The organism is Streptomyces sp. NPDC048612, assembly GCF_043199295.1.
GTDB lineage: Bacteria > Actinomycetota > Actinomycetes > Streptomycetales > Streptomycetaceae > Streptomyces.
The window spans coordinates 726,758-780,944 of the sequence record NZ_JBICVV010000001.1; the positions used below are offsets into that span (position 1 = coordinate 726,758).

The 54,187-nt window shown below is 72.6% G+C and carries 56 protein-coding genes, 1 pseudogene and 1 riboswitch; of the genes and pseudogenes, 22 read left to right on the forward strand and 35 right to left on the reverse strand.

What is annotated here, in order from left to right; all coding sequences use genetic code 11:
* Positions 1-99 precede the first annotated feature (99 nt).
* From ACGFN2_RS03060 to ACGFN2_RS03070, 3 genes are all read right to left on the reverse strand, one after another.
* The gene (locus ACGFN2_RS03060) at positions 100-1,494 is read right to left on the reverse strand and encodes a GNAT family N-acetyltransferase (RefSeq protein WP_393357070.1); all 1,395 of its coding nucleotides are present in this window, start codon (positions 1,492-1,494) and stop codon (positions 100-102) included.
* Positions 1,495-1,578: 84 nt separating this feature from the next.
* Positions 1,579-3,156 carry an alkaline phosphatase D family protein gene (locus ACGFN2_RS03065; RefSeq protein ID WP_393357072.1) on the reverse strand — a complete coding sequence of 526 codons (1,578 nt, stop codon included), beginning with the start codon at positions 3,154-3,156 and terminating at the stop codon, positions 1,579-1,581.
* A 242-nt stretch (positions 3,157-3,398) separates the two neighbouring features.
* Positions 3,399-4,229 carry an alpha/beta fold hydrolase gene (locus ACGFN2_RS03070; RefSeq protein ID WP_362607818.1) on the reverse strand — a complete coding sequence of 277 codons (831 nt, stop codon included), beginning with the start codon at positions 4,227-4,229 and terminating at the stop codon, positions 3,399-3,401.
* A gap of 189 nt (positions 4,230-4,418) precedes the next feature.
* Here ACGFN2_RS03070 and ACGFN2_RS03075 point away from each other — a divergent pair, with 189 nt between their 5' ends.
* Both ACGFN2_RS03075 and ACGFN2_RS03080 read left to right on the forward strand, forming a co-directional pair.
* On the forward strand, positions 4,419-5,309 hold the full coding sequence (locus ACGFN2_RS03075) for an RNA polymerase sigma-70 factor (protein WP_393357074.1): 891 nt from the start codon (positions 4,419-4,421) through the stop codon (positions 5,307-5,309).
* Positions 5,310-5,629: 320 nt separating this feature from the next.
* Complete coding sequence (locus ACGFN2_RS03080) at positions 5,630-6,376, forward strand: GntR family transcriptional regulator (protein ID WP_393357076.1); 747 nt, start codon at positions 5,630-5,632, stop codon at positions 6,374-6,376.
* A 100-nt stretch (positions 6,377-6,476) separates the two neighbouring features.
* Here ACGFN2_RS03080 and ACGFN2_RS03085 read toward each other — a convergent pair whose 3' ends face one another.
* Positions 6,477-7,655 (reverse strand): ROK family protein, encoded by a 1,179-nt coding sequence (locus tag ACGFN2_RS03085; RefSeq protein ID WP_393357078.1) that lies wholly within the window; start codon positions 7,653-7,655, stop codon positions 6,477-6,479.
* Positions 7,656-7,819: 164 nt separating this feature from the next.
* On the opposite strand from ACGFN2_RS03085, the gene ACGFN2_RS03090 reads away from it, so the two are divergent.
* Positions 7,820-8,263 (forward strand): hypothetical protein, encoded by a 444-nt coding sequence (locus ACGFN2_RS03090; RefSeq protein ID WP_393357080.1) that lies wholly within the window; start codon positions 7,820-7,822, stop codon positions 8,261-8,263.
* On the opposite strand, the gene ACGFN2_RS03095 is transcribed toward ACGFN2_RS03090, so the two are convergent.
* The 6 genes from ACGFN2_RS03095 to ACGFN2_RS03120 all read right to left on the reverse strand — a co-directional run bounded on the left by ACGFN2_RS03095 (position 8,253) and on the right by ACGFN2_RS03120 (position 14,619).
* Positions 8,253-9,269 (reverse strand): TolB family protein, encoded by a 1,017-nt coding sequence (locus tag ACGFN2_RS03095; RefSeq protein ID WP_393357174.1) that lies wholly within the window; start codon positions 9,267-9,269, stop codon positions 8,253-8,255. The two genes, ACGFN2_RS03090 and ACGFN2_RS03095, sit on opposite strands and share 11 nt — an antisense overlap.
* An 11-nt stretch (positions 9,270-9,280) precedes the next feature.
* The gene (locus ACGFN2_RS03100; protein ID WP_393357082.1) at positions 9,281-10,657 is read right to left on the reverse strand and encodes an MFS transporter; all 1,377 of its coding nucleotides are present in this window, start codon (positions 10,655-10,657) and stop codon (positions 9,281-9,283) included.
* Between the two features lie 3 nt (positions 10,658-10,660).
* Positions 10,661-11,488 (reverse strand): alkaline phosphatase family protein, encoded by an 828-nt coding sequence (locus tag ACGFN2_RS03105; RefSeq protein WP_393357176.1) that lies wholly within the window; start codon positions 11,486-11,488, stop codon positions 10,661-10,663.
* Positions 11,489-11,702: 214 nt separating this feature from the next.
* On the reverse strand, positions 11,703-12,260 hold the full coding sequence (gene mug, locus ACGFN2_RS03110; RefSeq protein ID WP_393357084.1) for a G/U mismatch-specific DNA glycosylase: 558 nt from the start codon (positions 12,258-12,260) through the stop codon (positions 11,703-11,705).
* A gap of 11 nt (positions 12,261-12,271) precedes the next feature.
* On the reverse strand, positions 12,272-13,705 hold the full coding sequence (purB, locus tag ACGFN2_RS03115; protein ID WP_393357178.1) for an adenylosuccinate lyase: 1,434 nt from the start codon (positions 13,703-13,705) through the stop codon (positions 12,272-12,274).
* 113 nt (positions 13,706-13,818) lie between these two features.
* On the reverse strand, positions 13,819-14,619 hold the full coding sequence (locus tag ACGFN2_RS03120; protein WP_393357086.1) for an SGNH/GDSL hydrolase family protein: 801 nt from the start codon (positions 14,617-14,619) through the stop codon (positions 13,819-13,821).
* A 123-nt stretch (positions 14,620-14,742) separates the two neighbouring features.
* Here ACGFN2_RS03120 and ACGFN2_RS03125 point away from each other — a divergent pair, with 123 nt between their 5' ends.
* A complete protein-coding gene (locus tag ACGFN2_RS03125) occupies positions 14,743-15,366 on the forward strand; it encodes a TetR/AcrR family transcriptional regulator (RefSeq protein WP_362607830.1) in 624 nt (207 codons plus the stop codon).
* Here ACGFN2_RS03125 and ACGFN2_RS03130 read toward each other — a convergent pair.
* From ACGFN2_RS03130 to ACGFN2_RS03145, 4 genes are all read right to left on the reverse strand, one after another.
* On the reverse strand, positions 15,335-16,582 hold the full coding sequence (locus ACGFN2_RS03130; RefSeq protein ID WP_362607832.1) for an FAD-dependent oxidoreductase: 1,248 nt from the start codon (positions 16,580-16,582) through the stop codon (positions 15,335-15,337). The two genes, ACGFN2_RS03125 and ACGFN2_RS03130, sit on opposite strands and share 32 nt — an antisense overlap.
* 113 nt (positions 16,583-16,695) lie before the next feature.
* The gene (locus ACGFN2_RS03135; protein ID WP_393357089.1) at positions 16,696-17,715 is read right to left on the reverse strand and encodes a hemolysin family protein; all 1,020 of its coding nucleotides are present in this window, start codon (positions 17,713-17,715) and stop codon (positions 16,696-16,698) included.
* The gene (locus tag ACGFN2_RS03140) at positions 17,712-19,055 is read right to left on the reverse strand and encodes a hemolysin family protein (RefSeq protein ID WP_362607834.1); all 1,344 of its coding nucleotides are present in this window, start codon (positions 19,053-19,055) and stop codon (positions 17,712-17,714) included. Before ACGFN2_RS03140 ends, ACGFN2_RS03135 begins: the two co-directional genes overlap by 4 nt.
* Before the next feature lie 265 nt (positions 19,056-19,320).
* Positions 19,321-19,746, reverse strand: coding sequence for a GNAT family N-acetyltransferase (locus tag ACGFN2_RS03145; protein ID WP_362607836.1), 426 nt, complete (start codon positions 19,744-19,746; stop codon positions 19,321-19,323).
* Between the two features lie 291 nt (positions 19,747-20,037).
* Here ACGFN2_RS03145 and ACGFN2_RS03150 point away from each other — a divergent pair, with 291 nt between their 5' ends.
* The 4 genes from ACGFN2_RS03150 (at position 20,038) to ACGFN2_RS03165 (ending at position 23,493) form a co-directional block, all read left to right on the forward strand.
* Entirely contained in the window at positions 20,038-21,510 is a 1,473-nt protein-coding gene (locus ACGFN2_RS03150) for a cytosine permease (protein ID WP_362607837.1), read from the forward strand.
* Between the two features lie 549 nt (positions 21,511-22,059).
* On the forward strand, positions 22,060-22,689 hold the full coding sequence (locus ACGFN2_RS03155; protein ID WP_393357092.1) for a CAP domain-containing protein: 630 nt from the start codon (positions 22,060-22,062) through the stop codon (positions 22,687-22,689).
* Positions 22,690-22,852: 163 nt separating this feature from the next.
* Complete coding sequence (locus ACGFN2_RS03160) at positions 22,853-23,125, forward strand: toxin-antitoxin system HicB family antitoxin (RefSeq protein WP_362607841.1); 273 nt, start codon at positions 22,853-22,855, stop codon at positions 23,123-23,125.
* Positions 23,122-23,493 (forward strand): fic family toxin-antitoxin system, toxin component, encoded by a 372-nt coding sequence (locus ACGFN2_RS03165; protein WP_362607842.1) that lies wholly within the window; start codon positions 23,122-23,124, stop codon positions 23,491-23,493. Before ACGFN2_RS03160 ends, ACGFN2_RS03165 begins: the two co-directional genes overlap by 4 nt.
* A 22-nt stretch (positions 23,494-23,515) precedes the next feature.
* Here ACGFN2_RS03165 and ACGFN2_RS03170 read toward each other — a convergent pair whose 3' ends face one another.
* From ACGFN2_RS03170 to bioB, 4 genes are all read right to left on the reverse strand, one after another.
* A complete protein-coding gene (locus tag ACGFN2_RS03170) occupies positions 23,516-24,187 on the reverse strand; it encodes a class I SAM-dependent methyltransferase (protein WP_393357095.1) in 672 nt (223 codons plus the stop codon).
* A gap of 178 nt (positions 24,188-24,365) precedes the next feature.
* A complete protein-coding gene (gene bioD, locus ACGFN2_RS03175; protein WP_393357097.1) occupies positions 24,366-25,250 on the reverse strand; it encodes a dethiobiotin synthase in 885 nt (294 codons plus the stop codon).
* Positions 25,201-26,505: an adenosylmethionine--8-amino-7-oxononanoate transaminase gene (locus ACGFN2_RS03180; RefSeq protein WP_393357099.1), complete on the reverse strand. Its 1,305-nt coding sequence runs from the start codon at positions 26,503-26,505 to the stop codon at positions 25,201-25,203. Before ACGFN2_RS03180 ends, bioD begins: the two co-directional genes overlap by 50 nt.
* Positions 26,498-27,646 carry a biotin synthase BioB gene (gene bioB, locus ACGFN2_RS03185; RefSeq protein ID WP_393357101.1) on the reverse strand — a complete coding sequence of 383 codons (1,149 nt, stop codon included), beginning with the start codon at positions 27,644-27,646 and terminating at the stop codon, positions 26,498-26,500. Before bioB ends, ACGFN2_RS03180 begins: the two co-directional genes overlap by 8 nt.
* Positions 27,647-27,802: 156 nt before the next feature.
* Here bioB and ACGFN2_RS03190 point away from each other — a divergent pair, with 156 nt between their 5' ends.
* Both ACGFN2_RS03190 and ACGFN2_RS03195 read left to right on the forward strand, forming a co-directional pair.
* On the forward strand, positions 27,803-29,029 hold the full coding sequence (locus ACGFN2_RS03190) for an 8-amino-7-oxononanoate synthase (protein ID WP_393357103.1): 1,227 nt from the start codon (positions 27,803-27,805) through the stop codon (positions 29,027-29,029).
* Positions 29,030-29,334: 305 nt separating this feature from the next.
* Positions 29,335-29,763 carry an ATP-binding protein gene (locus ACGFN2_RS03195; protein WP_393357105.1) on the forward strand — a complete coding sequence of 143 codons (429 nt, stop codon included), beginning with the start codon at positions 29,335-29,337 and terminating at the stop codon, positions 29,761-29,763.
* Positions 29,764-29,811: 48 nt separating this feature from the next.
* Here ACGFN2_RS03195 and ACGFN2_RS03200 read toward each other — a convergent pair whose 3' ends face one another.
* Complete coding sequence (locus ACGFN2_RS03200) at positions 29,812-30,729, reverse strand: LysR family transcriptional regulator (protein ID WP_393357107.1); 918 nt, start codon at positions 30,727-30,729, stop codon at positions 29,812-29,814.
* Between the two features lie 71 nt (positions 30,730-30,800).
* Here ACGFN2_RS03200 and ACGFN2_RS03205 point away from each other — a divergent pair, with 71 nt between their 5' ends.
* Complete coding sequence (locus tag ACGFN2_RS03205) at positions 30,801-31,460, forward strand: LysE family translocator (RefSeq protein ID WP_393357109.1); 660 nt, start codon at positions 30,801-30,803, stop codon at positions 31,458-31,460.
* A 444-nt stretch (positions 31,461-31,904) separates the two neighbouring features.
* On the opposite strand, the gene ACGFN2_RS03210 is transcribed toward ACGFN2_RS03205, so the two are convergent.
* The 3 genes from ACGFN2_RS03210 to ACGFN2_RS03220 form a co-directional block, all read right to left on the reverse strand.
* The gene (locus tag ACGFN2_RS03210) at positions 31,905-32,378 is read right to left on the reverse strand and encodes a C40 family peptidase (protein WP_362607858.1); all 474 of its coding nucleotides are present in this window, start codon (positions 32,376-32,378) and stop codon (positions 31,905-31,907) included.
* A 4-nt stretch (positions 32,379-32,382) separates the two neighbouring features.
* A riboswitch (cyclic di-AMP (ydaO/yuaA leader) is annotated at positions 32,383-32,579 on the reverse strand.
* 277 nt (positions 32,580-32,856) lie between these two features.
* Complete coding sequence (locus ACGFN2_RS03215) at positions 32,857-33,165, reverse strand: hypothetical protein (RefSeq protein ID WP_362607859.1); 309 nt, start codon at positions 33,163-33,165, stop codon at positions 32,857-32,859.
* 6 nt (positions 33,166-33,171) lie between these two features.
* The gene (locus ACGFN2_RS03220) at positions 33,172-33,807 is read right to left on the reverse strand and encodes an ATP-dependent Clp protease proteolytic subunit (protein ID WP_362607860.1); all 636 of its coding nucleotides are present in this window, start codon (positions 33,805-33,807) and stop codon (positions 33,172-33,174) included.
* A 57-nt stretch (positions 33,808-33,864) separates the two neighbouring features.
* On the opposite strand from ACGFN2_RS03220, the gene ACGFN2_RS03225 reads away from it, so the two are divergent.
* Positions 33,865-34,179, forward strand: coding sequence for a type II toxin-antitoxin system Phd/YefM family antitoxin (locus tag ACGFN2_RS03225; protein WP_393357112.1), 315 nt, complete (start codon positions 33,865-33,867; stop codon positions 34,177-34,179).
* Between the two features lie 38 nt (positions 34,180-34,217).
* Here the strand turns inward: ACGFN2_RS03225 and ACGFN2_RS03230 are convergent, their stop codons facing one another.
* Positions 34,218-35,162 (reverse strand): M28 family metallopeptidase, encoded by a 945-nt coding sequence (locus ACGFN2_RS03230; RefSeq protein ID WP_362611180.1) that lies wholly within the window; start codon positions 35,160-35,162, stop codon positions 34,218-34,220.
* Positions 35,163-35,681: 519 nt separating this feature from the next.
* Between ACGFN2_RS03230 and ACGFN2_RS03235 the strand changes: the two genes are divergently transcribed.
* From ACGFN2_RS03235 to ACGFN2_RS03260, 6 genes are read left to right on the forward strand one after another with little or no spacing between them, the layout of a single operon-like run.
* Positions 35,682-35,984 (forward strand): urease subunit gamma, encoded by a 303-nt coding sequence (locus tag ACGFN2_RS03235; RefSeq protein ID WP_393357114.1) that lies wholly within the window; start codon positions 35,682-35,684, stop codon positions 35,982-35,984.
* Positions 35,985-36,000: 16 nt separating this feature from the next.
* Positions 36,001-36,312 (forward strand): urease subunit beta, encoded by a 312-nt coding sequence (locus ACGFN2_RS03240; protein WP_362611184.1) that lies wholly within the window; start codon positions 36,001-36,003, stop codon positions 36,310-36,312.
* The gene (locus ACGFN2_RS03245; protein WP_393357116.1) at positions 36,305-38,026 is read left to right on the forward strand and encodes an urease subunit alpha; all 1,722 of its coding nucleotides are present in this window, start codon (positions 36,305-36,307) and stop codon (positions 38,024-38,026) included. The genes ACGFN2_RS03240 and ACGFN2_RS03245 overlap by 8 nt, the downstream gene beginning before the upstream one ends.
* A gap of 40 nt (positions 38,027-38,066) precedes the next feature.
* A complete protein-coding gene (locus tag ACGFN2_RS03250) occupies positions 38,067-38,741 on the forward strand; it encodes an urease accessory UreF family protein (protein WP_362611189.1) in 675 nt (224 codons plus the stop codon).
* A gap of 34 nt (positions 38,742-38,775) precedes the next feature.
* Positions 38,776-39,471, forward strand: coding sequence for an urease accessory protein UreG (gene ureG, locus ACGFN2_RS03255; RefSeq protein ID WP_362611192.1), 696 nt, complete (start codon positions 38,776-38,778; stop codon positions 39,469-39,471).
* Complete coding sequence (locus tag ACGFN2_RS03260) at positions 39,468-40,346, forward strand: urease accessory protein UreD (protein ID WP_362611194.1); 879 nt, start codon at positions 39,468-39,470, stop codon at positions 40,344-40,346. Before ureG ends, ACGFN2_RS03260 begins: the two co-directional genes overlap by 4 nt.
* 15 nt (positions 40,347-40,361) lie before the next feature.
* Here the strand turns inward: ACGFN2_RS03260 and ACGFN2_RS03265 are convergent, their stop codons facing one another.
* The 4 genes from ACGFN2_RS03265 to ACGFN2_RS03280 form a co-directional block, all read right to left on the reverse strand.
* Complete coding sequence (locus ACGFN2_RS03265; protein ID WP_362611196.1) at positions 40,362-40,736, reverse strand: hypothetical protein; 375 nt, start codon at positions 40,734-40,736, stop codon at positions 40,362-40,364.
* 138 nt (positions 40,737-40,874) lie between these two features.
* Complete coding sequence (locus ACGFN2_RS03270) at positions 40,875-41,255, reverse strand: roadblock/LC7 domain-containing protein (protein ID WP_362611198.1); 381 nt, start codon at positions 41,253-41,255, stop codon at positions 40,875-40,877.
* A gap of 70 nt (positions 41,256-41,325) precedes the next feature.
* Positions 41,326-42,174, reverse strand: a complete 849-nt coding sequence (locus ACGFN2_RS03275) for a hypothetical protein (RefSeq protein WP_393357119.1) — start codon at positions 42,172-42,174, stop codon at positions 41,326-41,328.
* Positions 42,175-42,217: 43 nt separating this feature from the next.
* Positions 42,218-42,601 carry a hypothetical protein gene (locus tag ACGFN2_RS03280; RefSeq protein ID WP_362611204.1) on the reverse strand — a complete coding sequence of 128 codons (384 nt, stop codon included), beginning with the start codon at positions 42,599-42,601 and terminating at the stop codon, positions 42,218-42,220.
* A gap of 613 nt (positions 42,602-43,214) precedes the next feature.
* On the opposite strand from ACGFN2_RS03280, the gene ACGFN2_RS03285 reads away from it, so the two are divergent.
* Entirely contained in the window at positions 43,215-44,843 is a 1,629-nt protein-coding gene (locus tag ACGFN2_RS03285; protein ID WP_393357121.1) for an alpha/beta hydrolase, read from the forward strand.
* A 137-nt stretch (positions 44,844-44,980) separates the two neighbouring features.
* Here ACGFN2_RS03285 and ACGFN2_RS03290 read toward each other — a convergent pair.
* From ACGFN2_RS03290 to ACGFN2_RS03300, 3 genes and pseudogenes are all read right to left on the reverse strand, one after another.
* A pseudogene (locus tag ACGFN2_RS03290) lies at positions 44,981-45,106 on the reverse strand (poly(ADP-ribose) glycohydrolase domain-containing protein); the annotation flags it as partial.
* On the reverse strand, positions 45,076-46,131 hold the full coding sequence (locus ACGFN2_RS03295; protein ID WP_393357123.1) for an NAD-dependent epimerase/dehydratase family protein: 1,056 nt from the start codon (positions 46,129-46,131) through the stop codon (positions 45,076-45,078). The gene ACGFN2_RS03295 and the pseudogene ACGFN2_RS03290, both read right to left, overlap by 31 nt.
* A gap of 77 nt (positions 46,132-46,208) precedes the next feature.
* Positions 46,209-46,943 carry a lysophospholipid acyltransferase family protein gene (locus tag ACGFN2_RS03300; RefSeq protein WP_393357125.1) on the reverse strand — a complete coding sequence of 245 codons (735 nt, stop codon included), beginning with the start codon at positions 46,941-46,943 and terminating at the stop codon, positions 46,209-46,211.
* 245 nt (positions 46,944-47,188) lie between these two features.
* Here ACGFN2_RS03300 and ACGFN2_RS03305 point away from each other — a divergent pair, with 245 nt between their 5' ends.
* The 3 genes from ACGFN2_RS03305 (at position 47,189) to ACGFN2_RS03315 (ending at position 49,597) form a co-directional block, all read left to right on the forward strand.
* On the forward strand, positions 47,189-48,133 hold the full coding sequence (locus ACGFN2_RS03305; RefSeq protein ID WP_393357127.1) for an amidohydrolase family protein: 945 nt from the start codon (positions 47,189-47,191) through the stop codon (positions 48,131-48,133).
* A gap of 165 nt (positions 48,134-48,298) precedes the next feature.
* Positions 48,299-48,979, forward strand: a complete 681-nt coding sequence (locus tag ACGFN2_RS03310) for a hypothetical protein (RefSeq protein ID WP_393357129.1) — start codon at positions 48,299-48,301, stop codon at positions 48,977-48,979.
* A 207-nt stretch (positions 48,980-49,186) separates the two neighbouring features.
* A complete protein-coding gene (locus tag ACGFN2_RS03315; protein ID WP_362611219.1) occupies positions 49,187-49,597 on the forward strand; it encodes an SSI family serine proteinase inhibitor in 411 nt (136 codons plus the stop codon).
* A 22-nt stretch (positions 49,598-49,619) separates the two neighbouring features.
* Here the strand turns inward: ACGFN2_RS03315 and ACGFN2_RS03320 are convergent, their stop codons facing one another.
* The 5 genes from ACGFN2_RS03320 to ACGFN2_RS03340 form a co-directional block, all read right to left on the reverse strand.
* Complete coding sequence (locus ACGFN2_RS03320) at positions 49,620-49,778, reverse strand: hypothetical protein (protein ID WP_362611220.1); 159 nt, start codon at positions 49,776-49,778, stop codon at positions 49,620-49,622.
* 116 nt (positions 49,779-49,894) lie between these two features.
* Complete coding sequence (locus ACGFN2_RS03325; RefSeq protein ID WP_362611223.1) at positions 49,895-50,854, reverse strand: cytochrome c oxidase assembly protein; 960 nt, start codon at positions 50,852-50,854, stop codon at positions 49,895-49,897.
* A gap of 117 nt (positions 50,855-50,971) precedes the next feature.
* Positions 50,972-51,997: a 6-phosphofructokinase gene (locus ACGFN2_RS03330; protein ID WP_362611226.1), complete on the reverse strand. Its 1,026-nt coding sequence runs from the start codon at positions 51,995-51,997 to the stop codon at positions 50,972-50,974.
* Positions 51,998-52,186: 189 nt separating this feature from the next.
* A complete protein-coding gene (locus ACGFN2_RS03335) occupies positions 52,187-52,915 on the reverse strand; it encodes a type 1 glutamine amidotransferase (protein WP_018092603.1) in 729 nt (242 codons plus the stop codon).
* Between the two features lie 28 nt (positions 52,916-52,943).
* Positions 52,944-54,182 carry a MurT ligase domain-containing protein gene (locus tag ACGFN2_RS03340; RefSeq protein WP_393357132.1) on the reverse strand — a complete coding sequence of 413 codons (1,239 nt, stop codon included), beginning with the start codon at positions 54,180-54,182 and terminating at the stop codon, positions 52,944-52,946.
* Between the last annotated feature and the right edge of the window lie 5 nt (positions 54,183-54,187).

The window sequence follows — 54,187 nt, forward strand, 5'->3', positions numbered from 1 at the left end:
GTGGTGGCGGGTCGCTCCCGGCCCCCCCGCCGGGGGGGGGGGGCCGGGGGGGCCCCCCCCCGCCCGGCCGGCCGGCGGGCCGGTGACGGTCCGGGGTGCTCAGCGGCGCCCGCTGCCGTCAGGGATGCTTACGCTCTCCTGCGCCACCCGGGGGGCGGGCAGACCCGTCGGGCGGGCGGTGATCACCAGCGTGCCCTCCTCGATCTGGTAGTCGAGCGGCAGCCCGAGGCCGCGCATCGCGGCCACCATGCCGGTGTTCGAGGCCTGGGTGATCGCGTAGACGCTCTCGCAGCCCGTCTCGGCCGCCATGGTGACCAGCCGGCGCAGCAGCTCGGCGCCGATACCGCGCTGCTGCCAGGCGTCCTCGACCAGCAGCGCGACCTCGGTCTCGTCGCCGTCCCACAGCAGATGGCCGAGCGCCACCAGCCGGCCGGAGGCGGTCTCCACGGCCAGGGTGCGGCCGAACCGCGGGCTGAGCAGATGTCCGAGATAGCGGTCCGCGTCGCCGACCGGGCCGTGGTAGCGCAGCGCCAGGGTCTTCGAGGAGCAGCGGTCGTGCATCTCCCGGGCCGCGGCCAGGTCGGAGGTGTCGGCGCGGCGGACCGTGATCTCGTTGCCCTCGGGCAGCGTCAGCACATCACGCCGCGGGGGCACCCGCTGGCCGAGCCGTGCGTCCAGATCGACCAGCGCGCGCACCCGGGCGAACTCGGTGGGGGTGAACGGCAATTGCGGCCTCTCGATGGTGAGCGAGCCCCCGGAGGGGTCGCGGAACTTCATACGGTGCTCCTCCAGCACGCCCTCCGTGGGGACCGGCTCGGCGAGCGGCCGGCCGAGCAGGGAACGTGCGGGTACCGAATGGATGGTGCAGCGCCCCAGCAACTGGCGCAGGGCCAGCGGGAGTTCGGCGGAGTCCAGGGCCGTACGGGTCGCCAGGCCCAGCATCCGGGTCGGTGCGTCGACGAGGTCGTGGGCGTCGGCCCGCTCCAGCCAGCTGCGCCTGCCGCCCGCGCCGGCCACCGTACGGGTCAGCTCGTCGGGCGTCAGCGCACCGGGTGCGCGCAGCAGGAACTCGTCGACCGTGCCGTCGGAGAGCGGGTGGGTCTGCAGGCTGAGGATGTCCACCCGCCGCGCGCCCAGCGCCGTGCACAGCGCGGCCAGGCTGCCCGGCTGGTCCCGGACCGTGGTCCGCATCCGCCACAGCACCGTCTCCTGGCCGCCGGCCCCGCGGGCCCGGTCGGCGGAGGCCGGCGCCGTGGCGCCGGTATCGGTCGGCGGCGGGGCGTCCTCATGACGTCGTGACCACCACAGGTGGAAGCCGGCGGTGGCGAGCACCGCCACCGCGGCCGCGCACAGCAGCACCGGGCCCGACGGGCCGTGCGTGAGGGTGTGGGCGAGGGCGTCGGCCACCGCCACGGCCGTGCAGAGGGCGGCCAGCTCAAGGACATGCCGCCGCTGCGGGCGGCGGGCGGAACGGGCAGAGGATGCTTCAGTCATGCACACAAGCCTGGCGGACAGGTGTTGCCTGACCGCCAACACCTTGTGTCCGACGGGTAAAAGACGCAATCGGCGCATTGGCTCCTACTGTCCTACCCGTCCCGGTTGCAGCACCTTGCTGAACAACACCTGGCCGCCCTCCTGCCGAAGCCGCACCGTCAGCTCCCCGCTGCCCCCGTCGATGTCGACCTCGCCGAAGTACTGCGGACTCTCCGCGGGGGAGGTGTTGGCACGGTCCGGCGCCTTGATGAACGACTGCTCGGGCCCGAAGGTTCCGTCCAGCTTCAGCGCCTGGAATCCGCCCGCGTTGAGCGGCCCCGACACGAACTCCCAGAACGGCTCGAAGTCCTTGAACGCGGCCCGCTCCGGCGCGTAGTGCTGCGCCGCGGTGTAGTGCACGTCCGTGGTGAGCCAGACGGTTCCGGTCACCCGGTCGTGCTTGATGTGCCGCAGCAGCTCGGCCAGCTGCAGCTCCCGTCCCAGCGGCGCGCCCGGATCGCCCTGCGCCACCGCCTCGAAGTTCGTCTTGCCGTCCGGGACGACCAGCCCCAACGGCATGTCGGAGGCGATCACCTTCCACACCGCGCGGGACCGGGACAGCTCCCGCTTGAGCCAGCGCAGCTGCTCCGCGCCGAGGATGCCCTGCGGGTCGTCGGTCTGCCGGCCCGGCGAATTGGCGTTCCGGTAACGCCGCATGTCCAGCACGAACACATCGAGCAGCGGGCCGTGCCGCACCACGCGGTACACCCGGCCGTCCCGGCGGCCGGGCCGCAGCGTACGGATCGGGAAGTACTCGCTGAAGGCGCGCAGCGACCGCGCGGACAGCACGTCCGTGCGCTTCTCCGTGTACCGGTCGTCGTCTAGCAGCTGCCCCGGGTACCAATTGTTGTGCACCTCGTGGTCGTCCCACTGCGTGACCGTCGGCACCTGGGCGTTGAAGCGGCGCAGGTTCTCGTCCAGCAGGTTGTAGCGGAACGCGCCACGGAACTCGGCGAGCGTCTCGGCGACCTTGGACTTCTCCTCGGTCGTCACGTTCCGCCAGATCCGGCCGTCCGGCAGCGTCACCCGCTCGGTGATCGGGTTGTCGGCGTAGATGTTGTCGCCGCTGCACAGGAAGAAGTCCGGGTTCCGGCGCCGCATGTCCTCGTAGATGCGGTAGCCGCCGCGGTCCGGATTGATGCCCCAGCCCTGCCCGGCCAGATCGCCGGACCAGTGGAAGCGGAGGTTCGTACGACGCCCCGTGGGGGCCGTGCGGAACGTGCCGGAGACCGGCTCGCCGGTGCGCCGCGGGTCGTCCGGGTCGGCGAGCAGCACCCGGTAGTGGATCTGCTCACCGGACGGCAGGCCGTGCAGCGAGGTCACACCCGTGAAGTCGGTGTCCGGCCCGATCACCGGGCCGTGCCAGGACCGGGCGTGCCGGAACGACTCGGTCGCCGCGGTCTGCACCACCATCCGGGCCGGCCGGTCGGACCGCACCCACACCAGTCCCGAGGAGGTGGTGACATCGCCGGCCTGCACGCCCCACTCGGCGCCCGGCCGTCCGCCGCGGGCCAGCGCCGGTGCGGCACCGGAGAGCGCGGGCAGCGCCAGCGCCGCCGAGCCCGCGGCCGCGCCCCGCAGCAGCGACCGCCGTCCGAAGCCGCTGCCGGATTCCTGTGCCATCTGCAACCTCCATGCCTCGACCGATCGTGCTGACCTGTTCGTATCGCTGTCCGGTGCCGCGCAGCCGAACGGACGGTGAACTCCGCACCGTTCACGGACCACGGGGCACGGTGCGGCCTACGGGGCCCGGTCCTGCGGCCGGCGGAACCGGGCCATGGTCGCAAGCCCGCCGTCCGATCGCCAGGACACCGCCGTGGCACCTACGGACCCGCTACGCGCCGCGGCCCCCGGGGACCGCACGCTCAGCCCACCGTGTCGAGGATGACCCGCGCCACCAGCGCCGGATCGTCGTTCATCGGCACATGCCCGCAGCCCGGCAGCCGTACGAGCCGGGCGCCCGGGATGGTGTGCTTGGCGCGTACGCCCTGACGGGGGAGGAGCAGCCGGTCGCGGCTGCCCCAGGCGATGGTCACCGGGACGTCGGGCACATCGGCGGTGAACCGCACCTCCCGCCCGGCCGCCAGCGTCGGCGCGAAGCCGGGTGCCTCGCGCAGCGCCCGGGTCTCCGCCACGACGGCGTCGGCCGAGCGGCGGCCGGGGTGGGCGTAGATGGTCCCGGTGAGCGACGCCCGGCCGAGGGCGCTCCGGGACAGTGACTCCACCACCGGCTCGGGCAGTGCCTGGGCACCGGCGTACATGCCGCGCAGCACCCCGAAGGCGTACCGCCGCTCGGCCGGCGTCCAGAAGCCCGCGGGCGACAGCGCGGTGACCGACCGCACGGCACGGGTACGGCCCAGCTCCAGCGCGAGCAGCCCGCCCAGCGAGTTGCCCACCACATGCGGGCGCTCGGCCCCGAGTTCGGCGAACGCCGCGGTGAGCAGCGGGACGACCGACGACAGGTCGTAGGAGGAGCCGTCCGGCAGGGCGGGGGAGGCGCCGAAACCCGGCAAGTCGAGCGCGATGACCTGGTGGGAGGCGGCGAGGATGTCGCACACCGGGCGCCAGGCCTGGAGATGGTGGCCGATGCCGTGCAGCAGGACGAGGGGCTCGCCCGCGCCCTTGCGCTCGTACGCGACCGTGAACGGCGGCCGGTCCTCGGGGGTGACACGGGCGAAGGAAACCGGGGCGGCCATGGGCGAACTCCTCTGATGGTGCGGGACTTCCGGTGCTGCGGGGCGTGCGCTGACACGATGCCAGGTGGGACTACTGAGCGGTATGGGGCGGCCGGGATGTGTGCGGGTGTGCCGCACCCCACGCCCCGGGTGGCCGCCGCGCCAAGGATTCCGCTGGACAAGGCCCCGGCCGCCGGGTGGGATGGAGGGGTGCTGAACGAATCCGCGACCACGGCCACCGACGTCTTCGAGGAGCACCGCTCCGTACTCTTCGCAGTGGCCTACCGGATGCTCGGCCGGGTGGCCGACGCCGAGGACGTGGTGCAGGACGCCTGGCTGCGCTGGTCGGGCGCGGACCACGCGGCGGTACGCGAACCGCGCGCCTTCCTCGTACGGATCACCACCCGGCTGGCCATCGACCGGCTGCGCCAGGTCCAGTCGCGGCGCGAGTCCTATGTGGGGCCCTGGCTGCCGGAGCCGCTGCGGACCGATGTCGCCGCGGCCCCGGACACCGCCGAGCGCGCGGTGTTCACCGAGACGGTCACCCTCGCCGTGCTCGTCGTCCTGGAGTCGCTCTCCCCTCTGGAGCGCGCGGTGTTCGTGCTCCGCGAGGCCTTCGGCTATCCGTACGCGGAGATCGCCACCACCCTCGACCGCGGTGAGGCCGCGGTCCGTCAACTGGCCGGCCGGGCCCGGCGGCACGTGGAGGAGCGCAAGCCGCGCTACGAGGTCGATCCGGACCGGCAGCGGGATCTGACCGAACGGTTCCTGGCCGCGGCGGCCGGCGACGATCTGGACGGGCTGCTGCGCCTGCTGGCAGCGGACGCCCGCCTGGTCGGGGACAGCGGGGGCAAGGCCAAGGCGCCGCTGCGGGTCATCGAGTCCGCCGACAAGGTGGGCCGCTTCCTCTTCGGCATCACCCGGACCGTGCCGCCCGGCCTGGAGTTCACCGTCCTCGAACTCAACGGCGGCATCGCGCTGTTGGCACACCAGGACGGCGTACCGGACTCCGTCCTCCAGCTCGCCGTCGTGGACGGCAAGATCCAGACCGTCTACATCGTCCGCAACCCCGAGAAGCTGGGGTCGCTCGCGGCCGGCTGAGGGGCGGGCGCCGCTGCCCGGCCCTGAAACCGAGCCTGGGATGTGGCAGCGGGACCCCACTGGGCACCCCCACCGCACGGCGGCGTACGAGGCGCTACGCAGGCAGCCTGCGCTGCCCGTTCGGGCATGCCGGACGGTCCGAAACGGATACCGGATTGGTCTTGACCAAGGGTAGGGGCGCCCATATCGTCGGGATACTGCAACAACCTTTAATAAAGAAGCGCTCAAAAACGGGCGCGCGACGGGCCCACAGCTCCCGGAGGCGCGTGCGGCCCGGGTGCCACGGGAACAGCCCGGTAGCGGCCAGTGCGGAGGACAGGGTGGGGACCACGCAGCTCGAAACGGTGCCGGAGCCGAAGTACTGGCACCTCAAGACCGTGCTCAGCGAGGCGCTGGACTCGGAGTTCTCGGTCGGCGAGATTCTGCCCAACGAGCGTGATCTGGCGGCCCGGTTCGGCGTCGCACGGGCCACGCTCCGGCAGGCCCTCGAACAGCTGGAGCTGGAAGGCAGACTCCAGCGCCGCCGCGGTGTGGGCACCACCGTCGCCCCGCCCCGTGTCGGTGTCGCCGTCGCCCCCGCCCGCCCCACCTGGCCCGGTGCCGCCGGTGACGACTGGCAGCCGGTCGACGCCGTCGAGACCGACACCGTGCCCGCAGCGGTGGCCCGCCTGCTGGAGACGGCCGCCGGCGACCGGGTGCACCTCGTCCGCCGCAGCCGGGTCACCCAGGGGCAGCCGCTCGCCGCCGAGTCGCTGTACGTCCCGGTGGCCGCGCTGCCCGGCCGCCTGGAAGCCGGCGTGCTGAACGGCCCGGCCGGTGCGTACGCGGTGCTGGGGGAGTTGCAGTCGCTGGAACTGGACGGCCAGGACCGTACCGTCGAGCTCGGCTCGGCCCGTGCGGAGGACGCCAAGCAGCTGGACCGGCTGCCGGGCGCGCCCGTCCTGGTCGTCACCACCCGCTATGTCTCGGGAGGCCGCACGACGGCCGTCGCGGTCTCCACCTACCGCGCCGACACCTGCCGGCTGACCTTCGGCGACAGCGACGCGGTCGCGCTGCTCGCGGGCTGATTCCGCCCGGCAGCCGACGTACGGGCGCGCTTTCGTGTCGTCCGTACGTCGGCTGTTGGACAGGCGGACCGTGTGCGGACCGTCGGGGGCGCCGCGCTCATCAGCGGCCCGTCAGTGGGGTGCGGGGACGGCCCGTCACCGTGCCCTCCACCGCGAAGAGTTCACCCTCCACATGGTCCAGCGCGAGCCGCAGTGCCCCGGTGGCCACCGCCGCCTCGCCGAGCTGCGACAGGGCGACCCGCGGCGGGCGCAGACAGTAGCGCGCCAACTCCCCGCGCAGCGGCTCCAGTACGCCCGCCAGGCCTGCCGCCCAGCCGCCGATCACCACCAGCTCCGGGTCCAGCGCCAGCACCAGCGCGGCGACATCGTGCACCAGCCGCCGGATGAAGCGGTCCACCGCCTCCCGCGCCTGTGCGTCCCCGTCCCGCGCCGCCGCGAAGACCGCAGCCACCTGTGCCTCGTCCAGGGGATGCAGCGGCTCTCCGGTCGTGGACAGCAGTTTCTCCGGCGTCGCCTCCCGGCCGAGCAGATGCAGCGCGCCGATCTCCCCGGCGGCTCCGCCGAAGCCGCGGTGCAGCCGCCCGCCGATCAGTGAGCCGGCCCCCGGGCTCAGGCCCGCCAGCACGAAAACGATGTCATCCGAGCCGGTCGCCGCACCCTGCCAGTGCTCGGCCACCGCGGCGGCGTTCGCGTCGTTCTCGACCAGCACCGGGCAGCGGAACGACCGGCGCAGCCGGTCACCCAGGGGCAGCCCCGTCCAGCCCGGCAGCGCGGTGCTCAGCCGGACGGTGCCGTCCGCCTCCACGATGCCGGGTCCGGCCACCCCGACGGCCCGCAGCGCACTGCGGGGCACACCGGTACGGCGCAGCAGGTCGGCCACCACGGCACGGACCCGTTCCAGCCGCTCGTCGGCCGGTGCGCGCTCCTCCACGGGGCGCTGCGCGGAGTCCAGCACCCGCCCGCCCAGATCGGACAGCAGGGCGGCGACGCGGTGCGGGCCGATCTCGATGCCCAGCAGATGCCCGGCCTCCGCACGGAAACGGAACCGGCGGGCCGGCCGCCCCTGGCGGCGCGTCTCCCCCTCCCCGGCGGCCGCCTCGGCCACCAGGCCGGTCTCGATGAGCCCCTCGACCACTCCCTCGACCGTCGGCCGGGACAGCCCGGTCACCTGGACGAGGTCGGTGAGCGTGGGGGAGTCCGCGGCGCGCAGCGCATCCAGCACCACCGCGGAGTTGATCCGTCGCAGCAGGGAGGGGTCCCCGCCGGTGAGCCGCCCCAACGTCCGTCTCCCTCACTGTGCGTGTGGGGCGGATCGTAGCCGGTCAGAGGGTGGGCGGCGAGTCCCGCAGGAGGGAGGTAGGGGCGGCCGGTGCGCGGCACGGGGTCCGCCCGCGCCCGTCACCGGGACGGTCAATTGTCAGACCCGCGCGGTTTACTGACGGCATGACCTTTGACGAGTATCCGACGGTCATCGACCAGATCCGGCTGCGGGACTTCCCGGCGGTGCCGGTCCGGTCCGCCACGGTCGAGAGCGGCCCCGGCCACCACATAGCCGGGCTGCGGGTCAGCGGGGAGTTCTGGGACGCGGACCGCGCGGAGGCCGCGGAGACCGAGGAGGAGTTCACGGCCGAGCTGACGGCGCTGGTACAGGCGCTCTCGTTACGGTGGGGCACGCCCGAAACGCTCGATCTCACACCCCAGTTGGAACGGTCCGCACAGGGCCTGCCGGTCCCGCCGCCGCTGGACACGCTGTGCGGATATGTCCCGCGGATGCACGGCTGGCGGGTCCGGGGCCGCTGGATCGGCGTAGGGGTCGGGCAGGGCTCCCCCGAGCTGCCGCTCCACCTCCTGGTGGCAATGACGGAGGAGGCGGCCGTCAGCGGGTGAACGCCGGGGCCAGGGCCGCGGAGAGGAGACGGCGGGGGCTGCCGGTGCCGTCGGCGGGGACGGTCCACAGATCCGAGCCGTAGTCGCCCGGCAGGGAGTAGACCAGGGTGTGGCCGTCGCGCCAGACGGCCTGGTCGTCGATGTTGCGGTGTTCGCCGGTCGCGGTCTCGCGCAGGGTGCGCAGATCGAGGACGTACAGCCGCCAGGGGGCGTCGGGGTCGGCGTCCGCGACGCGCTTCTTGTAGGCGATGCGGGTGCCGTCGGGGGACAGCGAGGGGCACTCGACGTTGGGGTGCAGGGCCCGCAGCGTTCGGGTGCGACGGTCGCCGCGGACGAGATAGGTCTTTCCGCCCGTGGCGACGGTGGCGTAGAAGCGGGTGTCATCGGCGAAGGTGACGCCCCAGACATTGATGTCGGCGGCGTGGACCCGGTGCCCGTCGACGGTCAGCGCATACGTCTCCAGGTTGGCGTCCAGGCGCCGGCCGCGGGTGTCGGCGATCGAGGTGCGGGTGGAGAAGGCGGTGCCCGCGTAGGAGTCGCCGCTGACGAAGACGGTCCAGGCGACGGTGCGGCCGCTGGGGGAGACCCGGGCGCGGGTGGGGGTGCCGGGCAGGTCGTAGTGGCGCAGGGGGCGCAGCCGGCGGTCCAGGAGGACGGCGCGGTAGGTGTCCCGGAGTTTGCCGTGGACGGCCTGGAGACAGATACCGGTTCCGGCGGCCGCGTGGAAGCGCAGGCAGCGGACCCCGGACGCGGTGCGCGGGCCGCCGAGCCGTCCTTCCGGCACGGCGGTGATCTCGTCGCGGTGCGGCCCCCAGGCCATGTTGCGGAAGAGGCTCCGGTGCGGATCGTCCAGGCGCACCGGACCGGAGGCCACCTCGGGGCCGCCGGACTGGGTGCGGTCCTTCCGGTCGGCGCGTCCGGCGGCGTGCAGGGTCGCGGCGACGGCCACCCCGCCGAGGACGAGCACGGTGGTCAGCAGGATGAGCAGTCGTGCGGTGCGGCTCAGCGGGGTGGGGTTCACGGTGTGTGCTCCGAGGGGGAGTTCGGGGCCGCTGCCGGTCCGGCGGGCCGCAGCAGCCGGGTGCTGAGGGCCGCGGCCAGGGCCAGTCCGACGGCCGCGGCGAGGAGGGCGGTGTGGTCGCCCCAGGCGGTCCAGGCGGCGCCGAAGGCGAGCGAGCAGACGAAGCGGGCGGCTGTCTGGCCGGTCTGCACCACCGCCAGTCCGCTGCCGCGGGTGTCCGCGGGCACCGCGTCGGCGGTCGCGGCCGCCAGTACCCCGTCGGTGGCCGCGTAGAACGCGCCGTGCAGGACGAGTACGGCACAGACCAGCGCCGTACCGGTGGTGAGAGGAGCCAGCAGCAGCCCGTAGGCGCACAGCAGCACCAGATGCCCCACCAGGAACAGCCGCCGGCGGCCGATCCGGTCGGCGATCGCTCCCATCGGCACCGCCAGCGACAGAAAAGCGGCCGCGGTGCCCAGGGGGAGCAGCGGAAACCACCCCGCCGGGAGGTCCAGCCGCCGTTGCAGCGTCAGATACAGGAAGGAGTCGCTGACGGTGGTCAGCCCGAGCAGCACGGCACATACGGTCAGCCGGCGCACCTGCGGCCGGCCCAGCAGGTCGCGCACCGGCGTCCGGGGCACGGCCGGGGCCGGTGCGGTGGTGTCCCTCGCAGCGGTGTGCTCCGTGGCCGTGTGCTCCGTGGTGGTGCCCTTGGCAGCGGTCTCCCTCCGGGCGGACAGGGCGCGGCCCGGGACGAACAGCAGGAGGACGACCACGCCCAGCACGGCGACACAGAAGCTGACCGTGAACACCGCGTCATAGCCGTCCGCCGCCAGCCGCAGCAGCAGGAACGCCACCAGCGGGCCGCACAGCGCGCCCGCGGTGTCCATCGCCCGGTGCACCCCGAACGCCCGGCCGCGGGCGGCCGGTTCGGCGGCGAGGGAGATCATCGCGTCCCGTGGCGCGGTCCGCAGCCCCTTGCCGGTCCGGTCCACCGCCAGCACCGCCCCGATCAGCGGTAGTGAGTGCACCAGCAGCAACAGCGGTTTGCAGAGGGCGGAGAGCCCGTACCCCACCACGGCCACCGCCTTGTGCCCGCGTCCGCCGCCCCGGTCCGACAGCCGCCCGCCCACCAGCCGGACCAGGGCGCTCACCCCGTTGTAGACCCCGTCCAGCACCCCGAACCCCAGGGGCGACAGCCCGAGTTCGGCGACGAGGTACAGCGGCAGCACGGCCGTGACCATCTCCGAGGAGATGTCGGTGATCAGGCTGACGGTGCCCAGGACCAGCACCGTGGACGGTACGGCGGCGCCGGCCCGCCGGTTCCTTCCGGTGCGCCGGCCGCCCGGCCGCCCCTGCGTGGCAGGGCCCGGGCGGCCGTCTGTGAGATACACGGGTCAGCCCGCCCAGATACCGCTGATGTCCTTGGCGTCGGCGGCATGGCCCGCGTGCGAGGTGCCGTACATGTCCTCAAGGGTGCGCAGCACGTCGTAGTGGTTGTAGGTGGTGTCCGAGGTGGAACCGGCCTGCACGGGCTCGCCGTAGAGGACGGTCGGGATGCGGTTGCCGCTGAGCCGGTTGTCCTCGTCGAAGGTGACCAGCAGCAGGCTGTTGTGGGTCTTGGCCCAGTCGGCGTAGCTCTTGAGGTGGTTCTTCAGCCAGGTGTCGCCCGTGGACACCGAGCAGTCGTGCATGTCGCTGCACAGGTTCGGCACCACGAACGAGACGGTGGGCAGCTTCGAGAAGTCGCTGGGGAAGGCGTCGAAGGTGTGTGCCGAGCCGGTGGAGACGTTGCTGAAGCCGAACCACGGGTTGTGCTTCTGCGCGTACTTGCCGCTCTTGCAGGTGGTCGAGCCGTCGGACGGCAGCGACTCGTTGTAGCTCGCCCAGGACTTGCCGGCCGCGGTCAGCTCGGAGGCGAGGTTGGGGGCGTCGCTGAACCCCGGGTCGACGCAGCTGTCGTCGGTGACGCCCTGGGTGTCGCCGGAGAAGAGGGCGTAGTAGTTGGGCTGGCTGGGGTGGGTCTCGGCGTAGGACGCCTTCAGGCCGGCGCCGCCGGAGGCCAGGGAGTTGATGTACGGGGCGCTGGAGCTGCCGACCACCTGGTCGTAGGCGTGGTTCTCGAAGACCACCACGACCACATGGTCGGGGGTGGGCACGGCGGCCGCGGCGGGCTCGGCGCCGAAGCCGTTGCCCGCCCAGAGGCCGAGGCCGGCGGTGGCCAGGCCGAACGCCCCGGCGAGCGCGGTGACTCTGCGGCGGCGCGAGCGGCGGACACGGTGGGAGGAGGGGGACGCGGCGGCGGAGGGTGACGCGGACGAGGCAGGCACGGGGTCTCCGTAAGGGAGTGGGGGGCGTGCGCGGGCGGCGTCAGAGTAGAGCGGTCACATAGGCATGTACATGCCTTCGAAGTGACCGGCGGCCGAACGGCCGACGACCTTATGCGCCGTCGTCCTCCGCGAACGCCGCGGCACGCAGCCGCCCGTATTCCTCGGCCATGGCCGCCACCGTCCAATGGGCGTTCAGGCCGCTGGGGTTGGGCAGGGCCCAGATACGGGTTTCGCCGAGCGTCCGCTGCTGCGGCCCGATCGCGGCCTTCTTGTCGTCGAAGGCGACGCGGTACGCGGTGACACCGGCGACGGCGAGCCAGCGCGGGCGCAGCCGGGCCACCTTCTCCGCCAGCAGCCGGCCGCCCTCGCGGTACTCCTGCGCGGTCAGTTCGTCGGCCCTGGCCGTCGCCCGTGCCACGACATTGGTGATGCCCACGCCGTGGGAGAGCAGCTCCTCCTGCTCGGCGGGCCGGAACTGGCGCGGGGTGAACCCGGCGGCGTGCAGCACCGGCCAGAACCGATTGCCGGGCCGGGCGAAGTGGTGGCCGGTGGCCGCCGTCATCAGCCCGGGGTTGATGCCGCAGAAGAGCACGCGAAGGCCGCTCGCGGCCACGTCGGGGACGAGGCGGTCGCGAGCGGCTTCCAGCTCTTCGGGGGTGAAGCGCACTGGTCCCCGCGTCAGAGGATCGAGCCGGGGGTGTACGCCGCGGCCTCGGGGTGCTGCTTGCTGATCTCCTCGACCCGGGCGACGACGGACGCCACCTGGTCGGCCGCGGCACCGGTGAAGGAGAGCTTGTCCGCCATCAGGGCGTCCAGCTCCGCCCGGTCCAGCGGAATCCGCGCGTCCGCGGCCAGCTTGTCCAGCAGCTCGTTGCGCTCCGCGCCCTGCTCCCGCATGGCCAGCGCCGAGGCGACCGCGTTCTCCTTGATCGCCTCGTGCGCCTCCTCGCGGCCCACACCGGCGCGCACCGCGCCCATCAGCACCTTGGTCGTGGCGAGGAAGGGCAGGTAGCGGTCCAGCTCACGGGCGACGACGGCGGGGAAGGCGCCGAACTCGTCGAGCACGGTCAGGAACGTCTCCAGCAGACCGTCCAGTGCGAAGAACGCGTCCGGCAGCGCGACCCGGCGCACCACGGAGCAGGACACGTCGCCCTCGTTCCACTGGTCACCGGAGAGCTCACCGGTCATCGAGGCGTAGCCGCGCAGGATCACCATCAGGCCGTTGACGCGCTCGCAGGAGCGGGTGTTCATCTTGTGCGGCATCGCCGACGAGCCGACCTGGCCGGGCTTGAAGCCCTCGGTGACCAGCTCGTGACCGGCCATCAGCCGGACGGTCTTGGCCAGCGACGAGGGGGCGGCCGCCAGCTGCACCAGCGAGGTCACCACGTCGTAGTCCAGCGACCGCGGGTAGACCTGGCCGACGGAGGTGAAGGCCTGGCCGAAGCCGAGGTGCGCGGCGATCCGCTGCTCCAGGTCGGCGAGCTTGGCGGCGTCCCCGCCGAGCAGGTCCAGCATGTCCTGGGCGGTGCCCACCGGGCCCTTGATGCCGCGCAGCGGGTAACGGGAGAGCAGGTCCTCCAGGCGCGCGTACGCCACCAGCAGCTCGTCCGTCGCCGTCGCGAAGCGCTTGCCCAGCGTCGTGGCCTGCGCCGCGACATTGTGCGAGCGGCCCGCCATCACCAGCTCGGCGTTCTGGGCGGCCAGCGAGCCCAGGCGCGCCAGCACGGCGACCGTACGGTCCCGCATCAGCTCCAGCGACAGCCGCACCTGCAGCTGCTCGACGTTCTCCGTCAGGTCGCGGGAGGTCATGCCCTTGTGGACCTGCTCATGGCCGGCCAGGGCGTTGAACTCCTCGATACGGGCCTTGACGTCGTGCCGGGTGACCTTCTCGCGCTCGGCGATGGAGGCCAGGTCGACGGTCTCCAGGACCCGCTCGTAGTCGGCGAGCGCCTGCTCGGGGACCTCCACCCCCAGGTCCTTCTGCGCGCGCAGCACGGCCAGCCACAGCTTCCGCTCCAGCTTGACCTTGTATTCGGGGGACCACAGCACGGCCAGCTCCGCGGAGGCGTAGCGGCCGGCCAGGACATTGGGGATGCGAGGCTTCGCAGACACAGCAGTCACGTGGTCAGAGTCTACTGGCGGTTTGCGCAGGCCAGCGCCCCGGTCCCGGCTGTAGCTTCCTCCAAGCCCGGGCTCGGCGGTGCGCAGCCCGGCGCCGGCGGGTGTCAGCCCTCGTACGGCAGCAGCTCGGGGCGCTTGGCCGGGCGGCCGTCACCCGAGGACCGGCCGGTGAGCCGCCGGCCGAGCCACGGCACCAGATGCTCGCGCGCGAACCGCAGATCCGCGGTCCGCCGCGCTCGCCAGTCCGGTGGGGCGGCGGCCGGCAGCGGGGTGTCCCAGTCCGGCTCCGCGGCCTGCCCGAGCGCCTGCCAGACGGCCTCCGCCACCCGGCGGTGCCCCTCGGCGTTGAGATGCAGCCGGTCGTCGCCCCACATCCGCGGGTCGGACAGCGACCGCGAGGCATACAGGTCCACGACCACCGCGCCGTGCCGCACGGCCACCTCGTCGATCCGCGCGAACAGCTGCTCCATGCGCGGCCGGAAACGTTCCAGCACCGGCCCCTGCCGCCCCGGGCTGCGCATCAGCACCAGCTGCCCGCCGCCCGCGGCCAGCTGCCCGGCGGCGTCCTCGAACCGGGCGCACACCCGGTCCACATCGCACCGGGGCCGCAGGACGTCGTTGAGCCCGCCGACCAGCGTCACCAGATCGGCGCCCATCGCGGCCGCCGGCCCGCACTGCTCGTCGGCGATCTGCCCGATGAGCTTGCCGCGCACCGCGAGATTGGCGTAGCGGAAGACGGGTGCGGCGGCGGATTCCCCGGCGGGCGGCCGGGCCGCGGCGGCCAGCCGGGCGGCGAGCAGATCGGCCCAGCCGCGGTAGGAGCCGTCCGGCAGACCGTCCGACATTCCCTCGGTGAAGCTGTCGCCGACCGCGACGAAACTGGTGTACCGGGCATTTATCTCCATGGCGCGGTGATCCTACCGCTCGCCGTACCGCGCGGTATGCCCGGTCCCCCGGGAGGCCACGGCTCCCGCCGTGTACGGTCTGGTGTCGTCCGGACGGCGAGGAAAGAGGCAGGTGGCCGCGCGATGACTCCCCGCCGGGGCGACGGTCCCGACGAGCCGACGCTCACCGAACGGGTCCGCCGTCAGCAGCTCATCGATGCCACCATCGACCTGATCTCCACCCGGGGCTACCCCGCGACCTCGCTGTCGGCGATCGCCGAGCGGGCCGGACTCTCCAAGGCCGCGGTGCTCTACCACTTCTCCTCGAAGGACAAGCTGACCCGGGCGGCGCTGGAACAGGTGATGGAGCAGTTCAGCGCCTATGTCACCGAGCGGCTGGCACGGGCTGCCGGCCCGCGGGACGCGATCGTCGCCTACGTACGGGCGATGGTCGGCTACCAGCAGGCCAACCGCCGGCAGGTCCGGGTGATCACCGAGATGCTGCTCGACGACGAGGGGGGCACCCGCCTCAAGACGCCGGGCTCCCATGACACTCACGGCCGGTGGCAGGGCCTGGCCGAACTGCTGACGGAGGGTCAGCGGGCGGGCGTACTGCGGGAGTTCGATGTGCAGACCATCGCCCTGGCGATCGGCGGCGCGATCGACGGGGTGATCGCGCACTGGCTGGCCCACCCGGAGCTGGATCTGGACGCCGCGGCCGTGGAGCTGGAGGAGTTCACCCTCCGGGCGATCGAGCGCCAGAGCTGACCCGGGCGAAGGCGGGGGCGCGCTCGGGGCGTATCCCGAACCCGCCCAGCACGCCGGTCACGGTCCGCAGCGGCGGCACCCGGCGCAGCAGCCGCACCGGCACCGGCAGCCGGTCGCCGTCGAGCGTGCCGGCCAGCGCGGAGCGGATCATCGTGTGCTCGGCCCGCTGGGAGCGCTGCAGCACGGCCACCGGCAGCTGCCGCCGCTTCTGCACCCGCGCCAGGTCGTCCGCCGTGACCGCGCCGCGCCGCAGCGGGGCCGCCAGTATCCGGGCCGCGGCGACCGCGTCCTGCAGTGCGAGGTTGACCCCCACGCCGCCGACCGGCGACATGGTGTGGGCCGCGTCCCCGAGGCACAGCAGCCCGTGCCGGTACCAGCGCCGCAGCCGGCCGAAGGTGACCTCCAGCAGCTTGACGTCGTCCCACGAGGCGATCGCGCCGGTCACCTCGTCGCCCCAGCCGAACAGCGCCCCGAGCCGGTCCCGCAGCCACTGGATGTCCTGGGTGCGCAGCTCCGCGTCCCGGCCCTTCTCGATCAGGTAGGAGGTCTGGAAGTACGTGCCGCGGTCCATGGTGACCGCGACCTGGCCCTCGCCGAAGTGGGCGAACACCCGCCCGGCCGTGAGGTCGTCGGCCGGGGCGTCCACCCGCACCTGCCAGACGTCCATCGGCACCTCGAAGGGCCGCTGCCGGAGCCCGGCCGCCCGCCGCACCACCGAGTCCCGGCCGTCGCAGGCGACCGTCAGGTCCGCGGCCAGCTCCCCCGGAGTGCCGTGCGCGTCGACGTACCGCACCCCCGTGACGCGGCCGTCGTCGGTGAGCAGTCCGCGGACCTCGGTCCGCATCCGCAGGGTGAAGTGCGGTTCCTCCGCGGCCGCGCCCGCGAGCAGATCCAGGAAGTCCCACTGCGGGACCATGGCGAAGTACTTGTGCCGGCCGGGGATGTGCCGCATGTCGGTCATCACGACCGTGGTGCCGCCGATCCTGGCGCGCATCTCCTCCAGTCTGGCGAACGGCAGCCGTGCGAAGGCCTCGCCGAGACCGAGTTCGTCCAACAGGCGCAGGGTCGACGGATGGACGGTGTCGCCGCGGAAGTCCCGCAGGAAGTCGCCGTGCTTCTCCAGGACGGTCACTTCGAGACCGGCCCGGGCCAGCAGCAGGCCCAGCATCATCCCGGCGGGTCCGCCGCCCACGATGCAGCACGTGGTGCGTTCCATGTCCTTGCCCCCTCCTCGCGTACGCATGCGATGGCGACCGGCGCGGACGCATGCGTCTGACCGATCGGTCAGCAATCTAACCGATCGGTCAGACATCGTGAACGCCGCCCCCGTCAGGCCGCGGGGCGTTGCAGCACCAGCTCCCGGAGCACGTCCTCCATCGTGACCAGCCCGGACAGCCGCCCGTCGTCGCCGATCACCGCGGCCAGATGCGTGCTCGACCCGCGCATCGCCGTCAGCACGTCGTCGAGCAGTGTCGAGGCCTTCACCCGGGCGATCGGGCGCAGCGCGGAGACCGGGAAGGGCTGACTGCGCGGGCTGGCGTCCAGCGCGTCCTTGACGTGCAGATAGCCGAGGATGCGCCGGGTGTCGTCGACCACGGGGAAGCGGGAGAAACCGGACTCTGCGGCCAGCCGCTCCAGCTCCTCGGCAGTGACCCCCATCCGTGCCGAGACGACCTTGTCGGCCGGCAGTACCACGTCCCTGACCGGGCGGCGGCCCAGCTCCAGCGCGTCGCGCAGCCGCTCCTTCGCCCGCTCGTCGAGCAGACCGGCCTGCCGGGAGTCCTCGACCATCTTCGCGAGCTGGTCGTCCGAGAACGTCGCGGCCACCTCGTCCCGGGTCTCCACCCGCATCAGCTTGAGCAGCCCGTTGGCCAGCGCGTTGATCGCGAAGATCGCCGGGCGCAGCGCCCGGGTCAGCGCGACCAGCGGCGGCCCGAGCATCAGGGCGCTGCGTACCGGCTCGGCCAGCGCGACGTTCTTCGGCACCATCTCGCCGAGGAGCATGTGCAGATAGGTCGCCAGGGACAGCGCGATCACGAACGAGATCGGGTGGGTCAGCGCGGTCGGGACGCCCACCGCGTGGAACAGCGGTTCCAGGAGGTGGGCGATGGCCGGCTCGGCGACCGCGCCCAGCACCAGGGTGCACAGGGTGATGCCCAGCTGGGCCGCCGCCAGCAGGGCCGAGACATGCTGGAGACCCCACAGCACGCTGGCCGCCCGGCGGTCACCGCGCTCGGCGTACGGCTCGATCTGGCTGCGGCGCACCGAGATCAGCGCGAACTCGGCGCCCACGAAGAAGGCGTTGACGACCAGCGTCAGCAGACCCACGAAAAGCTGCACCGCGGTCATCGCCGGGCCTCCTTCTCCTGCTCGTCGGTGCTGCCCGGCAGCGGGGCGTGCAGCAGCACCCGCGCCGCGCGGTGCCCGGCGGCGTCCAGCACATCCATCGACCAGCCGGCCACTTCCAGGGTGTCGCCGGCTTCCGGTATCCGGCCCAGCTCGGTGGCGATCAGGCCGGCCAGGGTCTCGTACGGGCCCTCCGGGAGCCGCAGCCCGATCCGTTCCAGCTGGTCGGTGCGTGCGGCGCCGTCGGCCTGGTAGGCCCTGCGGCCCGCCGCGTCGGTACCGGCCGGCGCCAGGTCGGGGGTCTCCAGCGGGTCGTGTTCGTCGCGGACCTCGCCGACGACCTCCTCGACGATGTCCTCCAGCGTCACCACGCCGGCCGTGCCGCCGTACTCGTCGATGACCACGGCCATCGTGCGGCGGCCGGAGAGCCGGTCGAGCAGCCGGTCCACGGTCAGCGTGGTGGGCACCAGCAGCGGCTCGCGCACCAGCTCGGAGACCGGGTGGCGGGGGCGGCGCTCGGCCGGGACGGCCAGGACGTCCTTGATGTGCGCGACCCCGACGACGCTGTCCGGGCTGCCGCGGTAGACGGGGAAGCGGGACAGCCCGGTCGCCCGGGTCGCGTTGGCCACGTCCTCCGCGGTGGACTGCACCTCCAGCGCGATCACCTGCACCCGCGGTGTCATCACGTTCTCCGCGGTCAGGTCGGCGAGGTTGAGGGTGCGGACGAAGAGCTCGGCGGTGTCCGGCTCCAGCGCGCCCTCCTTGGCGGAGTGCCGGGCCAGCGCCACCAGCTCCTGCGGGCCGCGGGCCGAGGCCAGTTCCTCGGCCGGCTCCAGGCCCATCCGGCGGACCGTGCGGTTGGCGGTGTTGTTGAGGTGCCGGATCAGCGGCCGGAACGCGGCGCTGAACACGCGCTGGGCGGTGGCCACCTTCTTCGCGATGCCCAGCGGGTTGGAGATGGCCCAGTTCTTCGGGACCAGCTCACCGACGACCATCAGGACGACCGTGGAGAGCGCCGTGCCGAGGACCAGGGCCACCGAGTCCGCCACCGAGCGCGACAGGCCCAGCGCGTCCAGCGGTCCGGCGAGCAGGGTGGCGATGGCCGGTTTGGACAGCATGCCGATGACCAGGCCGGTGACGGTGATGCCGAGCTGCGCCCCGGAGAGCTGGAAGGTGAGTCCGCGGACCGCCTTGAGGGCGCTGTCCGCGCCCCGTTCGCCGCGCTCGGCGGCGCGTTCCAGTTCGCTGCGCTCGACGGTCGTCAGTGAGAACTCGGCCGCGACGAAGACCCCGCAGGCCAGGGTCAGGAGGAGTGCCACGCCGAGCAGGAGCAGGTCGGTCATCGGGTCACCTCCGTCCCATGATCGAACAGGATCGGGAGGTTCGCGCTCTGTCGGGAGGATGACCAACAACTGGGAGGCTCGCCCATGGCTGGACGCTCACACACCTTTCACTGAAGTAGGGGAACACCCATGGTAAAGGATCAGCAAAGTCCTTGATGTGTGACGGGTGCCGGTATGTGAAGAGCGTCGGTAGGTGAAGAGCTCCCGGCAGGAACCGAGCCCGCCCCGGCCCCGGGGCGGGCTCGGTTCCTGCCGGGCGGCGCGCTCAGTCGTCGAGGTGTTTGACCCAGCGGCTCCACTGCGGCTCGGGGGCGTAACCCGCCGCGCGCCACGCCCGCTGCGCGAGGTCGTTGCGGTCCAGCACCATCGCGTCACCGCGCCGGCCGCCCAGCGCGCGGAACCGCTCCTCGGCCGCCGCCAGCAGCGCCCCGCCGATGCCCTGTCTGCGGTGCCCGGGGTGGACGGCCAGCCGGTAGAGATGGCAGCGCCAGCCGTCGAAGCCGGCGATCACCGTGCCCACCAGCACCCCGTCCCGCTCGGCCAGCAGCAGCGACTCGGGATCGCGGGCCACCAGCCGGGCCACACCATCGCTGTCGTCGCTGATGCTGGTGCCCTCGGCGGCCACCTTCCAGAAGGCCAGTACGGCATCGAGATCGGCCGGCGTCCCGGCCCGCACCTGAAGATCACTCATGGCCGTACATCCCATCACCGGGCGGCGCGGGGTGTCGAAGGAATTCCGCTCCGCGGGACCGCGGCGGAGCGCGGCGTACGCCCCCGCGCCCTGCACCGAGATGGAGATCCGGGGGAGGACTGATCTTGGTCATTGACCTGGTGGCCCGGGTGCCCGAGACTCCGTTGAGCCCCCCTCGGCGGCCGCCCGCCCCACCGGTCATCCGGCAGCTTCCCGCTGCCCACCGCCGGCTGGCCGTCCCGTCACCCACCAGCCCGCGACCCCGCGCGGGCTCGCCCCGAGGAGGCCACCGTGACCCAACGGCACGGAGCCGCGCGGCCCGCCGCGGCCGGACCCCGCACCGTCGACGAGGTGCCACAGCGCGCACGGCACGGGGGTGCCCGTGCGCTGTTCACCCTGGGGCTCGGCACCCATGCCGCCCCGCTGGCACTGGTCACCGGCGCGATGGCAGTGCAGGTGTGTCATCAGCCGCTGTGGTCGGGTGTCCTGGCGGTGCTCGTCGGGCAGTTGCTCGGCGGGATGTTCACCGCGGCGCAGCGGGTGCACGGCTCGCCGCCCGGCGGGGCACAGCGGCGCGCGAGCCGGACCGGGTTCGGGGCGCCGGGCGCCCTCGCGGGCACGGCCCTCGCGGCCGTCGTCTACGTCGGGTGCTTCGCTGCCCACCTCGCGCTCGCCGGGAAGTCCCTGCACCTCCTCGCGCCGGGCCTGCCGGACGGCGCGGGCATCCTGCTCGGCACCGTGGGCGCCGCGGTGCTCTGCCTGACCGGCCGTCGCCGCGCCCTCCACAGGGTGGCGGCGGTGGGGCTGGCCCTCGGCGTCCTGGCCGTCCTCGGGATCGGCGTGGCCCGCGGCCTGCCGGCGGACTTTCTCACCAGGGGCGGCTTCACCTTCGCCGGCTGGCTCGCGATCGTCTCGCTCAGCGCCCTGTGGCAGCCGGCCTTCGCCCTGTACCGCCCGCGCCCCGCGCGCCCGCTTGCCCGCACCGCCGCGACTCCCGCCGGCTTCTGGGCGGCGTACGGGGGCTGCTGCCTGGGCTCCCTGCCGCCGTTCCTGGCCGGTGCGGCCGTCGCCCCGGCCTGCCCGGGTCCGGGGACCGCCGCCGGATTCCAGGCCACGGCCGGGGAGTTCGGGCCGGTGCTGCTGGTGCTCTTCCTCGTCAGCGTCCTTAGCCACACCGCGCTCCATCTCTCCCGCGCGGTGCACATGACGCTCACCCTCGGGCGGGTCTCCCGGCCCCGGCGGCTGCCCCGCCCGAGCGTCCGCGGCGCGGTCTGCGCGCTCGTCCTGACGGGCGGCCCGGCGCTCGCCCTCGGCCTGTCCGGTGACTTCGGGACCCGCTTCGGTGAGCTGTCGGTGGTGCTGCTGGCGGTGATGGTGCCCTGGGCCGCGATCACCGTCGTCGACATCGCGCTGCTGCGGCAGGGCCGTCCGGACCCCGATGAGCTGTGCGACCCGGACGCCGCCCCCTACGGCCGCGTCGACCCGGTCGCGCCCGGCTCGTACGCCCTGGGCATCGCCGTGCAGATCCCGTTCCTCGCCGCCGGTCCGTACGCCGGCCCGCTGGCGGAGTACGTCGGCGGCGCAGCGCTCTCCTGGCTCGTCGGGCTGACCGTGACCGCGCCGCTGTACTTCCTGTGGGCGCGCTCCCGGCGGCGGTGCGAGGGCGGGGCGGTGCTCGGCATGCGCGAGCAGGCCGCCCGCATCCTCGATCCGCTCCGGCCCCTGTACCCCGAGGACGTACGCGGCTTCGCGGACACCCGTTAAGGGCTGTCCGCACCCCGATTTCCCGTTTCCGGCCCTTCCTCCGCCAGGCACAGAAATTCTGTTCCTGACCCGAAATTCCCTTTCTCTGGGCCGTCCTGAATGGGCGGTGCGGCATCCTACGGATGTTGTCGGGATTTGGCGAATCGCCGCCGGATCTCCGGCGCAAGTTCCTTTGCGCCGACGGCTTTCCGGAGGCGAGAGCCGGCCAACTTCGGGTGGTCCGGGGAATCTGATGCGTGGCTACTCCTCAACTCCACCAATTCAAGGGGTAGTTAAGTGACGTGCCGGGATGCTTGAGGTTTCGGGGGTGGCATTGCCGGACTTTCAAAGGTGGCTGAAAGCGGGCATGTTGCCTCATTCTGGCCGTATGTGAAGTGCGGTGAGGCAACTTCGGCCGAGTTTCGTGGCTGGATTGTTTTGTTACGGTGACCCCTGTTCTCGGAAAGGCAGTTCGGGTGACCGGACCGTCCTGTGGGGAGTGGTGGGCGCTTTTCCCGCGCCCACCACTTTCCGTTCCGGCATTCCCCCATGGAGACGATTTAGTTGAACGTGAAACTCCCTTCGCGGAAGAGTGAGGCGCGCGGTACCCACCGGCGCAGGGCCCGGATGATTCCGCTCGGCATCCTGGCCTCGGTCGGCGTCCTCGGTGGATCGCTGGCGGTGTTCAACTCCCAGGACAACGCCACGGCGAACGAGGCCTTCCCCCAGGCCTCGCACAGTGCCACCCCCGACGGCACGCCGAGCAAGTCGCCCTCGACGCCCGCGCCGAAGGCGACCGCATCGGGGAACAGCAAGGTCGACCGCTACGAGGCGGAGATCCACCGCCTGGTCAACAAGGCGCGGGCCGAGCACGGCTGTGCCCCCCTGCACCGCGACCCCCGCCTGGACAAGGCCGCCCGGCTGCACAGCCAGGACATGGCCGCCCACAGCCACTACTCGCACACCTCCACCAATGGCATGGACCCCAAGGAGCGCATGGAGGCGCAGGGGTACGACGACGCCTCGGCGGAGAACATCGACGCCTGGCCGACCACCCCCCAGGGCGCCTTCGACGCCTGGATGCACAGCCCCGGTCACCGGGCCAACATCCTCGGCTGCAAGTCCAAGGGCACCGGCATAGGTGTCGCCCTGGGCGGCAAGCACCGGGCCTACTGGACGCAGGACTTCGGCTACAAGTAAGCCGGGCCGCGGCCCCGCCCGCCCGGACGCCGCGCAGCGGGGCGACCGGGCGGGCGGCGCCCTTCCGGACCGGCGCCCTTCCGGACCGGCGCCCCTCCGGACCGGTGCCGCCGGCCCGCGCCGCCGCTTGCCGCTGCTAGCGGATGCGCGCTAGCTTTAAGGAGTGGCGAAGACGCAGCTGAACGTCAGGGTGGACGAAGCCACTGCCGAAGCGGCGCGAGAGCGCGCTCTGCAGCGGGGAGTGAGCATGAACCGCTATATCGAGGAACTCGTCCTCAAGGACGCCGGCGAGGTCGGCCAGACCTTCGTCGAGGCCGCCGCCGACTTCATGAAGCAGTACGAGCGGGTCTTCGCCGAGGAGTTCGGTCTGCACCCCGGCAGCGCCCCCGCCGCCGCGCACCCCACCGACCACGAAGGACAGCCGGGCACCACGTGACGCTGCGCATCGACCTCGCCTGGCTCCTCCTGATCGCCGAACACCACACCCCCGGAGACCCCCAGGTCACCGACTGGGGCGCCCTGGTGGCCGCCGTCAGCCGCCATGAAGCCGAGATATTCGGCGTCCCCGTCTACACCGACCCCCAGGAGCGCGCCGCCGCGCTGCTCCAACTCCTGCTCCAGGTACCGGCGCTGGAGGGCGCGAACGCGATGTTCGCCACCGCCGTCGCCTACGGGTACCTCGTCGCCAGCGGCCTGAAGGTCGCCACCTCCCCGGAGCGGGTCCGCGACCTGGCCCGCCTCGTCAAGGACGGCAGGGCCGACGTCCGCGCCATCGCGGACGAACTGCGTGCCTGGACGGTCTGAGGGCCGCCGCCGCGCGGGCTGCTCAGTCGGCCGGGCGCCGCGCCGAGCCCAGCACTGCCGGTGAGGTCGGCAGCGTCGGCCCGCGCTCCGGCACCGTCAGCCGGCGCACCCGCAGCACCTCGAATCCCGCCGTACGGATCTCACCGAGCTGGTCCCGGCCGGTGTGACAGCCGCCCATCAGCAGGGGCCAGACGGTCCGGTCCAGCGACCACTGCACCGCTGCCAGTCCCCGCCCCGTGGCCCGCCCGTGCTCGAAGAACCGCAGCTCACCGCCCGGTCGCAGCACCCGCCGCAGCTCCAGCAGGGACCGCTGCACCTCGCGCACCGAACACAGCACCAGCGACGCCACCGCGATGTCGAAGGCCTCGCTCTTGACCGGCAGCGCCTCCGCCACACCCGGCACCAGATCCACCGGCACCTCCGCATGCGCCGCCGCCGACCTGGCCACCTCGCGCAGGGTGGGCTCCGGCTCGATGGCCACCACCTCCGAGACGGTCCCCGGGTAGTGCGCGAAGTTCAGCCCGGTGCCCGCGCCGACCTCGATGACCCGGCCCGTGGCACCGGCCAGCAGCTCCCGCCGGAGCGCGGCCACCCCCGCCCGCGCGTCGGCGGCCGGACCACAGCAGTTCGCATAGAAACGGGCGAACACCGGGTGGTGCACCGTGCCCTGCGGAACTCTTCTGCGCTGCCACATGACGGACCCCTTCGCCGACGCCGCCCGCTCCTGGAGTCAGTCTCCCCACCGGACGGGCAAGGAGTCCTGGGGCGTCACCCAGCGCGCCGTCCGGACATCCGTACGAGGCGAGCGCGGAACGCCGCGCCGTACCAGGGCGTCCGCCCGGCGCTGCCGTCCGCGCGGTGCCGTGCCCCCGTCACGCGGGGACGCGGAACGCGTCCGATCCGCCGAGCGCCGGCGCCAGCCACTCCGGGGCCGCGGTGCGGAAGGCGTCCGGCGCGAGCCCGCCCGAGCCCTCCGGGACCAGGCCGAGCAGCGGGGCGCCCGCGGCCTCCGGCAGGTCCGCGAGATTGCAGCGGGAGGCCAGGTCGGGCGCGGCCGGCCAGCTGCCGATGACGACGCCCGGGGACGCGAGCCCGTACGAGCGCAGTGCCAGCGCGGTCAGCGCGGTGGCGTTGAGGGTGCCCAGGCCCGCCTGGGCGACCACCAGGACGGGGGCCTCCGCCAGCCGCGCGGCGTCCGCGAGGGTGTGCCCCGCCGCGTCGAAGCGGACCAGCAGCCCGCCCGCCCCCTCGACCAGCACCAGGTCGTGGGAGGCGGCCAGTTCGGCGGCGGCCTCGGCGATCTCCCGGGGACCCACCGGCGGCAGACCGGCCCGCTGTGCGGCCGTCGCGGGCGCCAACGGTTCCGGGTAGCGGGCGAGTTCGACGCCGGTGACCGGTCCGGCCAGCCGCTCGACCTCCGCCACGTCACCCGCCTCGTGGGCCGTGACACCGGTCTGGGCCGGTTTGAGCACGGCCACCGAACGGCCCCGGGCGAGCGCCGCCGCGGCGATCGCGGCCGTGGTCACGGTCTTGCCGATCTCCGTGCCCGTGCCCGTCACGAACAGCACCGACATGGTGTGCCTCCGACTCTGCGCGGCCGAACCCGCGCGATGACTGTGATGCGTGCTGTGTGCGCGGTGCCGGTCGGCACCGATACCGGCGAGGGGGCGGCGGGGCGCGGTCAACCGGCCGCCGCCACCCCTGTGCTCAGCCCTCGCGCGCCGCCGCGCACACCGCGGCGCAGATCCGTGCCACATCCTCGTCGCCGGTGATGTACGGCGGCATGGTGTAGATCAGGTCCCGGAACGGACGCAGCCACACGCCCTCCCGGACCGCGGCCCGGGTCGCGGCAGCCATGTCCACCTCGTGGTCGAGCTGGACGACACCGATCGCGCCGAGGACCCGTACCTCGCGTACCCCGGTGACGTCCCGGGCCGGCGCCAGCCCCTCCCGCAGCCCGGCCTCGATCCGCTTGACCTCCTGTGCCCAGTCCTGGGACAGCAGCAGTTCGATCGAGGCGTCGGCGACGGCGGCGGCCAGCGGGTTGCCCATGAAGGTGGGGCCGTGTGCCAGCACCGGCAGCGCGCCGCGGGAGATCCCGTCCGCCACGGCCGCCGTGCACAAGGTCGCCGCCAGCGTGAGATAGCCCCCGGTCAGCGCCTTGCCGAGGCACATCACATCGGGTGCGACTCCCGCGTGTCCGGCCGCGAAGAGGGCGCCCGTCCGGCCGAAGCCGGTGGCGATCTCGTCGAAGACGAGCAGCACGTCATGGGCGTCGCAGGCCTCCCGCAGCACCCGCAGATAGCCGGGGGAGTGGAACGCCATCCCGCCCGCGCCCTGCACCACGGGCTCCACGATCACCGCCGCCAGCTCGTCGGCGTGCCGCGCGATCAGCTCGTGCAGCTGTGCCGCGTACGCCTCGTCCGGCTCCGCGTCGAAGCCGGCCGGCGGGGTGTCGGCGAAGAGCTGCCGCGGCAGCACCCCCTGCCACAGCTCGTGCATCCCGCCGTCGGGATCGCACACCGACATCGGCTGCCAGGTGTCGCCGTGGTAGCCACCCCGCCAGGTCAGCAGCCGCTGTTTGCGCGGCTTCCCGAGCGAGCGCCAGTACTGCAGGCACATCTTCACGGCGACCTCGACCGACACCGAACCGGAGTCGGCGAGGAAGACGTGCTCCAGCGGCTCCGGGGTGATGTCGACCAGCCGCTTCGCCAGCCGGACGGCGGGCTCGTGGGTGAGCCCGCCGAACATCACATGGCTCATCCGCTCCAGCTGGCCCCGCGCGGCCTCATTGAGCACCGGGTGGTTGTAGCCGTGCACCGCCGACCACCAGGACGACATGCCGTCCACCAACTCGTCCCGGCCCTCGACCGGTTCGGCCAGCCGCAGCCGGACCCCGGAGGCCGACTCCACCAGCAGCGGTGCGGCCTTGCCGGGCATCGGCCCGTACGGATGCCACACATGCTGCCGGTCGAGCGCGAGCAGTTCGCCCGGGGTGAGCGGCTCAGGCATTGGGCGGCAGGTCGGTGCCGGCACCGCGGCGGCGCACCGAGACCAGGTCGCGGCGGGTGTCGTCGGACGGTGCCGGAACGGTGGCGGCGGGCTCCCCGGCGTCCTCGGACCCGCAGGGGCCGTCGCCGCAGCCCTGCCTGCGGTGCTCGGGCAGGGTCGTGGTGTCCGTGCCCTCGACCTCGAAGCCGGCATCCGTGATCATCGCGAGGTCGTCCTTGCCGGCCTGGCCCTCACTGGTCAGGTAGTCGCCGAGGAAGATGGAGTTGACCAGATGCAGGGCGAGCGGCTGCAGGCTGCGCAGATGGACCTCGCGGCCGCCGGCCAGCCGTACCTCGATGTCCGGGCAGACGAACCGCACCATCGCCAGGATGCGCAGCGCGCGCTGCGGGGTGAGGTTCCACTCCTTGGCGAGCGGGGTGCCCTCGAACGGGATCAGGAAGTTGACCGGCACGGAGTCCGGGTCCAGCTCACGCAGTGCGAAGACCACGTCGACGAGGTCGCCGTCGCTCTCGCCCATCCCGGCGATCAGCCCGGAACAGGCGGACATCCCGGCCGCCTGGGCCTGCTGGACGGTGGACACCCGGTCCGAGAAGTCGTGCGTGGTGCAGATGTCGCCGTAAGTGGCTTCCGAGGTGTTGAGGTTGTGGTTGTACGCATCGGCGCCCGCCTCGCGCAGCCGCCCGGCCTGGCCGTCGGAGAGCAGACCGAGGCAGGCGCAGACCTCCACGCCCTCGTTCTGCTCCTTGATGGCGGCGATGGTCTCCGAGACGCGGTCCACGTCCTTGTCCGTGGGGCCCCGGCCACTGGCCACCAGGCAGACCCGCTTGGCGCCGCCGGCCACCCCGGCGGCCGCCGCCTTGGAGGCGTCGTCCGGCTTGAGCCAGGTGTACTTGAGGATCTCGGCCTTCGACCCCAGCCGCTGGGAGCAGTACGAGCAGTCCTCGGGGCACAGGCCCGACTTGAGGTTGACGAGATAGTTGAGTTTGACCCGCCGCCCGAACCACTGGCGGCGTACCTTCCCGGCCGCGGCCACGACATCGAGCAGTTCGTCATCGGAGGTCGCCAGCACGGCCAGCGCCTCTTCGCGGGTCGGCAACTGGCGCCGCAGTCCCTTGTCCACCAGTGTGTTCAGCAGGTCCATGGCGTTGATCCTGGCGTACGCCACCGCCCCCGGCCAAGGAGGATTCCCACAATGCCGCTGGATCGAGGTGTGTGTATCACCACACTGTGGCCGTGCGGAACGACCGCTAACGTCTATCGACAGCCCACAATCGAGGCCGAAGGACGAAGGACGCCGATGCCGCAGGACTCCGCCCCGTCGCTGCTCCACGACACCCCGCCGGCGCCCCCCGCCGAGACCGCCGCAACGGCCTCCCGGCCGGCGTCCGGCGCGGCCTTCGACTGGATCGACACCGCCCGCGCCGCACGCCATCGTGCCGGTCTCGCCCGCACCCTGCGCCCCCGCCCCGCCGACTCCCCGCTGCTCGATCTGGCCAGCAACGACTATCTCGGACTCGCCCGGCACCCCGAGGTCACCCGTGGCGCGGCCGCCGCCGCGCACCGCTGGGGCGCCGGCGCGACCGGCTCCCGCCTGGTCACCGGCAGCACCGAGCTGCACGCCCGGCTGGAGGAGGAACTCGCCGCGTTCTGCGGCTTCGAGGCCGCCCTGGTGCTCTCGTCCGGCTACGCCGCGAACCTCGCCGCCGTCACCGCGCTCACCGCCCCCGGCGCCCTGATCGTCTCCGACGCGGGCAACCACGCCTCCCTGATCGACGGCTGCCGGCTCTCCCGGGCCCGTACCGAAGTGGCCCGGCACGCCGACCCCGAGGCCGTACGCGCCGCGCTGACCGGCCACGACGGCCGGGCGCTCGCCGTCACCGACTCGGTGTTCTCGGTCGACGGCGACGCCGCGCCGCTGCCCGCCCTCGCCGCGGCCTGCCGGGCGGCGGGCGCCGGGCTGCTGGTCGATGACGCGCACGGCCTGGGTGTCCTCGGCGACGGGGGTCGCGGTGCGCTGTGGGCCGCCGGCCTCGCCGGTGACGGCGATGTGGTGACCACGGTGACGCTCTCCAAGTCGCTCGGTTCCCAGGGCGGTGCGGTGCTCGGCCCGGCCCGGGTCATCGAGCATCTGGTCAACACCGCCCGGTCGTTCATCTTCGACACCGGCCTCGCCCCGGCGGCGGTGGGCGGTGCCCTGACCGCGCTGCGGCTGCTGCGCCGCGAACCGCAGCGTGCCGCCCGGGCCGGACAGGTCGCCCGGGAGCTGCACGACCGGCTCACCGCGGCCGGCCTCGCCGCGGTCCGGCCGGACGCCGCGGTGGTCTCGGTCCGCGCCCCCTCACCGGAGTCGGCGGTCCGCTGGGCCGCCGACTGCCGCGCTGCCGGACTCGCGGTCGGCTGCTTCCGGCCGCCGTCCGTGCCCGACGGGATCTCCCGGCTGCGGCTGACCGCCCGCGCGGACCTGACGGACGCCCAGCTCGACACGGCGGTCGGCACGATCGTGGCCACGGCACCGGCGACCTGACGCATCCGGCGCTCCGGCCGACGCGTACGACGCTCCCGCCGGGCCGACGGCCGCCCTCGCGGCGGTACCCGCGGGCGGCGGAATCCGGCGCGACGGGCCGCCCAAACGGGCTCGCGCGCCGCAGAGTTCACCGCAACGAGCGATAGAACTCCGTATATGTGGGTGGATCGGCTATCCCCTCCGCGGCAGGGGTGGCAGTCTGGCGCCCAGCAGATGGCCGAGGCCGCACCGGTGTCCGGAGCGGCGTCCCGGCTGCCCGGTCAACGGACCGGAGCCGGGCCTCGGAGGAAAAGGACGGCGCCTCGATGGCAGACCACCATGAATCCTCACTGACTCTGCCGAGCGCCCCCGCCTCGGTCCGCACCGCCCGCAGCCACGCCCTCGCCGTACTCACCGAGTGGGGCCTGCCCGCCGAGTCAGGCCTCGCCGACTCCGTCCGTCTGATCATCTCCGAACTCGCGACCAACGCCATCGTGCACACCTCAGGACGGTCGCCCGACTTCACCGTCGAACTGCGGCTGGAGCGCGACGAGCAGCTGCGGGTCGGCATCACCGACAGCCATCCCCGCCGTCCGCGCCGGCTGCCCGCCGCCGTCCAGCAGGACAACGGCCGGGGCCTGGTCATCATCCGCTCGCTCGCCGCGGAAGCCGGCGGCCGCTTCTCCGTCGTACCCACCGCGTCCGGCGGAAAGACAGTCTGGATCACCCTGCCGTGGCAGGCCGCGGTCCGCTGAGGCCGCCGTCCGCCGAGGGCGACTGCCGCGCCGGCGTCCCGCCGTCGGCTACGGCGCGGGGGAGTGGCGGGCGAAGGCTCCGCGCAGCAGCGCCCGCAGGGTGTCCGCGGCCGGGGTGCCGCCACCGGGGCGGTAGGCCACCGAGATCCGGCGGCGCAGCTCCGGCGGGTCCAGTCCCCGGACACCCAGCGGGGACACCGAGCCCTCCGCCACCATCTCCGGCACCACCGCCACCCCGAGGCCCGCGCTCACCAGCGCACACACCACCGCGTAGCTCGGCGACTCACAGCGCACCGCCACACTCGCCCCGGCGGCCGCCAGCGCCGCCTCCACCGCACGCCGGTTGGGGTTGGCCGGTGCCATGCTGACCACCGGCTGACCGGCCAGCTCGGCGAGCGGCAGGCGTCCGGCGCCCGCCGACAGGGCATGGCCCGGCGCGGTGACCAGCACCAGTTCCTCGGTCAGCAGCGGTTCGAGACGCACGCCCTCCGGCGTGGGCATCGCCTCGCCCGGCACATACTCGTGCGTCAGCGCCAGATCGACCTCGCCCAGCGCCACCGCCGCGCTGGCCTGCGGAGGGACGTACTCCGTGACACTCAGCTCCACGTCGGGGTGCGCCCGCCGGAACGCGCCGAGCGCGGGCGGCAGCAGATGTGTCCCGGCGGTCATGAACGTGCCCACCCGCAGCCGGCCGCCGGACAGTCCCGTGAGCCGGGACAGCTCGTGCCGCGCCTGGTCCAGCTCGTCGAGCACCCGCCGGGCCCGGACGAGGAGCAGCTCACCGGCCGCCGTCAGCCGTGCCCCGCGGTGGTGGCGCACCAGCAGTGCGGTCCCGGCCTCCCGCTCCAGTTTGGCGAGCTGCTGGGAGAGCGCGGGAGCGGTGTAGCCCAGCCGGCCGGCGGCCCGGGAGATCGAACCGGCCTCGGCCACCGCCACCAGGGCGGCCAGCCGCGTGGGGTCGTACATAAGAACCTCTTTAGGCGGCCGAAGAAGATTGCCACTCCCCATTAAAGGCCCTGACCAGCGAAGCTGCTCTCATGGACGGACAACTGATCGCCTTCACCGGAGTCGCCGCCGGCATGGTCGCCATGCCGGGAGCGGACTTCGCCGTCGTGGTGCGCAATGCGCTGGACTCGCGCCGGGCGGGGGTGGCGACCGCCGTCGGAGTCGCGGGCGGGCTGCTGGTGCACACCGCACTGGCGGTGGGCGGGCTCGCGGCGGTGCTGGTCGCCGTGCCCGCGCTCTTCGGGGCGGTCCAACTCCTGGGCGGGCTCTATCTGTTGTACCTCGGCGTCGGCGCGCTGATCGCGGTCGTCCGGAGCGGGCGGGCGCCCGGGGACGCCGCGACCGGCCCGGCCGCCCCGCCGGCCGACGAGCCGCCCGCTGTCCTGGGCACCGCGCGGAGCCTGCGCCAGGGCTTCCTGACCAACGCCCTCAACCCCAAGGCGCCGGTCCTCTTCCTCAGCCTGCTCCCGCAGTTCGTCCCGGCCGGTGAGCCCGCGCTGCCCCGGACGCTGCTGCTCGCGACGATGGTCGTCGTCATGGCGCTGGTGTGGTTCCCCGCCGTCGCGCTGCTGGTCGACCGGCTGGGGAGCTGGCTGCGCCGCCCCCGGGTCACCCGGGCGCTGGAGGCCGTCACCGGAGCGCTGCTCACGGGGCTGGGCGGCATCCTGCTCGTCGAGCTCGTCCTGGCCTGACCGACGGGCACCGGTCCGCGCGGCCACGGGTCAATCGCGGCTGCCGTACGGGACCATCAGCGTCGGCGGTGGTCCATGCCCGTACGCCGTCGCGGTGCCGCAGTGCCCTGGTGATCCGCGGGTGGCCGCGGTCCACCCTCTCCACCAGCTGCAACGGCGCAGGACCGGGGAGGGGTTCGGCGACGGTCAGCATGTCGAGGGCGCCGGGGGCCGCCCGGTCCCGCACCCACGCGGGCGCCACGTCCGCGAACACCACGGCATGGCAGGTGAAGGACACTACTCCGGCGTCCCGCGGTGACGGCGGGGGCAGCACCGTCACCGATCCGTCCGCGGGCGGGAAGCGTCCACGCGCCGCGGCCGTCAGAAGTGTGCTCAGTGGCGACGTCACCCCGCCAAGTCAGCCGAGCCCACTGTCAATTGATCACATGTAAGACGGCCTGCGGATCAGCCCACGCGCCCGTACGAGACCGTGCGGCTCCAGATCCGCTCCAGCCGCACCACGCTCCCGGCCTTGGGCGCGTGCCACATCCGGCCCCGGCCCGCGTAGATGCCGACGTGGTAAATGCCGCCCGCGGAACGGAAGAAGACCAGGTCGCCGCGGCGGCGCAGGGAGGCCGGGATGTGCAGGGTGCGGCCGTACTGGGCGGCGGCGGTGCGGGGCAGGGCCCGGCCGGCCCGCCGGAACGAGTACAGCGTCAGCCCCGAACAGTCGAAGGCGTGCGGCCCTTGGGCGCCGTACCGGTAGGGAGCCCCGCTCTTGGAGGCCGCGACCCGCAGCGCGTGGGCGGACACGGACGTGGCTTCGGCGTTCCCGGCCGCTCCTGGGGCGAGGGTTGTCCCGCCCAGGGTGGCCAGCGTCAGAGCGGTGACGGTGCCGGCACGTGCCAGCAGATTCGGCGTCTGCATGCGCACAGTCATGCGCAAACCCTTCGTCAGCCGCCTGCGAAGGAAGACCTGTCGGGTTCGGGCAGGCGAAGATGCCCGGCCATGCGTACGGCTTCACCCCAAGGAGCCCGGCCGTAAGGCCCGGACCCCGTCGTGCTCGGGTCCTCCGCTCCCGCCGGTCCACCACGTCGACCTGACATCCGGGACGGCGGCGGGATTAGGCGCCCGTCCGGACCGCCCCGTCGCTGTGGCGGGGTCTTGCCGTCGAAGGGATCGTCACGCACCCGGCACCCGAATTCCGAGCTGAAAATGCCGTATGTGAGATGGGTCACATTTCGCCTGAATGGTTAGATTTGTTCCCTCAAGTGCCGTGGCGCGGGGTGTCGCACTCCCTGGACCAGCGGCGAAACATCAAAGGTCCCAGGAATTGTGTTCGCCCCGCGCAATTCGTCGCCTCCTCACATCGGGCCCGGACGCTACGCCGTATGCGCAGCCCGGTACGCGTGTCGGGTCAGTGGTCGGCGGGTGGCGGCACCGTCACCAGTCCGGCCCGGCGTTCGCCGTCCAGTACGCGCAGCGCGCGGGCCAAGGTCTCGCCGTGCAGCTCCTTTTCACCCCGCTGGTGCATCAGCGTCAACGCGTCGCGCAGGCCGGCGGCCTTGGTGACCAGCGCCTGGGCGGCCCGAAGTCCGGTGTACGTGCCGCCGCCGCGGGCCGGGTTGATCCTGCCCAGCAGGTCGAGCACCTCCAGATAGTGGTCGATCAGTTCACCCTCGGCGCGCGTCAGGGCAGGCAGCGGTGGCAGTTCCGGCGGCAGCATCCGGGCTCACCGTGCCCCGAGTTGGGGAACGGACTGCTTGCGCCCCTGGGTGAGCCCGTCGATCAGCCCGTACTCCTGGGCGGCCCGGGCGTCGAAGATCTTGTCGCGCTCGATGTCGGCGGCGATCCGTTCCCGGGGCTGCCCGGTGTGCTCCGCCAGCATGCGCTCCAGCATGTCGCGGGTGCGCAGCAGCTCCTCCGCCTCGATCTGCAGATCGGTGGCCTGTCCCTGGACGGGCTCACTGAGCGACGGCTGGTGGATCAGGATGCGGGCGCCGGGCAGGGCCAGCCGTTTGCCGGGGGTGCCGGCGGCCAGCAGCACCGCGGCGGCGGAGGCGGCCTGCCCCAGGCAGATGGTCTGCACGTCGCACGACACGAAGCGCATCGTGTCGTAGATGGCGGTCATCGCCGTGAACGAGCCGCCGGGGGAGTTGATGTAGAGCGAGATGTCCTGCTCGGGTGCGGTGTGTTCGAGGTGGATGAACTGCGCCATCACATCGTTGGCCGACGCGTCGTCGACCGGGGTGCCCAGGAAGATGATGCGCTCGCTGAGCAGCTTGGAATAGGGGTCCATGGTGCGCGTCCCCTGGGACGTGCGCTCGGTGAACTCCGGAAGGACATGGCGGGCCGTCGGTCGCAGCATGCGTGCTCCTCTCTCTGTAGAAAATGTACAGGATGTACATCCAGTTAGAATGGGAGCATGGCCTACGAAATTCCGGTGACGCAAGCCCGCGCGGAGCTGGCGGATCTGATCAACCGCGTCGTCTACGGCGGGGAGCGGGTGGTCGTCACCCGTCACGGCAAGCCGCTGGTGGCGCTGGTGTCCGCCGCTGACCTGCAGCTGCTGGAGGAGCTGGGGCGGGGCGCGGAGAGTCCGGAGGAGGGGCAGGTGATCAGCACGGTCTCCACCGTGCGGCAGCTCCCGTCCGCTCCGGGCGAACGGCGGCGCTTCGGCATCGCCGCAGAACACCGCGACCCGGCTGCCGGGGACCGGCGGCCGGGTCGCGAGAGCTGACGGTCAGCGAGCGCTGACCGTGCGCGGGTGCGCGGGGCTCAGGAGCTGAGCTCCCACAGCGCGTGCGCGATGGCGTCGGTGTTGTTGTCGAGCGCCTTGTCGTCGATGTTCTTCGAGGTGTCGCAGGACTGGTGGTAGCAGGCGTCGAAGGCCTTGCCGGCGTCGCCGCCCCAGTTCTTCGCCTGCTCCTCGGTCTTCTTGTAGTCGGCGCCGGAGAAGAGGCCGCCGACGGCGATGCCCGCGTCCTTGAAGGAGGCGTGGTCCGAACGGCCGTCGCCCTCGGTCTCCTTCTCGGTGGCGATGTTCTTCTTGGCGAAGAAGTCCTTGAAGACCTTCTCCAGGCGGGTGTCGTCGTCGTAGACGAAGTAGCCCGGGTTCGGCGAGCCGATCATGTCGAAGTTCAGGTAGGAGTCGATCTTCGACTTGTCGGCGCCGAGCTTGTCGACGTAGGCCTGCGAGCCGACCATGCCGTCCTCCTCGTCGCCGAACCAGGCGAACCGGAGGTGCTTGGAAGGCTTGAGGTCCGCCTTGGCGACGGCGAGCGCCACCTCCAGGATGCCGGCCGAGCCTGAGCCGTTGTCGTTGATGCCGGGGCCGTCGGGGACCGAGTCCAGGTGGGCGCCGGCCATCACGGTCTTGCTCTCGTCGCCGCCCTTCCAGTCGGCGACCAGGTTGTAGCCCTTGGCGCCGCCGCCGTCGAACTCCTCGACCTTGGTGGTGAATCCGGCCTTGTCCAGCTTGCCCTTGATGTAGTCGACGGACGCCTTGTAGCCCGGCTGTCCGTGGGCGCGGTTGCCGCCGTTGTCGTCGGCGATCGACTGGAGCTGGTCCAGGTCGGCCTTGACGGACTTGACGTCGATGTCCGGGGCGGCCGCCGGCGCGGTCCCGGCGTAGGCGCCGGCCGCGGTGAAGGCGGTGGCGGCCACGGCGGCGATGGCGCCCGTGGCCAGCGCGGCCCGGCGTATGCGCGTGGAACGAGTCACGATGTTGCTCCGATACTGGTGTGGGGGGATGGAGCTGTTTGACGCGCACATGAGAATTGCGATCACTTTCGAAACCGTCAAGAGCGCATACCGGACAGTGGTGTTCGGCGATGGGGGTGTACCGGGTTTACGCCGATAGGGGCGTTTTCTTCGGCCTGGCGGTGGTCTGTTCCGGGGTTCCGGGCGGGCTTCAGGGGAGGGATCTGGCCAGCGAAGTCCCTGCCGGGCCCGGGAGCTGACGGGCCCGCAGGTGCTCCCGTGAGTCGTCGCCGGGCCGTAACGGGGCGTAATAACCCCGCGTTACATCGGGCGGAAGTAGGGGCGCCGGCATGTCGCCGGTCGTAACGCCGATGAAACGCCGCCGAACTAGCCTCCTGGCGTGGGGCGCTTGATGGCCAAGTGCTGGAAGTCGGTTTGCTCCGCCTTTAATTACTGGGTGGTACATCTATCGAGATGGGTGTGCCCACGCCTGTGACCTGGGCGAATGTGTCCGGGTGGGAAGACTGTGAGGTGGAAGGTATGCAACTGACCCCGCATGAACAGGAGCGCCTGATGATTCATGTGGCGGCAGACGTGGCCGAAAAGCGCCGCTCCCGGGGGTTGAAGCTGAACCACCCGGAGTCGATCGCGCTGCTCACCGTGCACATCCTCGAAGGCGCCCGGGACGGCCGTACCGTCGCCGAGCTGATGTCCTCCGGCCGCAAGGTCCTCACTCGCGACGAGGTCATGGACGGCGTCCCCGAGATGATCCACGACGTACAGGTCGAGGCCACCTTCCCCGACGGCACCAAGCTCGTCACCGTTCACGAACCCATCAACTGAACGGGGAGCGCCGCATATGATCCCGGGCCAGATCCTCCACGCCGACGAGCCGGTACGCCTCAACGAAGGCCTGCCCGGCACCCGGCTGACCGTCCTCAACGCCGCCGATCGCCCCGTCCAGGTCGGCTCCCACTACCACTTCGCCGAGGCCAACCCCGGCCTCGACTTCGACCGCGCGGCCGCGCACGGCAAGCGGCTGAACGTCCCGGCCGGCTCCGCCGTGCGCTTCGAGCCCGGCATCCCCACCGAGGTCGAACTCGTCCCCATCGGGGGCAAGCGCCTCGTCATGGGCCTGCGCGGCGAGACCGGAGGCACCCTCGATGGCTGAACTCACCCGCCAGGCGTACGCCGACCTCTTCGGCCCGACCGCCGGTGACCGCATCCGGCTCGCCGACACCGACCTCGTCATCGAGATCACCGAGGACCGCTCCGGAGGCCCCGGCCGGGCCGGCGACGAGGCCGTTTTCGGCGGCGGCAAGGTGATCCGGGAATCGATGGGCCAGTCCCGCGCCACCCGTGCCGAGGGCACCCCCGACACCGTGATCACCGGCGCGGTCGTGCTCGACCACTGGGGCATCGTCAAGGCCGACGTCGGCATCCGCGACGGCCGGATCGCCGCCCTGGGCAAGGCCGGTAACCCCGAGACCATGGACGGCGTCCACCCCGACCTGGTGATCGGGCCCGAGACCGAGGTCATCGCGGGCAACGGCAAGATCCTCACCGCCGGTGCCATCGACACCCATGTGCACTTCATCTGCCCGCAGCAGGCGGACGAGGCCCTGGCCTCCGGCGTCACCACCCTGATCGGCGGCGGCACCGGACCGGCCGAGGGCAGCAAGGCCACCACCATCACCCCCGGCGCCTGGCACGTGGCCCGGATGTTCGAGGCGATGGACGGTCTCCCCGTCAACATCGGACTGCTCGGCAAGGGCAACACCACCTCCCTCGCCTCGATGCGCGACCAACTGCGCGCCGGTGTCCTCGGCTTCAAGATCCACGAGGACTGGGGTGCCACCCCCGCCGTCATCGACGCCTGCCTGACCGTCTGCGAGGAGAGCGGCGCCCAGCTCGCGATCCACACCGACACCCTCAACGAGGCCGGCTTCCTCGGCGACACCCTCGCCGCCATCGCCGGCCGTTCGATCCACGCCTTCCACGTCGAGGGCGCCGGCGGCGGCCACGCCCCCGACATGATCGCGATGGTCTCCGAGCCGAACGTCCTGCCCGCCTCCACCAACCCCACCCGGCCGCACACCGTCAACACCGTCGAGGAACACCTCGACATGCTGATGGTCTGTCACCACCTCAACCCGGCGGTCCCCGAGGACCTGGCGTTCGCCGAGTCCCGCATCCGGCCCTCCACCATCGCCGCCGAGGACATCCTGCACGACCTCGGCGCCATCTCGATCATGGCCTCGGACGCCCAGGCCATGGGCCGGATCGGCGAGGTCGTGCTGCGCACCTGGCAGACCGCGCATGTGATGAAGCGGCGCCGCGGCGCCCTCCCCGGCGACGGCGGCGCCGACAACCACCGGGCCCGCCGCTATGTCGCGAAGTACACCCTCAACGCGGCCATCGCCCAGGGCATCGACCATCTCGTCGGCTCCGTCGAGGACGGCAAGCTCGCCGACCTCGTCCTCTGGGACCCGGCTTTCTTCGGCGTCAAGCCGCAGCTGGTCATCAAGGGCGGCCAGATCGCCTGTGCGCAGATGGGCGATGCCAACGCCTCCATCCCCACGCCGCAGCCGGTGCTGCCCCGACCGATGTTCGGCGCCACCGGCCGGGCCCCCGGCAGCAACTCGGTCAACTTCGTCTCCCAGCAGGCCCTCGCGGACGGCCTCCCCGAGCGCCTCCCGTTGGCCAAGGGCTTCGAGGCGATCCGCAGCACCCGCGGCATCACCAAGGCCGACATGCGGAACAACGACGCCCTGCCGCGCGTCCAAGTCGACCCGGACACCTTCACCGTGACCATCGACGGCGAGGTCGTCGAACCCCGACCCGCCGCCGAACTCCCCATGGCCCAGCGGTACTTCCTCTTCTGAGCGAGCGCCGATGGACCCCGACGAAGGACCCGAACCACCGATGAGCCGCGCAGCGCTGCTGGTCCTCGCCGACGGCCGGTTCCCCGCCGGCGGGCACGCCCACTCGGGCGGCGCCGAACCGGCCGTCGCCGCGGGACGCATCAAGGACGCCGCCACCCTGGAGACCTTCTGCCGGGGCCGGCTGCACACCGCGGGTCTGGTCGCCGCGGGGCTCGCCGCAGCGGCCGCGGCCGGCCACGACCCGCTCCTGCTGGACGACGCCGCCGACGCGCGCACGCCCGTACCGGCGCTGCGGCAGGTCGCCCGGCGGCTCGGCCGGCAGATGATGCGGGCCGCCCGCGCCACCTGGCCGAGCGCCGCACTCGACGCGCTCGCCGCGGCCCGCCCCCGCGGCGCCCACCAGCCCGTCGTCCTGGGCCTGGCCGCCCGGTCCGCCGGACTGCCACCGCTCGACGCCGCGTACGCCGTGGCGTACGAGAACCTCAGCGGCCCGGCGACCGCGGCGGTCCGGCTGCTGAGCCTGGACCCCTTCGACGCCACCGCCGTCCTGGCCCGCCTCACCGCCGACCTCGACCGGGTCGCGGAGCAGGGAGCCGAAGCCGCGCGGCGGGTGGCCGCCGAAGGCGTCGACGCACTGCCCGCCGCCTCCGCACCGCTGCTCGACATCACCGCCCAACAGCACGCCGCCTGGCCGGTACGCCTCTTCGCTTCCTGACCCGCCGACCCCGCCGCCGACCTTTGGAGTGACCATGCATCTCGACCACAAGGAAACCTTCCCCGAGCGCCACACCTACAGCGCCGCCACCCCCGTACGGGCGGACGGCACCCGGCGGGCCCTGCGCATCGGGCTGGGCGGCCCGGTCGGCACCGGCAAGACCGCCACCGTCGCCGCGCTCTGCCGCGCCCTGCGCGAGGAGCTGTCCCTCGCCGTCGTCACCAACGACATCTACACCCGCGAGGACGCCGAGTTCCTGCTCCGCGAGGCCGTCCTGCCCGCCGAGCGGATCTCCGCCGTCGAGACCGGCGCCTGCCCGCACACCGCCATCCGCGACGACATCTCCGCCAACCTCGAAGCCGTCGAGGACCTGGAGGAGGCGGTCGGCCCCCTCGACCTTGTGCTGGTCGAATCCGGCGGCGACAACCTCACCGCGACCTTCTCCAAGGGCCTGGTCGACGCCCAGATCTTCGTCATCGACGTGGCCGGCGGCGACGACATCCCCCGCAAGGGCGGCCCCGGCGTCACCACCTCCGACCTCCTCGTCATCAACAAGACCGACCTCGCCCCCTATGTAGGCGTCGACCTTGAGGGCATGGCCCGCGACGCCAAAGCCCAACGCGGCGAGCTGCCGGTCGTCTTCACCGCCCTGAAGGCGGAGAACGGTGTCCGGCCCGTGGCGGAGTGGGTCCAGGGGCGGCTGGCGGACTGGACCGCGGGCCCGGCATGACCCTCGCGCTTCCCGCACCCGCGCCGCCCCCGCGGACCGGCGCGGCCTCGTCCGCCGGTCTGCGCGCGACCGCCCGCATCGTCGCGCGGGCCGAAGGCGGGGCCATGTCCCCCTCGCACCCGGCCGGGAGCGGGGGAGGCACCACCCGGCTGCCCGTCCTCGACGGCGACGGCCCGTTCGCGCTGCGCCGCGTCCGCGGGACCGGCCGGCAGGCCCGGGTCTGCGTCGTCGGCGCCATGAGCGCCCCGCTGAACGGCGACCGGCTGGCCCTTGAGGCCACCGCCGAGGCGGGCAGCGCACTGCGCCTCACGAGCGCCGCCGCGACCGTCGCGCTGCCCGGCCGCGCGGGCGGATACGCCACCTACGACGTGCGGTTGACGGTGGGCGACGGCGCCCGGCTCGACTGGCTGCCCGAACCGCTGATCTCCGCGGCCGGCAGCGCGCTGCGGATGACCACCACCGTCGAACTGGCCCCCACCGCACACCTGGTACTGCGCGAGGAACAGGTCCTGGGACGCAGCGGCGAGGAGACCGGCGCCCTGCGCAGCCGGCTCGTCGTCCGCCGGGCCGGCCGGACCCTGCTCGACCAGGAGACGGCATACGGGCCCGGCGCCCCCGGCTGGGACACCGCGGCCGTCCTGGACGGACACCGCGCCCTCGGTCAACTCCTCGTCGTGCAACCGGAGTTCGAGCAGAGTCCGGCCGAGGTGCGGCTGCTCGGGGCCACGGCCGGGGAGCGGGCCGACGGCGGCGCGGGACAGGGCGTCCTGGCACCGCTCGCCGGGCCCGGGGCCCTGGCCACCGCCGTCGCCCCGGACGCGCTACGGCTGCGGCGCCTTCTGGACGAGGCGGCCCGGAGCGTCGCCGGAGGGTGACGGCGGCGGCGCGGCTCAGACCTCCAGCTCGGACTCCAGCCGGGCGAGACGGTGGCGCGCCAGCGCGAGGTTGGCGCGCTTGCGGTCCAGCACCAGGTAGAGGAAGAGACCACCGCCGTTCTTGCCCGACACCGGGCGGATGATGTGGTACTGCGCGGTCAGCGTGATGAGCATGTCCTCGATGGCGCCCTGGAGTTCCAGCATCTCCATGGTGCGCATCTTGGCGCGGACGACATCGGTGTTGCCGGCCGCCGCGATGTTCAGGTCCAGCGCCTGGTTGTCGCCCAGGGTCGCCAGCGCCATACCGCTGGTGTAGTCGACCAGGGCGACGCCGACCGCGCCCTCGATGGTCGACATCGCATCGGCGAGAGCGGATTCCATTTGAGCCATGAGGGGTTCAGCCTTTCGCTTTCTTGACGGGGTTTCCGGGGTTACGGGGTTCAGGGGGTAGAGGCTTTCCCGGAGTTCGGGGCTCCGGGGGCTGCTGCGCGCGGGCGTGCGGGAACGTGGGGGCGCTCTTCCGGGGGGTTATCGGTGGGGCGCCGCGTCCACGAGGGCGCCGATCCGTTCCGCGGCCTTCCGGGCCTGCAGATGGAGCCGCCCGACATTGGTGTCCGTGCTCGCCACGGCCGTCAGAACGGCGCGGCGTCCGGCCGAATAGGCGGCGATGTAGCCGCCGGCACCCCGGGTCAGGGATTCCTCGAAGGCGCCCTGTCCGGTGGCGTCGGTGAGGCGTCTGGCGACACCGATCGCGGCGGCGGTGAGCGCGGCCAGGCCGTCCGGTTCGATGTCCGGCAGGTCGTGGGCGATCACCATGCCGTCCACGCTCGCCACCATCCCGCCCTGGAAATGCCGTACTTGGTCGCGCAGTGTGTGCAGTTCATCGCGTATCCGGGGCTCGATCGTCATCAGTCTCCTTTTCCGGGCGCGCTTTCCGATGACGCGCCTCATGCCGTACACGGTCTTCGTGCGCAGGGGCTCACAGGTTCTCCTCCAACGCCGTACGCAGTCGGACAAGGAGGGCAATGTCCGGACCGGCGGTGTCGAGGAGGTCCGGAACCGGTAGTTGCCAGGTCGGGGCGGGGTCCTCGGCGGCGGGGGCGGGCTGCCCGTCCAGGCAGGCGCCCGGCCGCCGCCGGGGGAGCGCCGTCGGCGCCGTGGGCAGCTGGACCATGCCGGCGGCGGCGAGACGGCGGACGTCGAGCAGGGTCGCGAAGACGGACTGGCCCAGCAGCCGGGCCAGTTCATACGGGGTGTGCCGGCCGTCGGCGCGGTCGAGGAGCCGCCGTTGCCGACTCGTCGTTGGGGCGGAGGTGCCCGGGCGGACGGGGACGACGGGGGAGGAGTCGACCGCCGCCCAGGGCCGGAGCCGGTCGAGCAGTGCCCGGCGGCGGGCCGTCGCCTGCTGGAGGGCGATGGCGCTGATGGGCCGTACGACACCCAGCCAGTGGGCGGTCCCGGGCGTGAACGAGGTGGACTCGGGAGGCAGCGGGAGGGCGAAGAACGCCGCGTCGAGGAGCGCGGCGAGATGGCATATCTCCAGCTCGCTCTGGGTCAGCCAGCCCTCGCTGACCAGGAACTGGGCGGCCCCCTGGTGCGGCCCCGCCCGCTCGACGGCGTACTCCCAGCCCTGGGGCGGCACCTTGCCGGCCGCGACGAGACGGATGTCGAGACCGGGGGCGGTGGTGTCCTCGACGCAGTAGACGGCGCCGTCGACGAGGTAGAGGCTGCCGTGCGGGCCGCGGAGGGCGCCGGTGACCCGCTCGGCGGCGCACCGGTCGAGCAGCCCGGCCGGTGCGGGCGGGGGAGGGGATATGGGCAGGCCCATGGCTGGTTCCTTTGGCGATCGTGCGGTGTGGCGGAGCGCGCGCTCAGGACGCGACCAGCTCCGCCGCCAGATCGCGCAGCCGGAGCCGGGCGACGGCGAGATTGGCCTGGCCGCGGTCCAGCCAGAGGTAGAGATAGGTCTGGCTGTCGAAGGCCGTGTGTACAAAGCGGATGAGGTGGTAGCTGTTGTCGGCGGTGATGATGAGGTCTTCGAGGGCCGGGCCGCCGGCGCCCGAGGTGTCGAAGGTGGCGTTGCGGGCCACGGCCTGCACCACGTCGGCGGTGTCGGCGGCGGCCGCGTCGTGATCGCCGTGGGGAGCCCGCCCCGCCGTGCCGAGTGTCAGACCACTGGTCCAGTCGATCAGCCCGGCCCCCAGAACGCCCGGGATTCCCATGGCCTGGGACAACACCTGATCGATACCCGGCACTTCGGATCTCCCTCGCGACGGCTCTGACAGCGCGAAAACGCCGAAGCCCTCCCGTGGCAGTGAGTGGGAGAGCCTTCACGGAAGGTTACTGAAGCTGTGCGGCTGGCACATGCCTGTGGAGCAGGTCTACGGCAATTGACGTATTCTCGCCCCTGCGCGCCCCCTCGGCGGCCAACAAGCCGCACCGCGCTCCACCAGGCCATTCATGGCCCCGCGCTCCGCGTCGAGCGCCCCAGCCTGCTGATTCCTCTTCTGTCTTTCCGCCAACTTTGCTGATAACGGCCACAGTTGAGCGAATCGCCGGGAGGTTCCGCAGGGCGCAGCAGTCCCCTCACGGTCTGAGAGCGTTGGCCGGAATGGTGAGGTTCCCCTACGAGGTCCGGCCGTTCGCCCGCAGCTCCCCGGTGCCGGCGTCCGCGCCGCCGGGCGGGAAGCCGTCCGGGCCGGCCGTTCCGGCTCCCGGCGGGCCGCCACCGGCACGGCAAGAAACCTACAGGTTGGTAAAGAAACGCGAGGCCGACCTGTTCAAGAGGGGACGGCGCACGACAGGATTCCCCCCGTAGTCCTCTGATCAACGCCATGAGCGGCACACCATGCAGGGGGAATTAACCACGTGAGAAAGACAGCAGCGCTCGGCGCCGCCGGAACTCTGATCTCCGGCGCGCTCCTCGCCGGCGCGATAACCGCCACGCCCGCCCAGGCGGGTGAGCAGCACCGGGGCGGTTCGGCCGAAGCACGCGGTGTGGCGACCGCCGTCGCGCGGGCAGCCAAGAAGGGCATCGACTGGCAGGACTGCCCCGCGGACTGGGGCCTCAAGTCGCCGGTCCAGTGCGGCTATGTCACCGTCCCGGTCGACTACGCCAAGCCGAACGGCCGCACCATCAAGATCGCCGTCGACCGTGCCCTCGGCACCGGCGGCAAGGAGGAGCGTCAGGGCTCCCTCCTCTACAACCCCGGTGGCCCCGGCGGTTCGGGCATGAGGTTCCCGACCCGCATCACCACCAAGAACGCCCTCTGGGCCAAGACCGCGAAGGCGTATGACTTCGTCGGCTTCGACCCCCGGGGCGTGGGCCACTCCGCGGCCATCTCCTGTATGGACCCGCAGGAGTTCGTCAAGGCACCCAAGGCCGACCCGGTGCCCGACAGCGAGGCCGACAAGCGCGCTCAGCGCAGGCTCGCCAAGCGGTACGCCGAGGGCTGCGCCGAGCGCAGCGGCCGTCTGCTGCCGCACATGACGACCCCGAACACCGCCCGCGACATGGACGTCATCCGTGCCGCGCTCGGTGAGAAGAAGCTCAACTACCTGGGCGTCTCCTACGGCACGTACCTGGGCGCGGTCTACGCGACGCTCTTCCCCGGGCACGTCCGCCGGATGCTTGTGGACAGCGTCGTCGACCCCTCCCGCGAGAAGGTCTGGTACCAGGCCAACCTCGACCAGGACCTCGCCTTCGAGACCCGCTGGGGCGACTGGAAGAAGTGGGTCGCCAAGAACGACGACGCGTACCACATCGGCAACACCCCCCAGAAGGTCCAGGCCGCCTGGGAGAAGCTGCGGGCGACCGCCAAGAAGAAGCCCATCGGCGGCGTGGTCGGCCCGGCCGAGCTGACCGGCTTCTTCCAGAACGCTCCGTACTACGACTCCATGTGGGCCTCGGTCGCCGAGGTCTGGAGCGCGTACCGCTCGGGTGACAGCAAGCCGCTGGTGGAGAACGCCGGTCCGGACCTCAAGGACACCGCGGGCAACATCTCCGCGGAGAACGGCAACGCGGTCTACACGGCCGTCGAGTGCACCGACGCCAAGTGGCCCACCAGCTGGCGGAAGTGGGACCGGGACAACACCCGCATCCACCGGCAGGCACCGTTCATGACCTGGGCCAACGCCTGGATGAACCTGCCCTGCGCCACCTGGCCGGCCAAGCAGCAGCGGCCGGTCGACGTCAGGACCGGCAAGGGCCTGCCGAACGTCCTGATCGTACAGAGCGTCCGTGACGCGGCCACCCCCTACGGCGGCGCGGTCGAGCTGCACCGCCGCCTCAAGGGCTCGCGTCTGATCACCGAGCGGGACGCCGGCTCGCACGGCGTCACCGGCCAGGTCAACCCCTGCATCAACGACCGGGTCGACGCGTACTTCCTGACCGGGAAGACCGACGCCAAGGACGTGACCTGCGCCCCGCACGCCACGCCCAAGCCCAGCACGACCAAGGCCCTGCTGGGATCGCTGGACCTGCCCGCCGTGCGCTGATGACGGCATGACAGGTGCCGGCAACACCGCATGACGGCACGCAGAGGCGGCCGGGAACCCTCCCGGCCGCCCCTGTCGTCGAACCAGCCCGCGAACCGCCCGCCCAGCACCCGCTCCACACGCACCGCCAGCGCCTCCTCCTGGGCCTGGGCGCCGTTGAGATAGCCGCCGCCGGGACTGCGCGCGGAGGCGAAGCTCAGTACGGCGAGCGGCCCCGCGCCCGCCGCGGCCCTCAGCGCCGGCCGCCCCGCTGCGCCAGCCACCGGTCCTCGGCCGCGTACCCGAACAGCTTCTCGTCCGGATAGAAGCCGGCCATCCTCGGGAACAGCTCCCACCAGTCCCGTCCCTTGACCTGGTCGGCCAGCCAGGCGACCGTCGCGGGCAGCGACTCCTCGTACGTCGTCACCGCGCGATAGCCCAACTCGCGCTCCGCCGCGGTCATGTCGTAGACCAGCGGATGCGGAACCGTCCACGGGGTTTCGCCGACGTCGGACGACGGCGGGGGACCGTCCACCGTCACGATCTCGCTCCGCGGCGCGCCCATCGCCGCATCCACCGCCGCCGAGATCTCGGCCACCGTCGGCGCCTGCGGGTCGGCCGCGTTGAGCACCCGCGAACCAGGACGGCGGGCCGCCAGCCGGACCAGCTCAGCGAGGTTGTCGACATGCACCGGATGGAAACGGCTGCTGCCCCCGTAGGAGAGCACCCGCACCCGGCGCCCGTCCAGCACCCGCTTGACGAAGTACAGCTCACGGGGCAGCGGACTGTACGGGCCGTGCACGGCGCAGGCCCGCAGCAGCGTCACCGGCAGCCGGTCGCCCAGCGCCAGCAGCGCCTGTTCCAGGGCGGCCTTGCGGGTGCCGTAGTCCTCGTCGCCCGGCCGCACGGTCGGCTGGGACTCCGGAACGGGCAGCGGATAGACCGGGAAGCCGTCCGGTTCCTCCATCGTCGCGAAGCTGCGCCCGCGGTCGTCCTTGTACACCACGCAACTGGAGATCACCACGGCCGACCCGATCCGGTCCGCCAGGGACGTCAGCTGCTGCGCGTGCGCGGCGCCGTACGCCACACAGTCCAGCAGGACGTCACAGCCCTCGCCGATCAGCCCGGCCAGCGCCGTGTCGTCCTCCCGGTCCACCGCCACCGAGCGGACCTCCCCGGGCCACGAGGCGTCGCGCCCGCCGTGCCGCGACGCGGCCCGCACCTCCCAGCCGTCCCGCGCCAGGGCCCGCACCGCTGCGCGCCCGATCTGCCCACTCGCCCCTATCACCACTGCGCTGCCTCTAGTCATGACGGGACACTAAGGTCCGCCGGACGGCGGCCGCCTGACGGTTCGCCCATGGCGCAAGACGTTCCGGGCCCGGCCCTTCAGCGCGCGGGCCCCTTCCCGCCCCCGTGCCCCCGCCGTCCCTGAGCCCGCGCCTGAGCCTGCGCCTCGGCCTTGGCCTCGCCCGCGTAGGTGTCGACGTACTCCTGCCCGGACAGGGTGAGGATCGCGTACATGATCTCGTCGGTGGCGGCGCGCAGGACCATGCGCTCGTCCTCCAGCCCCGCATAGCGCGAGAAGTCCAGCGGGGCGCCGAAGCGGATGGTGATCCGCCTGATGCGCGGCAGCCGCCGGCCCGCCGGCTGGGCCTCGAACGTGCCGATCATGGCGCACGGCACCACCGGCACCCCGGCCCGGAGGGCCATCGCGGCGACGCCGGTGCGCCCCTTGTAGAGCCGGCCGTCGTGCGAGCGGGTGCCCTCCGGGTAGATGCCCAGCAACCGTCCCTTGCGCAGCACGGAGAGGCCCGAGGAGATCGCCGCCTGCGAGGCCCGGCCGCCGGACCGGTCGACCGGGATCTGCCCGACGCCCCGGAAGAACGCCGCGGTCAGCCGCCCCTTCAGGCCGGGTCCGGTGAAGTACTCGGCCTTGGCCAGGAACGTCACCCGGCGCGGCACGATCGCCGGCATCACGAAGTGATCGGCGAACGACAGATGATTGCCGGCGATGATCGCCGCGCCCTCCTCCGGCACATGATCGAGTCCTTCGATCCGCGGCCGGAACACCAGCCGCAGCAACGGCCCCAGAAGCAGGTACTTCAGCACCTGATAGAGCACAGGGCAGCTCTCCATTCCGTCGGCTCGCCGGGGCGGCCACCTCGTCGCAGGTCACATGGGCTGCCCGGAACGGCCAGTGAGTCTATGGGCAAGTGCCGTGGCGGGTAAGTACCTTCGGCCGGATCGATGCTGACTCTTTCCCGGCGCCCGCGGCCGCCCCAGCCGCGGTGGCCGGCGCCGGCGCGCAACCCCGGCGCCGCGCGCCCCGGTGGACACACCACCGCCCCGGCGCGACGCTGAAAGGGATGCGCACCGACGTGCACGCCCACCTCTGGAGCGAGGGCTACCTCCGGCTCCTGGAGTCCTACGGGCGCCCGGAGGCCGCCGCGCACCGCGGTCTGGGCGCCGGTGACAGCGCGCAGGACCTGGCGGCCCGGTTCGCGCTGAACGACGCCGCCGGTATCGACCACCAGATCCTGTCCGTGTCGCCCCAGGGCCCGTACTTCGCGGACGCCGGGCAGGCGGTCACAGCCGCCCGGTACGCCAATGACCACTACGCCGGCCTGGTACGGGACCACCCCGCCCGCTTCTCCGCGTTCGCCGCGCTCCCGCTGCCGCACCTCGACGCCTCCCTGGCGGAGCTGGCCCGCGCGCTCGACGAACTGGGCATGGCGGGGGCCGGTGTCACCACCGACATCCTCGGCCGCAGCCTCGGCGACCCCGCCTTCACCGCGCTCTTCGAGGAACTCGACCGGCGGGGCGGGGTGCTCTCCCTGCACCCCTCCGGCCATGACGCGCGCTCTCCGCTGATCGCCGCGCACCGGATGCGCTGGATGGTCGGCGCGCCGACGGAGGACACCATCTGCGCGATGCACCTCATCCTGGAGGGCGTTCCCCGCCGCTTCCCCCGCCTGCGGATCATCCACTCCCATCTCGGCGGCGCCCTGCCCATGCTGCTGCCCCGCGCCGACGACCACCTCCCCTGGGAGGCCCCGGACACCGCCGAGAAGCCCACCGAGGCGGCCCGCCGCATGTGGTACGACACCGTCGCGCACGGCCATGTCCCGGCCGTGCGCGCCGCCGCGGCCTCCTACGGAGCGGACCGGCTGCTGCTCGGCACCGACTTCCCCTACCAGAACGGGCCGCAGCTGCGCCGCGCCGTCACCTTCCTCACCGAGGCGCTCCCGCCGGAGCAGGCCGAGGGCGTCCTGACGGCGGGCGCCCAACTGGTCCGGCGGCGCGAGCCGTAGCCCCGGGACCACCCCGGCCGCCACCGCCGACTTCTTACCTTTCGGTAGCCACTTTGGCATCCGCGGACAACTTTCGACTCTCCTTGAGCGATGCCGGGTTGACCCTCCGTACTGCCCGGCAACCGAGCCCGTCCCCACCATCCGGGCCGAGGACAGGAGTCACAGATGTCCCGAAAGAAGAAGGTCGGCCGGCGGCAGAAGATCCTCATCTGCGTCAGCGCCGCGGCACTGGTCGGCGGCATCGCCATCGCCACCACGGGCACCAGCCAGGCGTCGTCGGCCTGCGAAGGACTGTCCACCGCGCTGAAGAACAATCAGAAGTTCATCGCCGACCAGCAGGCCAAGCCGGACGCCCAGTCGGCGGCGCGGATCGCCAACCGGCAGGCCGTGATCAAGGAGATCCAGCTGAAGCAGCGGGCCTCCGGGTGCGCCGAGGGCGGGGACGCGGCCGCGGGCGCCCCGCCGGCGGCGGAGCAGCCACCCGCCGGGGGCGGGTCCGGTGCGCAGGACCCGTCCGGATCGGCGCAGCCACCCGCCTCGGACGACCCGCCCGCCTCCGGTGACTCGTCCGCCTCGGGCGCCCCGCCGGCCGGCGACGGCGACGTCGTGTGCCCCGGCGACACGGTGACCCTCTCCGGTGAGGGCGGCGCACCCGCGGCCTCCAGCGGCGAGTTCCCCATCGGGACCAAGCTGAAGGTGACCAACCTGGACAACGACAAGTCGACGACGGTATCCGTCACCGCCCCGTCGGGCAGCTGCGCGCTGCTGAACAACGCGGCGTTCGAGGAGGTCCGTGAGGAGGGCAAGAACCTGATCCGGCGCGCCCGCATCGAGCGCGTGGGGTAACCCCGGTCCGGTGGCCGGCAGCGGAGCCGCCTCCTCCGCTGCCGGCCACCCTGTCTCCGGGCGGGTATCCGCAGGCCGTACGGGCGACCTCACGGCGTGGCCGCTTGTCCGTGCGGGCGCGGCGGGATGGCCTGGGGCCGCCGGGCGCCGCGTGTTCCTGTCGGGCTCCGGCATGTGAACCCACCGAGCGTTCCCCAGGAGACCGCGATGCCCGTGAGCCGCCGACGCCGATCCGCCCTGCCCGCCACCGTGCTCGCCACGCTGTCCGCGGCCCTGCTCTGCGCCGGTCCGGCCGGCGCCGACGAGCCGCCGGTTGCAGATCAGGGCCTGGTGCTCACCATGACCGGAGCGGGCAGCTCCTGGAGCCGCGGGGTGCGGCTCAGCTGCCCCGACATCCACCGCAGGCATCCGCACGCGCACGCCGCCTGTGACGCGCTGACCTGGGCCCGCGGCGACCTGGACGCACTGCCCGGCGAGCCGCACACCTGCACCAGGGAGTACGACCCGGTCACCGTCACCGCGACCGGCACCTGGCGCGGGGTCCCGGTCAACTGGCGCAAGGAGTTCCCCAACGCCTGCACCATGGACTCCGCCACCGGGCCCGTCTTCCGCTTCTGAACGGTGCCTTGGACGGCCCGGCTCAGACCGGCCGCGCGGCCACCACGCCGACCGTCACCAGCGCCACTACCACCCAGAAGAACCAGACCCACCCATTGGAGCCCAGCGCCACGGTGTAGGCGGTCGCGGCCACCAGTCCGCCCACCGTGCACACGGCCATCGCCTTCACAGATCCGGGCATACCCGCACCCTCCTCACGGCGGCCGGGGCGCCGACAGAACGACGCGGGCCGCGGCCATGGGACCATCGTCCCCGGCCGCGGCCCGTACCGCCACAGGCGCGGTGCGCGGTGTGCGGTCACTGCCCCCGTGCGTTGAGCGAGGCGAGGTAGGCGTTGTAGTCGGCCAGGTCCTTGTCCCCGTTGCGGTCGGCGGCCCGGTCCGCGCGCTGCGCCTGGCGCTCCTCGGACTTGTACCACTGGAAGACCAGGGCGATCAGCACCACCACGGACGGGATCTCGCTGAAGGCCCAGGCGATCCCGCCGGCCGCCGACTGGTCGGACAGCGCGTCGATCCCGAGCGAGGCGGGCGGGTTCAGGAAGGTGCCGACCATCGGCTCCGAGGCCATCATCAGCGCGATGCCGAAGAACGCGTGGAACGGCATGCCCGCGAACAGCTCCAGCATCCGCATCACGTAACCCGGCCGGTGCGGGCCCGGGTCGACGCCCATGATCGGCCAGAAGAACACCAGGCCCACCGCGAGGAAGTGCAGCATCATCCCGATGTGCCCGGCCCGGGACTCCATCAGGAAGTCGAACAGCGGCGAGAAGTAGAGCGCGTAGAGGCTCGCGATGAACAGCGGGATGGTGAACGCCGGGTGCGTGATGATCCGCATGTAGCGGCTGTGCAGCAGCGCGACCAGCAGTTCCCGCGGCCCCTTGCGGCCGCGGCCGGCGGCCGGCAGGGCGCGCAGCGCCAGCGTGACCGGCGCCCCGAGCAGCAGCAGGATCGGCGAGAGCATGCTGATGACCATGTGCTGGACCATGTGCACGCTGAACATCGCCATGCCGTAGTCGTTGAGCCCGGTGCACATCACCAGTGCCACCGACAGGACGCCCAGCGCCCAGGCGACGGTACGGCCCGCCGGCCAGGAGTCCCCCCGGCGCCGCAGCCGGACGACGGCCCAGCCGTACAGCGCGAGCCCCAGCAGACAGCCGACGAGAAAGACCGGATCACCACCGAACTCCAGGCCTCTCCCCAGCGTGAACGGCGGCAGATCCATGTTCATGCCGTCCATGCCGTGCCCGCTGTGATCCATCCGCTCGCTCCTGATTCGTACCAATGCTCCGGCGACAAGACTAGAACCGCCCCCGGCCGGGGAATCGGCCGGGGGCGGTTCATGTGGGGCGTATCTAGCGCGCGGCGACCACGGAGGTCACAGCACGCACTCGGCCTCGCCGTAGCGCTCCGCGGGCACCGTCTTGAGCGTCTCCACGGCCTCCGCCAGCGGCACCAGCGTGATGTCGGTGCCGCGCAGCGCCGTCATCATCCCGAACTCACCGCGGTGCGCGGCCTCGACGGCGTGCCAGCCGAAGCGGGTGGCGAGCACCCGGTCGTACGCGGTCGGGGTGCCGCCGCGCTGGACGTGCCCGAGGATGACCGGACGCGCCTCCTTGCCGAGCCGCTCCTCCAGCTCCACGGACAGCTGCCGGGCGACGCCGGCGAAGCGCTCGTGGCCGTACATGTCCTTGCCGCCGATGTCGAAGGACATGGTGCCCTCGCGCGGCTTGGCGCCCTCGGCGACGACCACGATCGCGAACTTCTTGCCGGCCTCGAAGCGCGCCGAGACCCGGGCGGTCAGTTCCTCGATGTCGAAGGGACGCTCCGGCACCACGATCGCGTGCGCGCCGGCCGCCATCCCCGAGTGCAGTGCGATCCAGCCGGTGTGCCGCCCCATCACCTCGACGATCATCACCCGCTGGTGCGACTCGGCGGTGGTCTTGAGCCGGTCCAGCGCCTCGGTGGCGACGCCCACCGCGGTGTCGAAGCCGAACGTCACATCCGTGACCGCGATGTCGTTGTCGATGGTCTTCGGCACGCCGACGATCGGCAGCCCGGCGTCCGACAGCAGCCGCGCCGCCTTCAGCGTGCCCTCACCGCCGATCGGGATGATCGCGTCCAGACCCAGCTCGGCGACATGGCCGCGGGCCCGCTCCACGCCGTCCCGCAGATGTGCGGGCTGTACCCGGGACGACCCGAGGATGGTGCCGCCAAGCGCCAGGATGCCGCCGACGGCATCGAGGTCGAGCTTGCGGTAGTCGCACTCCAGCAGGCCCTTCCAGCCGTCGCGGAAGCCGATCACCTCATCGCCGTGATCGGCGGTGGCGCGGTGGACGACGGACCGGATGACGGCGTTCAGTCCGGGGCAGTCGCCGCCGGAGGTGAGGACACCAATACGCATTGCTCGCAAAACCTCTGCAACTCAACCGGGGGCCCGGACCCCGTCGTCCGGTTGGATTCCGCACACCCTACAAGCGCGGGGCCACCGGGAGCACGTACGCCCGCAGTGCGGACTGCGGGCGTACGGAATGCCGTCATTTCGGGCGCGTGACCAAGAGCGGAAACGCCCGGAGGCGGGATCAAGCGGTCCTTAAGCGGGCTGGGTGGCCGCGGCGATCCGCTCCTGGCGCAGCGCCTCGTACCAGGTGTCGTCCACCGGGGGCAGCGCGTTCACATCGAGGGCCAGCTTGATCAGCAGGTCGGCGATGTGCGGGTTGCGCGCCATCACCGGGCCGTGCATGTACGTGCCGAAGACGGTGTCGTTCCACGCACCCTCGTAGCCGTCGCCGACGCCGTTGCCCTTGCCGAAGCGCACCTTGGCGAACGGCCGGGCGGTCTTGCCCAGGTGCGTCACACCCTGGTGGTTCTCGAAGCCGGTCAGCGGCGGCAGTCCCAACTGCGGGTCGATGTCGGCGAGTACGTCGCCGACGCAGCGCTCGGCCTCGCCGCGGGCGCTCACCACGTCCAGCAGCCCCAGGCCCTGCTGCCGCTCCCCGAGGTCGTTGATGAACTCGTGCCCCAGGATCTGGTAGCCGGCGCACACCGAGAACACGATCGCGCCGTTGGAGACCGCACGGCTCAGACCGCCGTCGCGGATCAGCCGCTCGGAGGCCAGCCGCTGCGGCCGGTCCTCACCGCCGCCGATCAGGTAGATGTCGCCGGAGGTGGGGATCTGCTGGTCGGACCGTACGTCCAGGCGCTGGACGTCCAGACCGCGCTGGCGCGCCCGCCGCTCCACCACCAGGGCGTTCCCCTGGTCGCCGTACGTGCTCAGCAGGTCCGGGTAGATCCACACCAGGCGCAGGCTGTTGTCACTCATGCTCGCTCGTCCTTGTCCGCGCATCACGTCAGTTGCCCACCCGCCGGCGCAGGTCCTGGAAGGCCGTGTAGTTGGCGATGATCTCGATCCGGCCGGGCGGTGCCAGCTGCACCGCCTCGTCGAGGCTCTCGCAGACCTGGAAGTCGAGGCCCGCGACCTCCAGCCGCACCGCCAGGTCCAGCTTGCGGTCCCCGAGCACGAAGATGGGGTGCCCGGCCAGCCGGGTGTAGTCGACGTCCCACAGCCAGGAGGTGTCGGTGCCGTCCGCGCCGCGTGCGTTCACCGACATGATCACCGGGGTCGGCGGCGGGTCGATCAGCGAGAACGTCTCCAGCCAGCCGGCCGGGTTCTTCGCCAGCAACAGCCGCAGCTCCCGCTCCATGAACGTGACCACGTCGTAGCGCCCGGCCACCGCCTGCACCGAGTACATCCGCTCCAGGGCCACCTGCGGCGGCACCCCGAACGCGGCGGCGACCGCGGCGGACGTGGTGGCGTTGGCCTTGTTGGCGCGCCCCGGCAGCTGGAGCTTGATCGGCCAGGCGCTGCCGTGCGGGTCCAGGACATGGTCGCCGGACAGCGCCCAGCTGGGCGTGGGGCGGCGGAAACCGCACTCGGCGCAGAACCAGTCGTCGCCCGGCCGCTGCATCACACCACCGCACGAGGGGCAGGACCAGGCGTCGTCCTTCCACTCCTGCCCGGCCGCGACCCACACCACGTTCGCGGACGACGAGGCCGCCCACACGATCAGCGGGTCGTCCGCGTTGGCGATGATCAGGGCCTTGGAGCCTGCCAGTCCCTCGCGCCAGTGCTCGGCCAGCATGCGGGTCTCCGCGGCACGGTCGAGCTGGTCGCGCGAGAGGTTCAGCAGCGCTATGGCCTTCGGCGTCGTATCGCGTGCGACACCGGCGAGGTACTTCTCGTCCACCTCGATGACGCCGTACTTGGCGTCCGACCCACCCGCCAGCGCGGAGGTGATACCGGCCGGCATGTTGGCGCCGAGCGCGTTGGAGACCACCGGACCGCTGGCCCGCAGCGCCTCCGCGATCAGTCGCGTCGTGGTCGTCTTGCCATTGGTCGCCGACACCAGGATGACGTCCAGGTGCCGGGCCAGCCGGGCCAGCAGGTCGGGGTCGAGCTTGAGCGCCACCCGGCCACCGATCACCGATCCGCTGCCGCGGCCCGCCGCGCGCGATACCGCCGCCGCGGCCTTGCCTGCCGTCACGGCCAGCTTGGCCCGCGGCGACAGCGGCTCCGTGTTGCCTGCCATCGTCT

Excerpts from the sequence above, each read along its gene's own strand:
- ACGFN2_RS03195 (WP_393357105.1), top strand. The coding sequence starts at position 29,335 with ATGGCAGACCACCATGAATCCTCACTGACTCTGCCGAGCGCCCCCGCC.
- ACGFN2_RS03145 (WP_362607836.1), bottom strand. The coding sequence starts at position 19,746 with ATGAGTGATCTTCAGGTGCGGGCCGGGACGCCGGCCGATCTCGATGCC.
- ACGFN2_RS03240 (WP_362611184.1), top strand. The coding sequence starts at position 36,001 with ATGATCCCGGGCCAGATCCTCCACGCCGACGAGCCGGTACGCCTCAAC.
- ACGFN2_RS03335 (WP_018092603.1), bottom strand. The coding sequence starts at position 52,915 with ATGAGTGACAACAGCCTGCGCCTGGTGTGGATCTACCCGGACCTGCTG.
- ACGFN2_RS03260 (WP_362611194.1), top strand. The coding sequence starts at position 39,468 with ATGACCCTCGCGCTTCCCGCACCCGCGCCGCCCCCGCGGACCGGCGCG.
- ACGFN2_RS03065 (WP_393357072.1), bottom strand. The coding sequence starts at position 3,156 with ATGGCACAGGAATCCGGCAGCGGCTTCGGACGGCGGTCGCTGCTGCGG.
- ACGFN2_RS03130 (WP_362607832.1), bottom strand. The coding sequence starts at position 16,582 with ATGGAACGCACCACGTGCTGCATCGTGGGCGGCGGACCCGCCGGGATG.
- ACGFN2_RS03315 (WP_362611219.1), top strand. The coding sequence starts at position 49,187 with ATGCCCGTGAGCCGCCGACGCCGATCCGCCCTGCCCGCCACCGTGCTC.
- ACGFN2_RS03180 (WP_393357099.1), bottom strand. The coding sequence starts at position 26,505 with ATGCCTGAGCCGCTCACCCCGGGCGAACTGCTCGCGCTCGACCGGCAG.
- ACGFN2_RS03225 (WP_393357112.1), top strand. The coding sequence starts at position 33,865 with ATGGCCTACGAAATTCCGGTGACGCAAGCCCGCGCGGAGCTGGCGGAT.
- bioB (WP_393357101.1), bottom strand. The coding sequence starts at position 27,646 with ATGGACCTGCTGAACACACTGGTGGACAAGGGACTGCGGCGCCAGTTG.
- ACGFN2_RS03135 (WP_393357089.1), bottom strand. The coding sequence starts at position 17,715 with ATGACCGCGGTGCAGCTTTTCGTGGGTCTGCTGACGCTGGTCGTCAAC.
- ACGFN2_RS03205 (WP_393357109.1), top strand. The coding sequence starts at position 30,801 with ATGGACGGACAACTGATCGCCTTCACCGGAGTCGCCGCCGGCATGGTC.
- ACGFN2_RS03215 (WP_362607859.1), bottom strand. The coding sequence starts at position 33,165 with ATGCTGCCGCCGGAACTGCCACCGCTGCCTGCCCTGACGCGCGCCGAG.
- ACGFN2_RS03125 (WP_362607830.1), top strand. The coding sequence starts at position 14,743 with ATGACTCCCCGCCGGGGCGACGGTCCCGACGAGCCGACGCTCACCGAA.
- ACGFN2_RS03060 (WP_393357070.1), bottom strand. The coding sequence starts at position 1,494 with ATGACTGAAGCATCCTCTGCCCGTTCCGCCCGCCGCCCGCAGCGGCGG.
- ACGFN2_RS03190 (WP_393357103.1), top strand. The coding sequence starts at position 27,803 with ATGCCGCAGGACTCCGCCCCGTCGCTGCTCCACGACACCCCGCCGGCG.
- ACGFN2_RS03090 (WP_393357080.1), top strand. The coding sequence starts at position 7,820 with ATGACCTTTGACGAGTATCCGACGGTCATCGACCAGATCCGGCTGCGG.
- ACGFN2_RS03220 (WP_362607860.1), bottom strand. The coding sequence starts at position 33,807 with ATGCTGCGACCGACGGCCCGCCATGTCCTTCCGGAGTTCACCGAGCGC.
- ACGFN2_RS03320 (WP_362611220.1), bottom strand. The coding sequence starts at position 49,778 with ATGCCCGGATCTGTGAAGGCGATGGCCGTGTGCACGGTGGGCGGACTG.
- ACGFN2_RS03295 (WP_393357123.1), bottom strand. The coding sequence starts at position 46,131 with ATGACTAGAGGCAGCGCAGTGGTGATAGGGGCGAGTGGGCAGATCGGG.
- ACGFN2_RS03325 (WP_362611223.1), bottom strand. The coding sequence starts at position 50,854 with ATGGATCACAGCGGGCACGGCATGGACGGCATGAACATGGATCTGCCG.
- ACGFN2_RS03210 (WP_362607858.1), bottom strand. The coding sequence starts at position 32,378 with ATGACTGTGCGCATGCAGACGCCGAATCTGCTGGCACGTGCCGGCACC.
- ACGFN2_RS03310 (WP_393357129.1), top strand. The coding sequence starts at position 48,299 with ATGTCCCGAAAGAAGAAGGTCGGCCGGCGGCAGAAGATCCTCATCTGC.
- ACGFN2_RS03270 (WP_362611198.1), bottom strand. The coding sequence starts at position 41,255 with ATGACGATCGAGCCCCGGATACGCGATGAACTGCACACACTGCGCGAC.
- ACGFN2_RS03070 (WP_362607818.1), bottom strand. The coding sequence starts at position 4,229 with ATGGCCGCCCCGGTTTCCTTCGCCCGTGTCACCCCCGAGGACCGGCCG.
- ACGFN2_RS03235 (WP_393357114.1), top strand. The coding sequence starts at position 35,682 with ATGCAACTGACCCCGCATGAACAGGAGCGCCTGATGATTCATGTGGCG.
- ACGFN2_RS03340 (WP_393357132.1), bottom strand. The coding sequence starts at position 54,182 with ATGGCAGGCAACACGGAGCCGCTGTCGCCGCGGGCCAAGCTGGCCGTG.
- ACGFN2_RS03250 (WP_362611189.1), top strand. The coding sequence starts at position 38,067 with ATGAGCCGCGCAGCGCTGCTGGTCCTCGCCGACGGCCGGTTCCCCGCC.
- ACGFN2_RS03245 (WP_393357116.1), top strand. The coding sequence starts at position 36,305 with ATGGCTGAACTCACCCGCCAGGCGTACGCCGACCTCTTCGGCCCGACC.
- ACGFN2_RS03275 (WP_393357119.1), bottom strand. The coding sequence starts at position 42,174 with ATGGGCCTGCCCATATCCCCTCCCCCGCCCGCACCGGCCGGGCTGCTC.
- ACGFN2_RS03200 (WP_393357107.1), bottom strand. The coding sequence starts at position 30,729 with ATGTACGACCCCACGCGGCTGGCCGCCCTGGTGGCGGTGGCCGAGGCC.
- bioD (WP_393357097.1), bottom strand. The coding sequence starts at position 25,250 with ATGTGGCACGGATCTGCGCCGCGGTGTGCGCGGCGGCGCGCGAGGGCT.
- ACGFN2_RS03120 (WP_393357086.1), bottom strand. The coding sequence starts at position 14,619 with ATGGAGATAAATGCCCGGTACACCAGTTTCGTCGCGGTCGGCGACAGC.
- ACGFN2_RS03330 (WP_362611226.1), bottom strand. The coding sequence starts at position 51,997 with ATGCGTATTGGTGTCCTCACCTCCGGCGGCGACTGCCCCGGACTGAAC.
- ACGFN2_RS03305 (WP_393357127.1), top strand. The coding sequence starts at position 47,189 with ATGCGCACCGACGTGCACGCCCACCTCTGGAGCGAGGGCTACCTCCGG.
- ACGFN2_RS03170 (WP_393357095.1), bottom strand. The coding sequence starts at position 24,187 with ATGTGGCAGCGCAGAAGAGTTCCGCAGGGCACGGTGCACCACCCGGTG.
- ureG (WP_362611192.1), top strand. The coding sequence starts at position 38,776 with ATGCATCTCGACCACAAGGAAACCTTCCCCGAGCGCCACACCTACAGC.
- ACGFN2_RS03140 (WP_362607834.1), bottom strand. The coding sequence starts at position 19,055 with ATGACCGACCTGCTCCTGCTCGGCGTGGCACTCCTCCTGACCCTGGCC.
- ACGFN2_RS03265 (WP_362611196.1), bottom strand. The coding sequence starts at position 40,736 with ATGGCTCAAATGGAATCCGCTCTCGCCGATGCGATGTCGACCATCGAG.